The organism is Mycobacterium ostraviense (genome assembly GCF_002705925.1).
Taxonomy (GTDB): domain Bacteria; phylum Actinomycetota; class Actinomycetes; order Mycobacteriales; family Mycobacteriaceae; genus Mycobacterium; species Mycobacterium ostraviense.
Window position 1 is genome coordinate 3,017,002 of sequence record NZ_NKRE01000001.1, and the last position, 57,671, is coordinate 3,074,672.

Annotated in this window: 45 protein-coding genes and 2 pseudogenes (1 of these 47 running past the window's edge); 26 read left to right on the forward strand and 21 right to left on the reverse strand. The window is 66.0% G+C overall.

The window, feature by feature from the left end; genetic code table 11:
* The 17 genes and pseudogenes from CDN38_RS13805 to CDN38_RS13885 form a co-directional block, all read left to right on the forward strand.
* Positions 1-1,288 (forward strand): alpha/beta hydrolase (locus CDN38_RS13805; protein ID WP_244307466.1); only part of this gene is annotated, 1,288 nt, incomplete at its 5' end.
* A 94-nt stretch (positions 1,289-1,382) separates the two neighbouring features.
* Positions 1,383-1,856: an LppA family lipoprotein gene (locus tag CDN38_RS13810; RefSeq protein WP_075513321.1), complete on the forward strand. Its 474-nt coding sequence runs from the start codon at positions 1,383-1,385 to the stop codon at positions 1,854-1,856.
* A gap of 374 nt (positions 1,857-2,230) precedes the next feature.
* Positions 2,231-2,533: a PE domain-containing protein gene (locus CDN38_RS13815; RefSeq protein WP_075513335.1), complete on the forward strand. Its 303-nt coding sequence runs from the start codon at positions 2,231-2,233 to the stop codon at positions 2,531-2,533.
* 7 nt (positions 2,534-2,540) lie between these two features.
* Complete coding sequence (locus tag CDN38_RS13820; RefSeq protein ID WP_099319007.1) at positions 2,541-3,764, forward strand: PPE family protein; 1,224 nt, start codon at positions 2,541-2,543, stop codon at positions 3,762-3,764.
* A gap of 87 nt (positions 3,765-3,851) precedes the next feature.
* Entirely contained in the window at positions 3,852-4,178 is a 327-nt protein-coding gene (locus CDN38_RS13825; RefSeq protein ID WP_036418857.1) for a WXG100 family type VII secretion target, read from the forward strand.
* Between the two features lie 45 nt (positions 4,179-4,223).
* Positions 4,224-4,511 carry a WXG100 family type VII secretion target gene (locus CDN38_RS13830; RefSeq protein WP_036418860.1) on the forward strand — a complete coding sequence of 96 codons (288 nt, stop codon included), beginning with the start codon at positions 4,224-4,226 and terminating at the stop codon, positions 4,509-4,511.
* Positions 4,512-4,634: 123 nt separating this feature from the next.
* The gene (locus CDN38_RS13835) at positions 4,635-5,465 is read left to right on the forward strand and encodes an ESX secretion-associated protein EspG (protein ID WP_075513323.1); all 831 of its coding nucleotides are present in this window, start codon (positions 4,635-4,637) and stop codon (positions 5,463-5,465) included.
* A 91-nt stretch (positions 5,466-5,556) separates the two neighbouring features.
* Complete coding sequence (locus CDN38_RS13840) at positions 5,557-6,582, forward strand: MinD/ParA family ATP-binding protein (RefSeq protein ID WP_075513324.1); 1,026 nt, start codon at positions 5,557-5,559, stop codon at positions 6,580-6,582.
* Positions 6,579-8,108 carry a type VII secretion integral membrane protein EccD gene (gene eccD / locus CDN38_RS13845; RefSeq protein WP_082277404.1) on the forward strand — a complete coding sequence of 510 codons (1,530 nt, stop codon included), beginning with the start codon at positions 6,579-6,581 and terminating at the stop codon, positions 8,106-8,108. The genes CDN38_RS13840 and eccD (CDN38_RS13845) overlap by 4 nt, the downstream gene beginning before the upstream one ends.
* A complete protein-coding gene (gene mycP / locus CDN38_RS13850) occupies positions 8,093-9,757 on the forward strand; it encodes a type VII secretion-associated serine protease mycosin (RefSeq protein ID WP_075513325.1) in 1,665 nt (554 codons plus the stop codon). Before eccD (CDN38_RS13845) ends, mycP (CDN38_RS13850) begins: the two co-directional genes overlap by 16 nt.
* Positions 9,754-11,432: pseudogene (gene eccE / locus CDN38_RS13855) on the forward strand (type VII secretion protein EccE). The gene mycP (CDN38_RS13850) and the pseudogene eccE (CDN38_RS13855) overlap by 4 nt, the downstream one beginning before the upstream one ends.
* A 66-nt stretch (positions 11,433-11,498) precedes the next feature.
* Positions 11,499-13,358 carry a type VII secretion AAA-ATPase EccA gene (eccA, locus tag CDN38_RS13860; protein WP_099319008.1) on the forward strand — a complete coding sequence of 620 codons (1,860 nt, stop codon included), beginning with the start codon at positions 11,499-11,501 and terminating at the stop codon, positions 13,356-13,358.
* 125 nt (positions 13,359-13,483) lie between these two features.
* Complete coding sequence (gene mycP, locus CDN38_RS13865; protein ID WP_075513328.1) at positions 13,484-14,824, forward strand: type VII secretion-associated serine protease mycosin; 1,341 nt, start codon at positions 13,484-13,486, stop codon at positions 14,822-14,824.
* On the forward strand, positions 14,821-16,218 hold the full coding sequence (gene eccE / locus CDN38_RS13870) for a type VII secretion protein EccE (protein ID WP_075513329.1): 1,398 nt from the start codon (positions 14,821-14,823) through the stop codon (positions 16,216-16,218). Before mycP (CDN38_RS13865) ends, eccE (CDN38_RS13870) begins: the two co-directional genes overlap by 4 nt.
* 99 nt (positions 16,219-16,317) lie before the next feature.
* A complete protein-coding gene (gene espB / locus CDN38_RS13875) occupies positions 16,318-17,718 on the forward strand; it encodes an EspB family ESX-1 secretion system-associated protein (RefSeq protein WP_075513330.1) in 1,401 nt (466 codons plus the stop codon).
* 5 nt (positions 17,719-17,723) lie between these two features.
* The gene (locus CDN38_RS13880) at positions 17,724-18,062 is read left to right on the forward strand and encodes a YbaB/EbfC family nucleoid-associated protein (protein ID WP_036395221.1); all 339 of its coding nucleotides are present in this window, start codon (positions 17,724-17,726) and stop codon (positions 18,060-18,062) included.
* A 393-nt stretch (positions 18,063-18,455) separates the two neighbouring features.
* Positions 18,456-20,759, forward strand: a complete 2,304-nt coding sequence (locus CDN38_RS13885; RefSeq protein WP_099319009.1) for an EspK C-terminal domain-containing protein — start codon at positions 18,456-18,458, stop codon at positions 20,757-20,759.
* Positions 20,760-20,903: 144 nt separating this feature from the next.
* Here the strand turns inward: CDN38_RS13885 and CDN38_RS13890 are convergent, their stop codons facing one another.
* From CDN38_RS13890 to espM, 16 genes are all read right to left on the reverse strand, one after another.
* Positions 20,904-21,716, reverse strand: a complete 813-nt coding sequence (locus CDN38_RS13890) for a hypothetical protein (RefSeq protein ID WP_075513332.1) — start codon at positions 21,714-21,716, stop codon at positions 20,904-20,906.
* Between the two features lie 113 nt (positions 21,717-21,829).
* On the reverse strand, positions 21,830-23,365 hold the full coding sequence (gene eccD / locus CDN38_RS13895; protein WP_075513333.1) for a type VII secretion integral membrane protein EccD: 1,536 nt from the start codon (positions 23,363-23,365) through the stop codon (positions 21,830-21,832).
* Positions 23,362-25,767 carry a MinD/ParA family ATP-binding protein gene (locus CDN38_RS33015; protein WP_099319010.1) on the reverse strand — a complete coding sequence of 802 codons (2,406 nt, stop codon included), beginning with the start codon at positions 25,765-25,767 and terminating at the stop codon, positions 23,362-23,364. The genes eccD (CDN38_RS13895) and CDN38_RS33015 overlap by 4 nt, the downstream gene beginning before the upstream one ends.
* A 116-nt stretch (positions 25,768-25,883) precedes the next feature.
* Positions 25,884-26,171 carry a type VII secretion system ESX-1 WXG100 family target ESAT-6 gene (esxA, locus tag CDN38_RS13905; protein WP_023368930.1) on the reverse strand — a complete coding sequence of 96 codons (288 nt, stop codon included), beginning with the start codon at positions 26,169-26,171 and terminating at the stop codon, positions 25,884-25,886.
* 35 nt (positions 26,172-26,206) lie between these two features.
* Complete coding sequence (locus CDN38_RS13910; RefSeq protein ID WP_036416839.1) at positions 26,207-26,509, reverse strand: WXG100 family type VII secretion target; 303 nt, start codon at positions 26,507-26,509, stop codon at positions 26,207-26,209.
* Positions 26,510-26,601: 92 nt separating this feature from the next.
* Positions 26,602-27,702 carry a PPE family protein gene (locus CDN38_RS13915; RefSeq protein WP_075509168.1) on the reverse strand — a complete coding sequence of 367 codons (1,101 nt, stop codon included), beginning with the start codon at positions 27,700-27,702 and terminating at the stop codon, positions 26,602-26,604.
* A 48-nt stretch (positions 27,703-27,750) separates the two neighbouring features.
* Complete coding sequence (locus CDN38_RS13920) at positions 27,751-28,047, reverse strand: PE domain-containing protein (RefSeq protein ID WP_075509098.1); 297 nt, start codon at positions 28,045-28,047, stop codon at positions 27,751-27,753.
* A 140-nt stretch (positions 28,048-28,187) separates the two neighbouring features.
* A complete protein-coding gene (gene eccCb, locus CDN38_RS13925) occupies positions 28,188-29,960 on the reverse strand; it encodes a type VII secretion protein EccCb (RefSeq protein ID WP_075509099.1) in 1,773 nt (590 codons plus the stop codon).
* The gene (gene eccCa / locus CDN38_RS13930; RefSeq protein ID WP_075509100.1) at positions 29,957-32,194 is read right to left on the reverse strand and encodes a type VII secretion protein EccCa; all 2,238 of its coding nucleotides are present in this window, start codon (positions 32,192-32,194) and stop codon (positions 29,957-29,959) included. The genes eccCb and eccCa overlap by 4 nt, the downstream gene beginning before the upstream one ends.
* The gene (eccB, locus tag CDN38_RS13935; RefSeq protein WP_075509101.1) at positions 32,194-33,636 is read right to left on the reverse strand and encodes a type VII secretion protein EccB; all 1,443 of its coding nucleotides are present in this window, start codon (positions 33,634-33,636) and stop codon (positions 32,194-32,196) included. Before eccB ends, eccCa begins: the two co-directional genes overlap by 1 nt.
* 3 nt (positions 33,637-33,639) lie before the next feature.
* The gene (eccA, locus tag CDN38_RS13940) at positions 33,640-35,361 is read right to left on the reverse strand and encodes a type VII secretion AAA-ATPase EccA (protein ID WP_075509102.1); all 1,722 of its coding nucleotides are present in this window, start codon (positions 35,359-35,361) and stop codon (positions 33,640-33,642) included.
* Between the two features lie 3 nt (positions 35,362-35,364).
* Positions 35,365-35,907: a DUF2694 domain-containing protein gene (locus CDN38_RS13945; RefSeq protein WP_075509103.1), complete on the reverse strand. Its 543-nt coding sequence runs from the start codon at positions 35,905-35,907 to the stop codon at positions 35,365-35,367.
* A gap of 38 nt (positions 35,908-35,945) precedes the next feature.
* Positions 35,946-36,797, reverse strand: coding sequence for an ESX secretion-associated protein EspG (locus CDN38_RS13950; RefSeq protein WP_075509104.1), 852 nt, complete (start codon positions 36,795-36,797; stop codon positions 35,946-35,948).
* A 1-nt stretch (position 36,798) separates the two neighbouring features.
* Positions 36,799-37,110, reverse strand: coding sequence for an ESX-1 secretion-associated protein (locus CDN38_RS13955; protein WP_075509105.1), 312 nt, complete (start codon positions 37,108-37,110; stop codon positions 36,799-36,801).
* Between the two features lie 77 nt (positions 37,111-37,187).
* A complete protein-coding gene (locus tag CDN38_RS13960; RefSeq protein WP_075509106.1) occupies positions 37,188-38,486 on the reverse strand; it encodes an EspA/EspE family type VII secretion system effector in 1,299 nt (432 codons plus the stop codon).
* Between the two features lie 234 nt (positions 38,487-38,720).
* Positions 38,721-39,827 carry an ESX-1 type VII secretion system transcriptional regulator EspM gene (gene espM, locus CDN38_RS32200; protein ID WP_075509107.1) on the reverse strand — a complete coding sequence of 369 codons (1,107 nt, stop codon included), beginning with the start codon at positions 39,825-39,827 and terminating at the stop codon, positions 38,721-38,723.
* A 458-nt stretch (positions 39,828-40,285) separates the two neighbouring features.
* Between espM and CDN38_RS13970 the strand changes: the two genes are divergently transcribed.
* Both CDN38_RS13970 and CDN38_RS13975 read left to right on the forward strand, forming a co-directional pair.
* Complete coding sequence (locus CDN38_RS13970) at positions 40,286-40,573, forward strand: WhiB family transcriptional regulator (RefSeq protein WP_023368915.1); 288 nt, start codon at positions 40,286-40,288, stop codon at positions 40,571-40,573.
* A 240-nt stretch (positions 40,574-40,813) separates the two neighbouring features.
* Positions 40,814-41,134: an SRPBCC family protein gene (locus CDN38_RS13975; protein WP_233026871.1), complete on the forward strand. Its 321-nt coding sequence runs from the start codon at positions 40,814-40,816 to the stop codon at positions 41,132-41,134.
* Positions 41,135-41,254: 120 nt separating this feature from the next.
* Here the strand turns inward: CDN38_RS13975 and CDN38_RS13980 are convergent, their stop codons facing one another.
* Entirely contained in the window at positions 41,255-42,316 is a 1,062-nt protein-coding gene (locus CDN38_RS13980; protein ID WP_082276923.1) for a MinD/ParA family ATP-binding protein, read from the reverse strand.
* Between the two features lie 1,039 nt (positions 42,317-43,355).
* On the opposite strand from CDN38_RS13980, the gene gltB reads away from it, so the two are divergent.
* On the forward strand, positions 43,356-47,963 hold the full coding sequence (gene gltB / locus CDN38_RS13985; protein ID WP_075509108.1) for a glutamate synthase large subunit: 4,608 nt from the start codon (positions 43,356-43,358) through the stop codon (positions 47,961-47,963).
* Entirely contained in the window at positions 47,956-49,422 is a 1,467-nt protein-coding gene (locus CDN38_RS13990) for a glutamate synthase subunit beta (protein ID WP_075509109.1), read from the forward strand. The genes gltB and CDN38_RS13990 overlap by 8 nt, the downstream gene beginning before the upstream one ends.
* Positions 49,423-49,787: 365 nt before the next feature.
* Here the strand turns inward: CDN38_RS13990 and CDN38_RS13995 are convergent.
* Positions 49,788-50,466, reverse strand: a pseudogene (locus CDN38_RS13995) (LLM class F420-dependent oxidoreductase).
* A 51-nt stretch (positions 50,467-50,517) separates the two neighbouring features.
* Here CDN38_RS13995 and CDN38_RS14000 point away from each other — a divergent pair.
* A complete protein-coding gene (locus CDN38_RS14000) occupies positions 50,518-50,949 on the forward strand; it encodes a hypothetical protein (protein WP_075509110.1) in 432 nt (143 codons plus the stop codon).
* A complete protein-coding gene (locus CDN38_RS14005) occupies positions 50,950-51,957 on the forward strand; it encodes a PHP domain-containing protein (RefSeq protein ID WP_075509111.1) in 1,008 nt (335 codons plus the stop codon). It begins immediately after the preceding gene.
* Here CDN38_RS14005 and dinB read toward each other — a convergent pair.
* Positions 51,946-53,148: a DNA polymerase IV gene (gene dinB / locus CDN38_RS14010; protein ID WP_075509112.1), complete on the reverse strand. Its 1,203-nt coding sequence runs from the start codon at positions 53,146-53,148 to the stop codon at positions 51,946-51,948. The genes CDN38_RS14005 and dinB overlap by 12 nt on opposite strands.
* Before the next feature lie 116 nt (positions 53,149-53,264).
* On the opposite strand from dinB, the gene CDN38_RS14015 reads away from it, so the two are divergent.
* Positions 53,265-54,224 carry an anti-sigma factor RsbA family regulatory protein gene (locus CDN38_RS14015; RefSeq protein ID WP_075509113.1) on the forward strand — a complete coding sequence of 320 codons (960 nt, stop codon included), beginning with the start codon at positions 53,265-53,267 and terminating at the stop codon, positions 54,222-54,224.
* The gene (locus CDN38_RS14020) at positions 54,185-55,345 is read left to right on the forward strand and encodes an MEDS domain-containing protein (protein ID WP_142361283.1); all 1,161 of its coding nucleotides are present in this window, start codon (positions 54,185-54,187) and stop codon (positions 55,343-55,345) included. Before CDN38_RS14015 ends, CDN38_RS14020 begins: the two co-directional genes overlap by 40 nt.
* A gap of 9 nt (positions 55,346-55,354) precedes the next feature.
* Here the strand turns inward: CDN38_RS14020 and CDN38_RS14025 are convergent, their stop codons facing one another.
* Positions 55,355-56,002: a TetR/AcrR family transcriptional regulator gene (locus CDN38_RS14025; RefSeq protein ID WP_075509115.1), complete on the reverse strand. Its 648-nt coding sequence runs from the start codon at positions 56,000-56,002 to the stop codon at positions 55,355-55,357.
* Positions 56,003-56,078: 76 nt separating this feature from the next.
* Between CDN38_RS14025 and CDN38_RS14030 the strand changes: the two genes are divergently transcribed.
* A complete protein-coding gene (locus tag CDN38_RS14030; protein WP_075509116.1) occupies positions 56,079-57,548 on the forward strand; it encodes a flavin-containing monooxygenase in 1,470 nt (489 codons plus the stop codon).
* Between the two features lie 4 nt (positions 57,549-57,552).
* Here the strand turns inward: CDN38_RS14030 and rraA are convergent, their stop codons facing one another.
* A protein-coding gene (gene rraA / locus CDN38_RS14035; RefSeq protein WP_075509117.1) for a ribonuclease E activity regulator RraA crosses the window boundary here: on the reverse strand, positions 57,553-57,671 show its 3' end. It continues 364 nt past the right edge of the window; the window shows 119 of its 483 coding nt (coding positions 365-483); the start codon falls outside the window, past its right edge; its stop codon occupies positions 57,553-57,555.

Consider the following 57,671-nt stretch of genomic DNA (forward strand, 5'->3'; position numbering starts at 1 on the left):
GCCGGATACTTCCTGTTCGCTGCCACTGCACACTTCCTTCCTCCAGGCTCTCAAGATCAAACCTGGTTCGGAAGTCTCCGAGAAACCGGGGGAAGCACAAGACCACAACGTCGGCAACCATGATGGGATGCCAGCAGTCGATCGGGACCACTACAACCGGCTAACGCTTGCCGAGGAACTGAGGCGCTCCCAATCCTACGTTGCCCAGGCCGACGCATTGCGGGCCCAGCACCCCGACTGGGCGGCGGGGAAGAACATCCCTCACCGTTACACGCCGGGTGCGATTTTCGACGATCGCCTCGCCTACGAGGCCTGGCAACGCCAATATGACACTGCGCGGAACCAAGCCAAGTACCTGCCGGATCTACAGGCGGTCGATCGAGCCGTCAAGGACAGTCCAGATAGGAAACTGCTGCTTCTAGACACCAAGAACGGCCGTCAGGCCAGGGCGGCCATCGCGGTCGGGGACCCTGACACGGCCACGCACGTATCGGTGACCGCGCCAGGGCTGAACACCACCGTGCACGGCAGTATCGGCGGCATGACTGAGGAAGCGACGAACCTCAGGACTGAGGCTCTGCGGCAATTGAGGTTCAACCCGGGACACGAGCACGATTCGGTGTCAGCGATTGCGTGGATTGGCTACGACGCACCGCAGGTTCCCGGCTGGGATGATGTCGGTGCTTCTATTGCGGGAATCTGGGGTGTCAGCCACGACGACGTCGCAAAGCCCGGCGCTCACGATTTGGCCCGCTTTTATGACGGGTTGGGTGTTGCTCACCAGGGCGCCCCCGCTCTTCTGACGGCGATCGGGCACTCCTACGGCTCGCTGACTACAGGGCTGGCCCTACAAGAACCCGGCAATCACGGCGTCAGCGACGCCCTCTGCTACGGCTCGCCAGGAATCGAAGCGTCCACGCCGCAGCAACTGCATCTGAACACCGGACATGTCTACGCCATGGAAACCCCTGACGATCCGATCCAGTGGACCTACGACAGCAAAGGCATCGTGCACACCCTGCCATCCGGGCTGGCTCAGCTTCTCGGGTTCGGCGCCGACGCCACCGGCACGGGAGACTTCGGACCCAATCCGGCTACTAACCCTAACTTCACTCACCTGGCCACTGGTCCGGCCACCGTGTCCGATGGGCACGGCGGGACTCTGAGTTTGGAGGGAGCGCACGGGCATAGCGACTACCCGCGCCAGGGCAACAACAGCCTGCCCCGCACCACCGGGTACAACATCGCTGCGATAGTTGCGGGCCTGGGCGACAAGGCTATCCGGTGAATACGGCCAGATGAACACACACCTCGACCGGGGACGCAACGGCCTTCTATGCGCCGTGATGACCGCAATCGCGCTAGCAGCAACAGGATGTCACGTGGAAAATCCAGATACACCGACCCCGCCGAGCGCGGCAGCTCAGGCTCTCGCTGAACTCAAGGCCTTGCCCTCCTTCGAGGAAACCAAAGTTCAGGTGCAGGACGTCATGAACGAGATCACCGCGGCTGCAAGCAAGATTATTCCGTCGATCACCTGGGAAACGCTTGACCAAGGCTCTACCGGTAATTGCCAGCAACCTTACGAACAAACTGACGGCAAGCGATATTTTCTGCCAGATGCAGTTGCCGCCCGGGTCTCGGTCTCCGACCTCGCCTGGACCAAGATTGTGGAGGCGGCCCGGGTAGCCGCTGCCAGAATCGGCGCCACCAACGTCCAGGTCATACGCGACCAGCCCGGTGACCATGATGTGTGGTTTTCCGGTCCGACCGGGACATTCATCAAGGTCGCCTATCGGGGCAACCTCGTAGTCTCCGGCTATACCGGCTGCAGGCTACCGCGAGACAAGAAGTAGTCGTTTTGGCAGAACGGCGAGATAGCTCGGACAACATCTGGCTGCGTGTGCCCATCGATCGGTGTCCTCGCTTCGATCGCCGACGCTTCCGTTCGCGGCGTATCTCGTCGGACCATCGATCGCGAAATGGGCTCAATCGGCCGGCATCTTGTGAGCCGGAGTCGGCCGACCACCACAACGGCCACTATGGATTGTCAATGCGGGACTCAGACCGGCCTACAGTTTGCCGCGGCGGCACGTATGCAGCGTTTGCCCGCCGAGCTTGAAAACCGCAGATCATGCCCACAGCCAACTTGTGAATACATCATCCGCCGACTCGCACTAGACTGACCAACCAACACGTCTCATCGCGAGACCACATTCGGAGGGTGAACATGGTTTGGTCTGTGCAACCAGAGGCAGTTCTGGCATCGGCAGCCGCCGAGTCGGCGATCAGCGCGGAAACCGAGGCGGCGGCCTCCGCGGCAGCACCGGCGCTGCTCGGGACGACCCCGATGGGCGACGATCCGGACTCCGCGATGTTCTCGGCGGCACTGAACGCCTGCGGAGGCAGCTACCTGGGTGTGGTCGCCGAGCACGCCGCCCAGCGCGGATTGTTCGCAGGAGCCCAAGGCTTGGCGGCGGGGGTGTCTGACGCCACCGAGGTGGCACGCGCAGCGGCATCGGCACTGGGTTAAGTCCGGGATGCCCGATCCAGGATGGGCTGCGCGTACACCTGAGGCCAACGACCTGCTGCTGAAGGCGGGAACCGGAATCTCCACGCATGTGGCGAACCAAACGGCGTGGACCACTGTAGGTGCCAGCCACCACGCCTCGGGTATCGCGTCAGCGATCAACACCGCCGCAACCGCGGCGAGCTGGCTTGGCCTCGGCTCGGCGGCCTCGGCGCTCAACGTGACCATGCTCAATGCCTCCCTGCACGGCTTAGCCGGCTGGGTCGACGTCAAACCGGCGGTGGTGTCGGCGGCGATAGCGGCGTTCGAGATGGCCAACAGTGCCATGCGCCCGGCTCCGGAGTGCATGGAGAACCGTGACGAGTGGACGGTCGATAACCACATCAATCCGCTTGTCTGGGGGGCACTGACACCGCGAATCGTCTCGCTTGATGTCGAGTACTTCGGGGTGATGTGGCCCAACAACTCGGCGGTGGGCGCAACCTACGGCGGCATCCTGGCGGGGCTGGCGGAAAGCCTGGCCACTCCGCCGCCGGTCGCGACCATGGGTGCGTCACCGGCGGCACCGGCCCAGGCGGCTTCGGCTGTCGGGCAGGCTGCTGCGGAAGCCGCGGCCGGGGACGGCATGCGGTCCGCCTATCAAGGGGTGCAGGCGGGAACAACCGGCGCCGGGCAGTCAACGTCGGCCGGCGAGAACTTTGGCAACCAAATCGGCACGTTCATGCAACCGGTCCAGTCGATGATGCAAGCGGTTCCTCAAGCTTTGCAGGCTCCTTCCGGGCTGATGCAGGCGCCGATGAGCGCCCTGCAGCCCTTGCAGTCGATGATGGGCATGTTCGCCAGTCCCGGCGCTCTCGGCATGGGCGGCGCGGCGCCCGGGGCTTCGGCGGCTTCGGCCGCTGCGGGGGCCGCGGCGACCGAGGCGTCGGTTGGCGCCGGGGGCGGGAGCGCCTCTCTGGGGGGCGCTGGCATGTCCGCTACCAGCTTCACCCGTCCGGTCAGTGCGTTTGAGTCGGGAAGCAGCGGTCGACCGGTGGGACTGCGGCCAAGCGGGGCGCTGGGCGCCGAAGCCTTACGTTCGCCGACGACAACGACGATGAGCGGCGCGCCCATGGGCGGCATGCCCGTGGGTCATGCTGCCGGAGGCCACCGCGGATCGCACAGCAAGTCCGAGCAGCCGGCGACCGTGCGGGTGGTCGACGACCGCGATGACCCGAACTGGCGCAGAGGGTGAATCGACAGCTCTGAATAGCAGCCATACACTTCGCTTCATGCCCCGATAGGGGGCGAAACAGCTCACTTTAGTTAGGAGAAAATCCCCATGGCAGACGGCACTATTCAAGTAACACCGCAGATGCTGCGCAGCACCGCCCATGACATCCAGGCAAACATGGAGCACGCGATGGCCATAGCTCAGGGCTACCTGGCCAACCAAGAGAACGTGATGAACCCGGCGACCTGGTCCGGTGCTGGGGTGGTTGCTTCCCACGCGACCGCTACCGAGGTCGCAAACGAGTTGAACAAGGTCCTGACGGGAGGCACCCGGCTGGCTGAAGGCCTGACACAAGCCGCGGCCCTGATGGAATCGCACGAAGCGGACTCACAGCACGCGTTCCAAGCCCTCTTCGGCGGCGGCCACGGTTCCTGACCTACCCGCCTCCCTGCATAACACCCTTCGGAAAGGAACTTGACCATGGCAGATCAGATCACTTATAACCCGGCAGCGGTATCCGATTTCGCGACGGATGTAGGCTCGCGCGCCGGGCAGCTGCACGAGATTCACGAAGACACCGCCAACAAGACGAATGCGCTGCAGGAATTCTTCGCGGGCCACGGTGCGCAAGGGTTCTTCGATGCTCAAGCACAGATGCTTTCTGGGCTTCAGGGTCTCATCGAGACGGTGGGTCAGCACGGAACCACGACCAGCCACGTGTTGGACAATGCGATCGGGACTGATCAAGCGATCTCGGGGTTGTTCTAGTTCCACCGACGCCGGCGGGTACCGAATGTATCCGTTGTGACACGGGTTCCCAGTGGGGTGGGGCAAACGCGCGATGCTGCGCGTATGCCCCACCTTCTGTTTCTACATTGAGGTGAAGGCGCCATGCTGACGACGACGGTCGACGGGCTGTGGGTGCTACAAGCGGTAACCGGGGTGGAACAGATCTGCCCGGAACTCGGTCTGCGGCCCTTGCTGCCGCGGCTTGATACTGCCGAACGGGCACTGCAGCATCCGGTGGCTGCCGATCTCAAAGCCGCGGGAGCGCTCGACGAATCAGGCAACGCCGATCCCATGATCCGCGAATGGCTCACCGTGCTCTTGCGACGCGACTTGGGCTTACTCCTGATCATCAACGTGCCCGGCAGCGAGCCGACGCGGGCAGCCATCTGCCGATTCGCCACTTGGTGGGTCGTTCTTGAACGCCATGGCAAACTGGTGCGGCTGTACCCCGCCGGCATGGCCAGTAACGAGACGGTGGCCGGTGAACTTGTCGTGGGTCAGATCGAACAGTTGTGCGGCGTCGCCGAAGCGGCGCCGTTGCGGCCGGTCACCGTGGATGCCGATGCATTGCTGGAATCGGTGCGCGACCCCACCAGTTTGCGTTCCTTCTTGGTCAGCCAGCGTCTGGACGTCGACCAGTTGCAGATGCTAACCATGGCCGCCGATCCCTCGCGGTCTGCACACGCGGCAATTGTGGGTCTTCAAGCTGGTATCGGGCCGGAGAAGACAGCGCGCCTCCTCATCGGTGATACCGCGGTAACCATCATCGACACCCCGGCCGGTCGCATCTGCGTGGAAAACGTGATGTCCGGGCAGCGACGCTACCAAGTGCTCTCGCCTGGTTCGCGAGGCGACATCGGTGGTGCGGTGCAGCGCCTCATCCGCCGCTTGCCCGCCGGTGACGAGTGGTACTCCTACCGGCGTGTGGTGTGAATAACAGTGACACGGAATGGCGCGTTGCCGCAGGTGCGAGGCAACTGCGCGAGGTAAACGTGGAATCACGAATCGTGTTAGCATCGCCGTCGTGACAAGCCCTTGGAATGACCCGAATATGTCAGACGAAGGAGCGCTCGGACGGGGGGATCCATCAGTTCGGCGCCACTTTCGGGATTCGGTATCCGACACTATGCGTATTACCGATCTGGCGGCCCCCCGGAAAATTCCTCCAGGGTCGGGCTGGCGGAAATTCGTTTATGCCGCGTCGTTTCACAAAATTAACCCAGGAGAATCGCCCCGGGAACGACACTACCGCGATTTACAGGCGCGCATCCGCAGGCATATTCGTCGGCAATATGTGATCACCGTGGTTTCCGGCAAAGGAGGCGTCGGGGTAACCACGATGGCCGCCTGCATCGGCGGTGTGTTCCGCGAATGCCGGCCGGAGAACGTGATTGCGATCGACGCGGTTCCCGGCTTCGGCACGCTGGCCGATCGCATCGACGAGTCGCCGCCGGGAGATTACGCCGCCATCATCAACGACACGGATGTCCAGGGCTATGCGGACATTCGCGAACACCTAGGGCAAAACACCGTGGGATTGGACGTACTGGCCGGAAACCGCACCTCGGACCAACCCCGACCGCTGGTTCCGGCGATGTTCTCGGGGGTGTTGTCGCGGCTACGGCGAACCCACACCGTCATCATTGTCGACACCGCCCCCGACCTCGAGCACGATGTCATGAAACCGGTGCTGCAGAACACCGACACCCTGGTGTTCGTCTCCGGCATTACCGCGGACCGGTCCCGGCCGGTGTTGAGGGCGGTGGACTACCTCAGGTCGCAGGGCTATCACGAGCTGGTCTCGCGAAGCACGGTAATCATTAATCACACCGACAACATCACCGACAAAGACGCGCTGGCGTACCTGACGGAGCGGTTTACCAAGGTCGGCGCGACAGTGGAAGTGATGCCGTTTGACCCGCACCTGGCCAAAGGTGGGATTATCGACACGGTCCACGAGCTGAAGAAAAAGTCGCGGTTACGGCTTTTTGAAATTACCGCGGGCCTGGCCGACAAATATGTTCCCGACGCCGAGCGGGCCGCGCCGTGACGTCCCCGCATAAGGTCGCATTCCCGGCACGGTGCGCGGTCAACATTTGCTACGACAAGCATCTGAGCTCGCAGGTGTTTCCCGCCGGAATTCCAGTGGAGGGATTCTTCGAGGGAATGGTCGAGCTGTTCGACGCCGATCTGAAGCGTAAGGGCTTCGACGGTGTTGCGCTACCGGCGGGCAGTTACGAGCTGCACAAGATCAACGGTGTCCGACTGGACATCAACAAGAGCCTCGACGAGCTCGGGGTTCAAGACGGTGACACGCTGGTCCTGGTGCCGCGGGTGGCCGGCGAGTCGTTCGAGCCGCAATATGAGTCGCTGTCGACGGGATTGGCGGCCATGGGTAAGTGGCTGGGCCGTGACGGCGGAGATCGGATGTTTGCCCCGGTAACTCCCCTGACAGCTGCCCACACGGCGATAGCCATCATCGCCATGGCGGTTGGCGTTGTGGTAGCGCTGGCGTTGCGGACCCGAACTTTCACCGACAGCCTGGTTCCGGCTGCGGTGGCTGGTGGGATCGGCGCCTTGCTGGTGGTAGGCGCGGCGGTGGTGTGGTGGGGCTGGCGGGAGCGGCGCGACCTGTTCAGTGGCTTCGGCTGGCTGGCGGTGGTGTTGCTGGCCGTCGCCAGTGCGTGTGCGCCGCCGGGTTCGCTCGGCGCGCCGCACGGGCTGATCGGGGTCGTCGTGGTACTTCTCGGCGCGGTCGCGATTGGTGTAGTGACCCAAAAGCGTTGGCAGACCGCGGTTGTCACCGCCGTGGTGACGGTGTCCGGGATCCTGGCCGTGGTGGCGGTGATCCGGATGTTTCGGCCGGCTTCGGTGCAGGTGCTGGCGATTTGGGTGCTGGTCGGCCTGCTGGTCCTGGTCAGGATGACCCCCACCATCGCGCTATGGGTAGCGCGGGTACGGCCCCCACACTTCGGATCGATCACGGGCCGCGACCTTTTCGCGCGCCGTGAGGGGATGCCCGTCGACACCGTGTCTCCGGTCAGCGAGGCCGACACCGAGGACGAGGACAACGAACTCACCGACATCTCCGCGCGCGGCGCAGCGATCGCCGCTTCGGCGCGGCTGGTCAATGCGGTGCAGGTAGGTGTGTGCACCGGGGTGTCGCTGGTGCTTCCCGTCGCGGTGTGGGGGGTGTTGACGCCGGGGGACCCGTGGGATTGGTTGGCGCTTCTGGTGGCCGGTCTGGCAGTAGGGATCTTCATCACCCAGGGCCGCGGATTCGCCGCGAAATACCAAGCGGTTGCCTTGGTATTGGGAGCGTCGGCTGCGGTATGCGCGGGCGTCGTCAAGTACGCTGTCGCAGCACCACGAGATGTCCAGGCCGGACTTTTCTGCCCTGTCCTGGCGCTGGTGGTGTTTGCCGCATTGGGTTTGGCCGCAGCGCTTTTGGTGCCCGCGCTAAGGTTCCGGCCGCTCATCCGGCTGACCGTGGAATGGCTGGAAGTGCTGGCGATGATCGTGTTCTTGCCGGCGGCCGCGGCTCTGGGGGGGCTGTTCGCATGGATTCGTCACTGAGCCGACGGTGCTTGCGTGGCGCGGCGGCGAGCGTCGCTATCGCGCTGGTGGCCATCTGGACCGACCTTCCTGCCGCGCAAGCCATCCCACCACCATCGGTGGATCCGGCGCTGGTACCTCCAGACGGACCGCCCCGTCCCGACCAACCGATGCGTCGCTCCAATAGCTGTTCAGCCCCGATCACCGTGAAGAACCCTGACGTGGCGCAGCTGGCACCGGGCTTCAACCTGCTCAACATCAGTAAGGCGTGGCAATACAGCACCGGCAACGGAGTGGCCGTCGCCGTCATCGACACCGGCGTCACCCCCAACCCCCGATTGCCGGTGGTACCCGGTGGTGACTACATCATGGGCGAGGACGGCTTGTCCGACTGTGACGCGCATGGCACGGTGGTGAGCTCGATCATCGCCGCTGCACCGCAAGGTATTTCACCCATGCCGCGACCCATGCCGGCCAGTCCGGCATTTCCCCCGCCGGCGGGGCCGCCGCCGGTCATCGCCGCACCGGCGCCGCCGGTAGAGGTCCCGCCGCCCGTGCTTCCGCCGCCGCCGCCGACACCGGTGACGATCACCCAAACGGTTCCGCCGCCACCACCGCCGCCGCCTGATGAAGCGGGCGCAATGGCGCCCTCCAATGGGCCGCCAGATCCGCAGACCGAGGACGAACCGGCGATGCCGCCGCTACCGCCGGGCGCTCCGGACGGGGTGGTGGGGGTTGCCCCGCACGCAACCATCATCTCGATCCGCCAGTCCTCGCGAGCCTTCGAGCCGGTCAACCCGCCACCGGCGGATCCCAACTCCGACGAAAGAGTGAAAGCCGGCACGCTCAATACGGTGGCGCGCGCGGTGGTGCATGCGGCCAACATGGGCGCCAAAGTGATCAACATTTCGGTCACCGCATGCCTACCGGCGGTCGCCCCCGCCGATCAGCGGGCGCTGGGCGCCGCACTGTGGTACGCGGCCACTGTCAAGGATGCGGTGATCGTCGCCGCAGCCGGCAACGACGGGGAAGCCGGCTGCGACAACAACCCGATGTATGACCCGCTGGACCCGTCGGATCCGCGGGACTGGCACCAGGTCAAGGTCGTCTCCTCGCCGTCGTGGTTCTCCGACTACGTGCTGTCGGTCGGCGCCGTCGATGCCAGTGGCGCCCCCCTCGACAAGAGCATGTCGGGCCCATGGGTTGGCGTGGCGGCGCCGGGAACCCACATCATGGGTTTATCGCCCCAAGGCGGTGGACCGGTCAACGCTTATCCACCGTCGCGCCCGGGTGAGAAGAACATGCCGTTTTGGGGCACCAGCTTCTCGGCGGCCTACGTCAGCGGCGTGGCGGCGCTGGTACGGGCCAAGTTTCCCGATCTGAGCGCGCACCAAGTGATCAACCGGATCCTGCAGTCGGCGCACAACCCACCAGCGGGGGTCGATAACCGAGTGGGATACGGGCTGGTCGATCCCGTCGCCGCGTTGACGTTCAACATTCCCGCCGGTGAACGGCTGGCCCCAGGATCCCAGAGCCGGGTAATCACCCCCGCACCGCCGCCCCCGCCTCCGGATCACCGGGCGCGCAACATCGCCATCGGATTCGTCGGCGCAGTCGCCGCCGGCGTCCTAGTGGCGGCAGTCGCGTCCCGGCTGCGGAGGGCGCGATGAGGCCGACACTGACCGGGTTCGATCCGGTCAGTGTTAGGCGGGTGGTCGGAGTCTGGGTGGTATTCGGGCTCGCATTGGCGGGTTGGGCGGTGGGGGGCTACGTCGGCGCGGGAATCGCCCTGGCGGTGGGCATCTCGGTGGTGTTCGTCCGGTGGTGGGGCCAGCCGGCGTGGTCATGGGCTGTGCTGGGGTTGCGGGGCCGGCGCCCGATCAGTTGGGACGCCCCAATTACGGTGGCCAACAACCGGTCTGGTGGTGGGGTTCGGGTCGAAGACGGTACCGCGGTGGTGGCGGTGCAACTGCTTGGCCGAGCGCATCGCGCAACCACGGTGACCGGCTCGGTGACCGTCGAAACCGACAACATCATCGATATCGTGGAGCTGCTGCCGCTGTTGCAGCATCCGCTGGGACTGCAGCTCGATTCGATCAGCGTCGTCACATTCGGATCCCGAACCGGCACCGTCGGGGACTACCCGCGGGTGTACGACTCAGAGATCGGCACCCCACCCTATGCGGGTCGACGCGAAACCTGGCTGATCATGCGGCTGCCGATCATCGACAACGCCCAGGCATTGCGGTGGCGCACCAGCGTTGGGGCTGCGGCAATTTCGTTCGCTCAGCGCATCGCCGGCTCGTTGCGCTGCCAAGGTCTGCGCGCCAAGGTGGCGACCGCCACCGACCTGGTCGAGCTGGATCGCCGATTGGGCTCGGACGCGGTAGCCGGCAGCGCGCAGCGGTGGAAAGCCATCCGCGGAGAATTGGGCTGGATGACCACATATGCGTACCCGGCCGAGGCGATTTCGTCGCGGGTTCTTACCCAGGCATGGACCCTGCGCGCCGACGAGGTCATCCAGAACGTGACGGTATATCCCGACGCGACCTGCACCGCGACCGTCACGGTGCGTACCCCCACCCCTGTCTCTTATACACATCCTTGTCTCGTGGGCTCGGAGATGTGTATAAGAGACAGGCCCCAACCCCGCCCAGCGTGATCCTGCACCGCCTCAACGGAGAGCAGGCCGCAGCCGCGGCAGCCAACATGTGCGGCCCGCGCCCGTACCTGCGCGGCCTGCGTCGCAGCGCGTTGCCCGCGCAGCTGGTCAGCGAGATCGGACCGTCTGGTGTGCTGGTGGGCAAATTGCCCAACGGCGATCGGCTGATGATCCCGGTTACCGATGCCGGTGAGCTGTCGCGGGTGTTCGTGGCCGCTGACGACACTATCGCCAAGCGGATCGTGATCCGTACGGCCGGTGCCGGTGAGCGGGTCTGTGTGCACACGCGTGACCACGAGCGGTGGGCCAGCGTACGGATGCCAGAAGTCAGCATCGTCGGAACGTCACGGCCGGCGCCACGCACCACAGTCAGCGTCGTGGAATACGTGGGACGGCGGAAGAGATACGGGGACAGCATATCCGAAGGCGGCGGCAACGATATCGGCGATGTCGCAATTGCGCCCACACCGCGGCCGGCCAGCGTGATCACCATCGCGCCGGCCGGTACCGCGCTGCCCGAGGGGCATCGGCACGGATTCGAGGTCACCATCGAGCAAGTCGACCGTGCTATGGTCAAAGTCACTGCGGCAGGCCAGCATTGGCTGGTGGAGATGGAGATGTTCCGCGCCGAGAACCGTTACGTCAGCCTCGAGCCGGTCACGATGTCGATTGCTACGCAGTGACTCGATCAACGTTGCGGCACAACGTGATGAGGCGGGCTTCCCACATCGGGGACGAGTACCGCCCCGCTGTCGAGGATGGTAGACACGATGGGTGATTTGCTCACTGCCCGTAGGCATTTCGATCGAGCGATGGCGATCAAGAGCAGCCAAGGACCTGCGGCCGCGTTACCCGAGTTCGTCGCCGCCACCGACGCCGACCCGTCGATGGCTGACGCATGGCTGGGCCGCATCGCCTGTGGCGACCATGACCTGACGTCGCTCAGACAGCTCCACACCAACAGCGATTGGCTGCACCGCGAAACCACGCGGATCGGCCGGACGCTCTCCGCCGACATCCAGCTGGGTCCCTACGTCGGCATCACGGTGACCGACGCATCGCAGGTGGGGCTGGCTCTGTCGTCCGCTCTGACCATCGCCGGGGAGTACGCCGAGGCCGACGCACTGTTAGCCAACCGCGAACTGTTGGATTCGTGGCGCAACCACCAGTGGCATCAGCTGGCCCGCGCATTCTTGATGTTCGTCACGCAGCGTTGGCCTGATGTGTTGTTGACCGCCGCCGAGGAACTGCCCCCGCAGGCGATCGTCATGTCTGCGGTAACGGCCTCGATTTGTGCGCTGGCCGCGCATGCCGCAGCCCACTTGGGGCAGGGCCACGTCGCCCTGGACTGGTTGGACCGTGTCGATGTGATCGGGCACAACAAGTCATCGGCCCGCTTCGATTCCCATGTGCTGACCGCATCCATTGGCCCGGCCGACATTCCGCTGCTGGTTGCGGATCTGGCGTACGTGCGCGGAATGGTGTACCGCCAGCTGCACGACGACGAAAAGGCTCGGATCTGGCTGTCCAAAGCGACCATCAACGGTGTGCTGACCGAACCGGCCAAGGAAGCGCTGGCGGACCCGAAGCTCCGCCTGGTCGTGACCGACGAGCAGACCATCGCCAGCCGCACCGACAAGTGGGATCCCGCGACGGCGAAAAGCCGCGACCAACTCGACGACGACGACGCGGCCGAGCGCAGGGCCGAGCTGCTGGCCGAGGGCCGCGAACTGCTGGCCAGGCAGGTCGGTCTGGCCGCGGTGAAGCAGGCGGTGGCGGCGCTGGAAGACCAGCTCGAAGTGCGCACCATGCGGCTGGAACACGGTCTGCCCGTCGAGGGGCAGACCAACCATATGTTGCTGGTCGGGCCGCCGGGCACCGGTAAGACCACCACCGCCGAAGCGTTGGGAAAGATCTATGCCGGCATGGGAATCGTGCGCCATCCCGAAATTCGGGAGGTCCGCCGCTCCGATTTCTGCGGACACTACATCGGTGAGTCCGGGCCGAAAACCAACGAACTGATCGAAAAGTCGCTTGGCCGAATCATTTTCATGGACGAGTTCTACTCCCTGGTGGAACGCCATCAGGACGGCACCCCGGACATGATCGGCATGGAGGCCGTCAACCAACTGCTGGTGGCGCTGGAAGCGCACCGTTTCGACTTCTGCTTCATCGGTGCCGGCTACGAAGACCAAGTCGACGAATTCCTGTCCGTCAACCCGGGTTTGGCCGGCCGGTTCAACCGCAAGTTGCGGTTCGAGTCCTATTCGCCGGCCGAGATCGTCGAGATCGGGCAGCGCTACGCCACGCCGCGCGCCAGCCTGCTCGACGACGGCGCGCGCCAGACATTTCTGGACGCGGCCTCCACCATCCGCAACTACACCACTCCCGGTGGACAGCACGGTATCGACGCCATGCAAAACGGCCGGTTTGCCCGCAACGTCATCGAACGCGCCGAAGGCTTCCGCGACACTCGAGTGGTCGCCCAAAAGCGGGCCGGCCAACCGGTGTCGGTTCAGGATCTGCAGATCATCACGGCCGCCGACATCCAAGCCGCGGTGCGCAGCGTGTGTTCGGACAACCGCGACATGTCCGCCATTGTCTGGTAGCAAACCGTGACCCGGCCCCGGCGGGAAAAGCGTTGTTTACGCAGCCGTTACGTCTAAAATGCACGCAGACCTGACACGCAAATGCCAGGTCGGCAACGCGGCTCAATGAACGGAGTGATTCCGGGGTGCACCGGATCTTGCTGACGGCGGTGGTGCTGGCGTTGCTCAACGCGCCGCCCGCGTTGGCAATCAATCCACCGTCGATCGACCCCGGTGCGGTGCCGCCCGACGTGACCGGTCCCGACCAGCCCACCGAGCAGCGCGTCCTGTGCTCGAGTCCTACCACCTTGCCGGATTCGAGCTTTCACGATCCGCCGTGGAGCAACGCCTATCTCGGCGTCTCGGAGGCGCACAAGTTCGCAACCGGAGCCGGGGTGACGGTGGCGGTGATCGACACCGGTGTCGACGCGTCGCCACGGGTGCCGGCGGAACCGGGCGGCGACTTCGTCGACCAGGCCGGCGACGGCCTGTCCGACTGCGACGCGCACGGGACGCTGACCGCCTCGATCATCGCCGGCCGGCCGGCGCCCACCGACGGGTTCGTCGGCGTCGCACCCGATGCCCGGCTGCTTTCGTTGCGCCAGACGTCCGAGGCCTTCGAACCAGTTGGCACCCAACCCAATCCCAACGACCCCAACGCCACCCCGGCGGCCGGGTCCATCCGCAGCCTTGCCCGCGCGGTCGTGCATGCGGCCAATCTGGGTGTCGGTGTGATCAACATCAGTGAAGCGGCCTGTTACAAGGTGACCCGTCCCATCGACGAAATCAGCCTGGGCGCGGCGATCAACTACGCGGTCAACGTCAAGAACGCCGTGGTGGTCGTCGCGGCCGGCAACACCGGTGGCGACTGCGCCCAGAACCCGCTGCCGGACGCGTCGGCCCCCGGCGACGCACGTGGCTGGAACAAGGTCCAGACGGTCGTCACGCCTGCGTGGTACGCGCCCTTGGTGCTGACCGTCGGTGGCATCGGCGAAAGCGGTGTGCCCAGCTCCTTCTCGATGCATGGACCGTGGGTGGGCGTGGCGGCCCCAGCGGAGAACATCGTCGCCCTCGGCGACCGTGGCGAGCCGGTGAACGCCCTACCGGGCCGCGAGGGGCCGGTCCCGATCGCCGGCACCTCGTTTGCCGCTGCGTACGTCTCGGGTCTGGCGGCCCTGGTGCGGCAGCGGTTCCCGGAGCTGACCCCGGTGCAGGTGATCAACCGGATCACCGCCACCGCGCGACATCCGGGAGGCGGAGTCGACAACCTCGTCGGCGCCGGCGTGATCAATGCGGTGGCGGCGTTGACGTGGGACATTCCGCCGGGACCCGCGTCGGCCCCGTTCAACGTCAGACGAATTCCACCGCCCGTGGTGGAACCCGGCCCGGATCGTCGGCCGATCACCATCGTGGCGCTGTCGGTTCTGGGCCTGACGCTGGCGCTGGCACTCGGCGGACTGAGCGCGCGGGCGCTGAGGCGCCGATGAGGAATCCATTCAGTCCGATACGGTTACGGTTCAGCACCGGTCACACGTTGGTCGTCGCGGTGCTGGGCCCGCCCACCATCATGCTGTTCCTGCACACGCGCTACTGGTGGGTGGGCATAGCGATAGTTGCGGTGGCCACCATAGTGGCCACGGTCACCTTCTTCGGACGTCGGGTAACCGGCTGGGTCGCAACGATGTTCGCGTGGCTGCGCCGGCGCCGCAAGCCGCCCGACGTTCCGTCCGAGCCAGTCGTCGGTGCCACCGTCAAACCCGGGGACCACGTCGCGGTGCGGTGGCGACGCGAGTGCCTGATCGCTGTCATCGAACTCAAGCCGCGACCGTTCACCCCAACGGTCATCGTCGACGGGCAAGCCCACACCGACGACGTCTTGGACACCAGACTGTTGGAGGAGCTGCTGTCGGTGCACTGCCCCGACTTGGAAGCAGACGTCGTGTCGGCAGGCTACCGTGTCGGCAACACCGCCTCGCTGGATGTGGTGAACCTCTACCAGCAGGTGATCGGGGCTGATCCGGCCCCCGCGAGCCGGCGGACGTGGATCATGTTGCGGGCCAACCCCGAACGCACGCACAGGTCGGCGCAGCGGCGCGATGCGGGGGTGGCCGGACTGGCCCGCTATCTGGTGGCTTCGGCCACGCGCATCGCCGACAGCCTGGCCAGCAATGGCGTCGACGCGGTGTGCGGGCGCAGTTTCGACGATTACGACCACGCCATTGACATCGGCTATGTGCGGGAGAAGTGGTCGATGATCAAAGGCCGCGACGCCTACACCGCGGCCTACACCGCACCCGGCGGCCCGGACTTGTGGTGGTCGGCGCGCGCCGACCACACCGTCACCAGGGTCCGCATCGCTCCCGGGATGCCGCCGCAATCCACGGTGCTGCTGACCACGGTGGGCAAGCCGAAGACGCCGCGCGGATTCTCCCGCCTCTACGGCGGCCAGCGGCCCGCCTTGCAGGGGCAGAACCTCGTCCCGAATCATCACTGCCAGCTGCCGATCGGATCGGCCGGTGTGCTGGTCGGCCAGACAGTAAACCGGTACCCGGTATATATGCCGTTCGACGACGTGGACGCGAGCATCAACCTCGGCGACGCCCAGACCTTCACGCAGTTCGCCGTGCGTTCGGCCGCCGCCGGCGGAATTGTGACGGTTGGTCCGCACTTCGAGCAATTCGCCAGCCTGATCGGCGCGCACATCGGTCCGGTCGCCAAGATCGCGTGGCCAAACGCGACGACCTATCTCGGCCCGCATTCCGGTGTCGACAAGGTGATCCTGCGGCACAACCTCATCAGCACTCCGCGGCATCGGGAGTTGCCGATCCGGCGGGTTTCCCCGCCGGAAGAGAGTCGCTACCAGATGGCGCTGCCAAGGTAGAACAGTGTCGGCAAGCCCGGGGACGGCCGAAATTTTTGGTGCAGGAACCGCGCGCATCAGAGACGATAATGGCTGTAGCACTAAGGAGGATGATCCGAGATGAGCCAGCCGCAAACCGTGACGGTGGATCAACAAGAAATTCTGACCAGGGCCAACGAGGTGGAGGCCCCATTGCCCCCGGGCAAGGTTCCGCCCACCGATGTGCCCAATTCACCATGTGCGCTGACGGCGGCCAAGAATGCGGCCCAACAGCTCGCGTTATCGGCGGAGAACATGCGGGAGTTCCTGGCGGCTGGCGCCAAGGAGCGGCAGAAGCTGGCGACCTCGCTGCGCAACGCGGCCAAGGCGTATGGCGAAGTTGATAGCGAGTCCGCGACCGCCCTGAACAGCGATGGCAGCGGAACTGTGGAGGCCCAGTCCGCCGGCGGCGCCGGCGGAGACAGCTCGGCTGGGCTGCAAGACACGCCGACGGTCGCGTCCGCGGGTGATCCCGACTTCACCGATCTCAAGACTGCGGCACTGAAGCTCGAATCCGGAGATCAAGGCCGATCGCTCATCGATTTCGCGAACGCGTGGAACGACTACAACTTTGCGTTGCAAGGGGATGTCAAAAGGTTCCGGGCCTTTGACAATTGGGAAGGTGACGCGGCTACGGCGTGTGAGGCCTCGCTGGATCAACAACGGGAGTGGATACTCCACATGGCCAAATTGAGTGCTGCGCTAGCCAAGCAAGCTCAGTACATCGCGCAGCTGCAAGTGTGGGCGATTCGGTCCCACCCCTCGTCAGCGGACATCGCAAAGCTCGAGGAGCTGTCCAAAGACCCCGCGTACAAAGATCAAGCCATCAAGCTCTACGCCGAATATCAGCAAAAGTCGGAGCAGGTGCTTTCCGAGTACAACACCAAGGCGAGCCTGGAGCCGGTGAATCCGCCCAAGCCTCCGGCCGCTATCAAGATCGATCCACCGCCGCCCGCTCAGCCGCAGGGTTTGATCCCCAGCAATGTAATGCAGGCGGTCACCGGCGGCTCGGGCGGAACTCCCATGACCGGGATGCCGATGGCGCCGATGGCCCCGGCCGGCGGGGCTGGTGGCGGCATGCCGGCCGGCACCAGCGCAGAACTGACGTCTGCCGCTCACCAGGCGGCGGCGAACCTGTCGAAGGAGCCGGGGATGAAGCCGATGTCGCTGGGCGGCGGCGGAGGCGGCGGAGGTATCGGTGGGGCACCGCTGGGTGAGCCGGCGGGTCTGGCGGGCGCCGACTCGGTGCGGCCGGCTGCCGCGGGCGACATCGCCGGCGCGGCTCAAGGGAAGGCCGCCGCGGGCAGTGGGATGGGCGGGGGCGGCATGGGCATGCCGATGGGGGCACACGGCCAGGGCCAGGGAAGCTCCAAGTCCAAGGGCGCCCAGCAAGACGACGAGGCGCTATACACCGAGGACCGGGCGTGGACCGAGGCCGTCATCGGTAACCGTCGTCGTCAAGACAGCAAGGAGTCGAAGTGACCAGCATGGAAATGGACCCGCATGTCGCCCAGACGTTAGCGCTGGCGGCACGGTTCCAAACGGCCCTCGATGGGACGCTCAATCAGATGAACACCGGATCTTTCCGGGGCACTGACGAGACCGAGACCGTCGAGGTGACGATCAACGGACACCAATGGCTCACCGGGGTCCGTATCGAGGAGGGCCTGCTGAAGCAAGTGGGCGCGGAGGTCGTCGGGGCGCGGGTCAACGAAGCGCTGATGAACGCACAGTCCGCGGCGACGGCTTACAACGACGCGGCGGGCGAGCAATTGGTCGCGGTCCTGTCCGCCTTGTCGGACACGATGAACAAAGGGCTGATCTAGCTCGGTTCTCAGCCGCGTCGGTGACGGCCCGGACGCTGACGGTCAGCGTCCGGCCGGCCCATTCCGGCGCGTTCCGATGCCGTCTCGCGCCGTGCTGCGCGCGTCCCGTCCCATCGCGGTTCGAGCGATGCAGCGATCACCATGCCAGGGTTGCCGACGTCCGCGCGGCGCCGGATTCGGCGGCCGTCCCGATCCCAAATTGCCGCATCTAGCTGGTCTTAACCTCGGTTAGGCTTGTTAACCATGACGTCCGGTACCGCTCATCGGCTGTTGCCGCATCAAAGCCGGCGCCGCGGCTGTGCAGCGTGCGCGCCGGTCGAACGATCCACTGCGGGTACCTACCCGGCAGGTCTCGTCGCTGCGGCCTGGCGGCTGTTGGGAGGAGAGTAGGCGATGGGCATTCCGAGGCCGATAGGAGAGTATGCCGGGCAGATGCTCGAGCCGAGCGGGTGGCCGGAAGCCGATGAGGACACCTTCTACGACCGGGCGCAGCAGTACAACCGGGTGTTGCACCAGTTCACCGACGTGATGGATGCCTGCCGCCACCAGCAGGTCGAGGTGTTCGACGGCGGTGTCTGGACCGGTGGGGCGGCCAATGCCGCCAACGGTGCCCTGGGGGCAAACCTCAGCCAGATGAGCACGCTGCAGGATTACCTGGTAACGGTGATCACCTGGCACCGCCATATTGGCGGGTTGATAGCCCAGGCAAAGGCGGATATCGGCAACAACGTGGACGGGGCGCAACGGGAAATAATCGCCCTGGAAAACGACCGCGACATGGATGCCGACGCGCGCAAGGCCGCTATCGAGTCGTTGGTGCGCGCCACGCACAGCGCCAATGCCAGCCTGGTGGCGGAAGCCGCCGAGCGAGTCTCGGCGTCCAGGAACTGGAAGCCGCCGCACAACGCGCTCCAGGATCTGCTCCACCAGGTAACGCCTCCCACCCCTGAGGTGCCATCGTTGGCGGTACCAACTCCGGGCAAGCCTGCTCCCGCGCCCCCGGCGCCGAAGCCCTTCGAACCGACACCGGTCAACCCGCACAAGCCGGTGACACCTGGTGCACCGGTTACTCCGGTCAACCCGCGGCCGGCCCCGCCGGTAACGCCGGGCAAACCGGTAACCCCCGGCGTACCGGTTACTCCCGTCACCCCCAGGCCGGTTCCCCCGGTGACCCCGGGCAAGCCGGTGACCCCGATCCCACCGGTGACACCGGGCAAGCCGGCTAAGCCGGTCACCCCGGTTAACCCGGTCGAGCCGAAACCGGAGCAGCCGGCCAGCCCAGTCGCTCCGGTCAATCCCGCCCCGGCCCCGGCGCCGGCCCCGGGCCCATCCACTCCCGTTTCACCGACTCCCGCGCCGGCGCCGGCGCCGAGCCCGCAACCGGCCCCGGTGGGCCCGTCGCCATCACCGAGCCAGCCGTCGATGCCGAGCGATCCGGGAACCCCGTCGACGCCCCATACTCCGTCGACCGAGCCCGCTCATGTGAAGCCGGCAGCCGCGACGGAGGCGCCGTCGATGCCGTCCGCGCAACCGACGGCTCCGTCGGGCCCGTCGCATGGCGACGATGGGTCGTCGTCACAGCCGATGGCACCCGCAGCCGCAGGCGGGATGCCGGCTGCCGCTCGCGGAATGTCCGGCGGGACCGCCGCTCCCGCGGCGTCAGCGGGGGCCAGCCCGAGCACCGGGCAGGGTGCCACGTCAAGTGCGGGCTCGCGTGCTGCCACCGGGCGGGCGCCGTTGGGCCCGGCCGGCAGGGCACCGGCAGCAGCGACTCCACGCGCAGCGTCGGCGCGTATAGCGCCTCCAGCGCGACCGGCGCCGCCGCCCGAGGCGCCCGAGAAGGAAAAGCCTGAGTCGGCCGACGACCTCACGGTGTTGCCGTCGGTGCCGGTTTCGGCGGCGCGGGCGGCGCGCGATGCCATTGCCGCGGCATCCGGTGCCCGCCGCGGCAAGGCCGACCCGCTGCGGTTGGCGCGTCGCATCGCAGCGGCATTGAATGCGCCCGACGTCCGTGACGAGGGGGATTACGGGTTCTTCTGGGTTACGGCGGTGACCACCGACGGCGAAATCGTGGTGGCCAACAGTTACGGCCTGGCGTACATACCCGACCACGTGCAATTGCCCGCGAACGTGTTCATGGCCAGTGCCGACCACGCCATTCCGGCGGACGAAAAGGCCCAATTCGCCACCTATCCGATTCTCGCCGTGCAGGGATGGGCCGCGTTTCACGACCTGAAGCTGCGGGCGGTGATCGGAACCGCGGAGCAATTGGCCAACTCCGATCCCGGCGTGGCCAAGATCATCCTGGAAGCGGACGACATCCCAGACAGCGGCAAGATGACCGGGCGCTCCCGGCTGGAGGTGGTGGATCCTTCGGCGGCGGCCCAGCTGGCCGAGACCGAGGACCTGCAGTTGCTGGGCCTGTTGCCGCCGGCCCCGGCCGATGCCAACCCTCCGGACGACGAACGGCACATGCTGTGGTTCGAGCTGATGAAGCCGATGACCAGCAGCGCCACCGGCCGCGAGGTGGCCCACTTGCGGGCGTTCCGCGCCTATGCCGGGCACTGCCAGGAGATCGCCCTGCACCAGGCATACGGCGCGGCCGACGCAGAGGCCCAGCGCCCTGCAGTCGAGGATTGGCTGTACTGGCGATATGTCACCGGTTTGCTCGACAGCGCCCTGACCGCGGCATCCTGAACCCTGGCTGCCCCCCGGGGGTACATCGGCCCCGGGGCGGGGCCGGCGGCGACGCCGAGATCTACCTGAGCGCGGAAAAGTTAAAGTTAAAGTTCGAGTGGACGTCACGCTTACGTAGATCTCGGCGAAAGCGGTGCCCGCCGGTTAGACGGGTGCCGCGACCGAGCCCGCCGACGCGTTGCCGCCGGGCGCTGCGTGGACGGGAGCGCTGACCAACGTGGCCGCGCCGGCCGCGGCGCTGTCTTCGTCGTCTTTGTCCTCGTCTTTCTTGGTGTCATCGACGAGCTGCCCCTGCTGCTCCGGCTTGGTGTCGGAGGCGAGCTGGGCGGGCGACGCGCCGGCGCCTTGCGAACCTTGTGAGCCCGCCTGCTGCGCCGACTGGCTGATGGTCTGTGCGATCGGCGATGCTTGCTGCGCCATCTGACCGGCTTGTGGGGCCAGCTGGACGACCTGCGGCACGGTAGCAGCCACCCGCGGCGACAGCGCCTCGGCCTGGGCACTTACCGCCTGGCCGAGCTGCGACACCGCACCCGCGGGCGCACCCAGCAGTTGCGCGGCTGGCGCACCCAGCAGTTGCGCGGCGGGAGCGCCCAGCGATTGGGCTGACTGTCCCGTCAGGCTGGCCGCGGCACCGGCCACCCCGCTGCCTTCGCGCTGTTGGCCGTCGGAGTCGAATTGGTACTGCGTCAACGCGTCGCCCAGCGACTGATCGGCTTTGCTATAGATGTCAGCCGCGGTGGACATGCTGGTTGCTGTCCGCTTGAGAGCGGCACTGACGCCGGGCAACCCGTCGGAAACCAATGATTCGATGCCCGGCATCGTCTCGTTGATCGCTGCCGATAACGGATCGGATCCGGTCGCCGCGATTGGTGCCGGAAGCGTCGGGAAAACGAGTTCGGCGAGTTTGCTTCCAGCGGCAATCAGGCGGGCGGGATCGACGGCCAGTGGTTCAGCCATCGCAAAATCCCTTCTGTAGATTACCCATCGAGCAAATTTTACCCGACATCACATAACGCCAATCGCGCCAATTTGAGCCACCAGTGCCGTGCATAAAAACGCATGCCGACAGCTCAGAAGCGGATATTCCGCACCGTGTCATAGACACTGGTGATCCATAGCAGCAGGGGAACGATGGATGCCACCATTGCGCCGTCGATCAATTCCAGAATCCGCTTCATCACCGGCGAGACCCGACGAACCTGAGCCGTCGCTCCCACCACGATCAGAGCCACCACGGCAGTGGCGAGATAAATGGTCAGCATCAGCCAGGCGTCGTGCGGATACCAGAGGCTGAGCTTGACGGCCAGGCCTGTCGGGATGACGACGGCCGCCGCCAGCATTGCCCACGCACACCACCGGTCTGCGTACAGCCGCGACCGGAACCCACAGATCACGGTGATCAGGCCCGCCACCACCAGGCTGTGCACGAAGAAGTGTCCGTGCACCACCACCGCGATCGAACCGCCGGCAAGCACCAGCGTCCCGGCCGTGACGTAGCCGATGAGCAGCTGCTTGGCCAGTTTGCTGCGCTCGGTCAGACGTGCGGCGGACGCCGGCGCCGACGCGATGATGGCCTGCCAGGTCGGAGTTTCCTCGTTGGTGGCGTCCTGGGCGGTGACGGGATCGAGCAGTTCCTCGTTGTCCACGGTTTCGCCCGGAACGGGGATGGGCGGTAGCGCAATCCGCGCGACGGCGACGGTCAGTTTGGCCGCATTCGTGACGATGAACAGCCCGAATGCGATTGCGCCTGCAGGGACCCAGTGCTGGTAGCCGTAGCCGAAGGCGACGGCGGCGGCAATGGTCGCGATCGATGTGATCGCGACGAACGACGCCACTTCATGACGCCGCCGAGGACCGCCGCGGGTCATCAGTGTCAGGAACAACACGGCCGTGGCGGCAGCCGCGAGCTGCGGAGCTCCCAGCGAGTTGACTCCACGCGGCAGCGGAACGGCGATCGCGGCCGCGGCGGTGAGCGGTTGGTAGGCCGTGAGCAGCAGGCTCTCGGACAGGCCGATTTTCTGGTAGAAGCGCGTTGCGACAAAGCAGCCCACGAGAACCGCTACCCCGATGATGCCGATCGCCAGCGGCCAGAACGGGCTGCGGCCGGTGGCCCACCACGCCCGAACGGCGACCGCGGTGATCGGCAGGGTCATCACCGGTATTGCCACGTAAACGAAGCGATCCAGGGCCGAGCGGTCGAACTCCGGCGATTCGTCAAGCACCGCTATCGCGTCGATGACGTCTTCGACGAGCGGCCGATACCGCTCGGTGCGGCTCACGGTCACCAGGGTGAGCAATGAGCCGTCGACCACTCCGGCTTCGTCGAGCGATTGATCCAGTCTCAGCGGCGGGAAGCCGGGCCGGGCGAAGGCCCACACGCCCTGCGCGGAAAAGTCGAAGCCGGCCAAGACGTCGGGCGGGGTGTCTTCCAGCAGATCGGCCAGCACCGCGACGGTGTCGTCGATATAGGTTTCCATGGGCGCCGCCGCGGGCAGCACCAGGTCCGTCATCCGTTTGCCGGTCAGGATGGTCACCCGGGTGGTCGCGGGTTTGGGCGGAGTTGTTCCCGTGGCGACGGCAGGGGCGGCAACGGCAGGTGCGCTCATCGGCGTCCGGCCCTTTCAAAATCGTCGGATAAAGCTGCTGCCAGCTCGAGGATTCGTCGCTTGTAGACCGGGCCGAGCTGGTCGAGGTGAATTTCGCCGCCGGTCGCGATGTGCTTGTCCCACGGTAAGACCACCACCCGGCCGGGTTGGAGCTGCTGTTCGAACTGCCGGACCACGTGCTTTTCAGCGACGTTGGTCTCTCCGACCGAGACGTGGTCGATGACCACGCAGGCGCGGTTCAGAAGGTCCTGATATCCGTTGTGACGCAACCACTCCAGGGCAATTGCGGCTTGGCGAGCGCTGTCGATCGATACGTTCGTCACGATCACTATTGCCGACGATGTTTCCAGTACGCTGCGGGTCACCGGGTCGAAGAGCCCGGCTCCGCAGTCGGCAATGACGAGGTTGTAGAACCTGGATACCCTGTCGACCGCGACCCGCATGTCCTCGCCGCTGAGCCCGCGGCGTGCGGTGGTGTATTCCTGAGCGGGCAGGATTTCGAGATTGGCGGCGTTCACGCTGGTGTGCGCGCGGACGTCGTTGTAGTGCGACAACTCCGGGTCGGCCAGGAGATCCGCGATCGACGAGGGTGACGAACGGCCGGCGCGGTCGGCGAGGTTTCCGCAGCCCGGATCCGCATCGAGCACCAGGATCCGGTCACCCCGCACCTGCGCCAGTGTCGTGCCCAGCGTGACCGTCGTGGTGGTCTTGCCGGCACCGCCCTTCAGGCCGAGCACCGCGATCTGATACGAGCCACGAGGTCTTCTGCTGACCCGGTTACGCAGGCCCAGTTCGTATTTCTCGTCGGGTGACAGTCCGAAGTTGATCCGAGTGACCGAGTGCACCCAACGCCGCCACCCTCGTCTGGATACCAGCTTCGCGGGCTTCCCGGCGCGACGACCATCGACGGGAGCAGGCTGGCTCTGGGGCCTGGCCGGGGCCGTAGCGGCTGGGGGTTGACCCTGGGTGGGAGAGTGCGGCGGTTGAGCGCGCACCGGGCCAGGGGGCTGAGCCCGAGTGGGCGCCAGCCGGGACGGAGGCAGCGCGGTTGTTGGTGTCGCGTCAGCGGCCTGATCGGCGCGCCGCCGGGCGCGACGGCCGCCGGTGGGTTCGGGATGGGTTTCGGTAGGAGGAGCGGCCGCGGCAGGCGCGGCCTCCGACGGACGATCGACATCGGAGTGACCTTGCGGTAACCACGCGAACGCGGATCCCGGTCCGACCCTGGACGCCGGTTGCGTCTCGTCTGTCGACGGGCGTTGCGGAAGGGCGGCACCAGCTCCCGACGGCGCCTCGTCGTCGTCCGGTTCGGGCCGATAGCGGTGACCCTTGCGGGCGTGTCGCGAATGCCGGGGCGCATCGGACTGCGGTTGCGCGGGGGACGGTTGCTGATTCTCGCCGGCCCGAACGCTAGGTGGTGACGCCTCGGTCGCAACCGGCCGAGTCGGCGCGGTAGGAGGCTGGGGTGGTTTCGGGGCGGCCGCAACCGGTTGGATGGCGGACCGCGATGGTTGTGGTGCTGCTTGGGGGGAGGGTGATCGCCAAGTCGTGGCCGGTGGCGGTGGGCCGGCGCGGTGCGGGGGTTCGGGTCGTGGTGGTGCTGGCGTCGGCGGCGCGCCCATCGGCATCGGTGCTACTGGTGGTTTGGGTGCGGGCGGTGCCGGTGGCGGTTCGGCCGAGGGCTGCTTGTCGGCCGGCGGTTCAGCGGCGGACATCGGTTTGCCGGGCGGTGCAGTTTCCGGGGGTTTGGGCGGCGTCGGTGGTTCGGCGGAGACTTGCGGTCGTACCGATGGTGGGACGGGTGGTTCGGGTGGTGCCGGCGGGGGTTCGGGTGGTGCCGGCGGGGGTCCGCCGATCGGCATCGGCGGCAGTGGCGACGTGGCCCCGGCAGGGACGGCTTCGCTGATCGGCGTCGCCGGTGCCGGTTCGGCGGCAGCCGGGTTATCCGCCGGTGGTGGTTCTGGCGGTTCACCCGCCGACTTATCCCGCGATGGTGGTTCTGGGGGTTCGGGTGGTTCTGGGGGTTCGGGTGGTGCCGCTGGGGGTCCCCCGATCGGCATCGGAGGCAGTGGCGACTTGGGTCCGGCCGGTGCCGGCTCGGCGGCGGCTCGCGGTGGTTCGGGTGGTGCCGGTGGTGGTTCGGGTGGTGCCGGCGGGGGTCCCCCGATCGGCATGGGGGGCAGCGGCGGTTTCGGTGGCGGTGGCGTCTCTACCGATGCCGGAGGCGGGGTCACCGCCGGGGGAAACGGCTGCGACCAGTCGATCGGTGTTGCGGGAGCGTCGCCATTAGGTTTGGCGGGCGGCGGATACGGCGAACTCGCATCGAAGTACGATTCCGTGCCCTCTTCTTCTGGAGGCTCCGAACCTTCAGCGGGCCGAAAGAGTTTGTCATAGTCGGCCGGCATGAGAACCTCTCAGAAGTTCGCCAATAATAGGACAAAGCACGAGAAGGGGCGAGATCCCCAAAGGGTTGAACTCGCCCGATCTCGTGCTTCGGTATTGTACGCGAATAGGGGGTTACCTATGCGAACATCCCCGTCACGTTGCCCTCGGTCGAGGCCATGGCCTGACCGGCTTCGCTGATCGTGCGCGAGAGGTTCTGCAGCGCGTTGTTCAGCTCCTGAGCGGTGGCGTCCCACTTTTGCTGGACACCCTGGTAGGCCTCCGAACCGCTACCGCCCCAGGCCGCAGCCAGTTTGGTCAAAGACTGCTTGCCCTCGTCGAGAAGGGAATGAATGCTGGTGACATTCCCCTGAATTGCGCTGGCCGCGGCCTCGATGCCCGCGAAATTCCACTGCTGCTCTGTCATGTCCTATTGCTCCGTTTCTTCGTGGTAATTAGGGGTCAGAAGCCCATTTGTGAGGACAGCGCCTGCTGCTGCTCCTCGTCGGCCTTCGAGTATTGGACGCCGGCCTGACGAATGTTCGTCGAAATTTCCTCGAGCTCCGCCTTTTGCTTGTTGGCCGCCTCTTGGAAGCGCACCACCGCGGCCTGGGCCGCCGCGCCCGCCGCACCACGCCATTGGGCCTGCAGCGAAGCAGCGGTTGACTCGACCTGGTCGATCTGGGTCTTCATGTCACCGGAGATCCGCTCGAAGTTACCTGCCTCCTGCGCGAGGGTAGCGGCATCGGTCTTCATCTCTGCCATGCTGGACTACTTTCTCTCTTTCTTTTCCTCGCCAAAATGTTGGCAAGTCTTCCGGCCCGGGTGGCCGGGAAGTCTGTTGTCTGCGGCGACGATCACCAGTCGTCCTCGTCGTCCCAGGCGTCTTCGTCTGCGTCGTTGCGCTCCTGGGTGAGCGTGGCCGGTGCGGCCAGCCCGGGTCGGGAAGAGCCGCCGGTTTGTGCTCCCTGTCCCATCGCGCCGGCACCCACCGGGGCCGCTCCGCTGGTCGCCGACGACCCTGCAGCAGCGGCGGGTTGCACGGCCGGGCCGACAGGCTTGTCGAGCAGCTCGCTCATGAGCGGCGTGCGGGCCACCGTCCCGCCGGCGCCCGGCAGCGCCTCCCCGCGCAGCAAACCCGCCCCCATACTGGCGCCGGATCCGCCGGCCAACGGGTGGTTGGACAGTGGACTGGTGCCGACCAGGCCCATCTGCAGAGACTCGTCGTCGGCCGGATTGCTGCCGGCCATGCCGCCGGTCTGGCTGAACATCGACGTCATCTGTTGCATCGGTTGGGTCAGCTGCTGCATGGGCCCGCTCGCCTCGGCGAGCTGGCCAGCCGTCGCCTGAAGCTGGCTGGCCGGTACGCCGGTGACCTGTGACGCCATATCGAAGACCGGGCTCGCCGCCATGCTCTGGCCGCTCATGCTCGGGTCGAGGATCGCGGTCATCGGCTCGAGCTTTTCGAAGAGCGTGTTAGCCAGGGTCTCGGCCTGGTAGACGTCCATCGCCAGGGCGGCCTGAGTCCACATGCGGATGAAGTAGTCCATCTCGTTGAAGGCGATCGGCACGGTGTTGATGCCGAAGAAATTGGTCGCCATCAGAATCGCGGTGGTGATGTGGTTGGCCGCGATCTCGGCCAGCGACGGCGTGGTCGCCATCGCCTGCGTGTATGCGGCCGCCTGCGCCGTGGCCTGCAGACCCCGTGTTTTGGCCTGCGTTGAGGCGGTCTGCAGCCAGGTCACCATCGGCAGGGCAGCGTTGATGGCCTTGTCGCTGCCTCCGCCGGTCCACGCTTCACCCAGCGAGTTCAAGCGAGCGGTCAATTCGACGGCCTGAGCGTCCAGGGCGGCCGCGAATGCCGCCCAGCCCGTGGCTGCGGCCAGCATCGGAGCCGGGCCCGCGCCGGCCATCAGCCGCGCGGTGTTCAGCTCCGGCGGCATTGCGTGCCACCACATGGCGATCACTCCTTCTGGTTGCGCTGTCTCTGTCGGTTGGTTGACCTGTTAGGCGATGACGCCGGCGGCGCCGTCGTCGACTTGCGAATAAGTCCGGGCGATGTCCTGGACCGCGTCTCCGGCCCGTTGCAGTTCGGCTTGGGCCGAGCTGTTGGAAGCCAGCATCTGCGCGCCCGCGGAGGCGAACGCCGCGGCCGCCTGGGCCGAGACCTCGTCGGCGCCCGCGGGCACCAGCCCGGTCACCGACGTCACCGCCGTCGCACCAGCTGCCACGCCACCGAGCGCGTTATCGCTCACTTGCCCGCCAATGTCGGCAGCGGCGGCGGCGTGTGACATTTCATCCATTTGCCGACTTCTTCTCCTGGTATTTGCCGTCTAGCCGTTAAATCGTTTAGTTATAGCCGGAAACAAACCCCGACGAAGAGCACCGCGCTGGGCTCCGATTACCGCGGTCTCGGGACCTCCTCGCCGCGATTGAAATAATCTTAACCGGGGGTTGGGGGTGCTGCGAACACTTCTTCTGGAGGCTCGATGTAGGGGGCCTGGATGACCTCCTTGCCTTCCGGTGAGACCAGAAATGCCTGGCCAGGGGGCCTCCGCTTGACCTTGAACTCGCTCGACGGGAATTCCTGCTTCTCGCCCGAAAGGAACATTGTCGGGGCGCCCGACCCGAATGCTGCGCCCACGAACTTGTCCATGGTCGCCTTGTATGCCTGGCTCATCTGGCAGGTCACAATGATGTGCAGCCCGATATCTGTCGCAGCCGGCAATAACGGTGCCAGTGGCGCCATTGGGGGCATGCCGCCGGCGGCGCCCACAATCATGTGCCAATCATCGACCAGGAGTACGACATCGAATCCGCTCCACCACGAACGCGAGCGCAATTGTGCCGTCGTCAAGTCGGTGGGCGGCAGCCGCTTCTTCAAGTTGACTGCCAGGGCCTTGACCGCCTCGTCCAGGCTTGCGCTGTTGCGGTTGATCGCGCCGGCGGACAGCAGGTGGCTGTCGGGCACCGCGTCAAGCAGGCCCGAGCGGTAGTCCGCAAGCATGAACCGCACCTGATCGGGACTGTTGCGGGCACAGATCGCTTGGGCGATGGCGTGGGCAATGGTGGTTTTGCCGGACTTGGCCGCACCGAAGATCAACAGGTGCGGGTTCGAGTGCATGTGCGCGTGCGCCACCGACAGGTCCGTCTCGCGCAATCCGATCGGGATCTCCCAGCGAGTGCGGTAATCGGCCTCCGGCCCGGGCGGGTTCGGGTCGAGCTCGTACAGGTGAATCCGCTCGGGCAGGACCCGGACCGGCGGTGCCTGGTCGGTGTGCTGGGCCGCGATCTGCGCCACCCCGGCAGTCATCGCCTCCACCAGGTTCTCGGCGCTGTGCACGCCGTCCAACCTGGGCGCCCCGATCATCAAGTGGTGCTTTTCCATCGACACCGCCCGGCCGGGACGATTCGCCGGGATCTCGCGGGCAATCCGGTCGATCTGGGTTTCGTTGACGTCGCCGAGCCGGAACTCGATCTTGGTGCCCAGGTAGTCGCGGACGCGTGACTTCAGCTCCGTCCACCGCGGCGTCGAGATGATGACGTGCACACCGAACGACAGTCCCTGCGCGGCCAGATCCTGGACCTGCATTTCCAGGTCCGGAAACTCACTGACGAAGGCCGGCCACCCGTCGATGATCAGAAATACGTCACCATAAGGGTCGGCCGCGACGGGCTGCTTCGGATCGTCACGCAGCTGCCGGTACATGGCGATAGAGCCCACCCGGTTTTCCTTGAAGGTGGTTTCTCGTTGCCGCAGCACGGATTGCATCTCCGCGACCACCCGGGCGACTTTGTCGGGCTCGGAGCGGCTGGCCACCCCGCCGACGTGCGGCAGGTTTTCCAGATAGATCAGACCGCCGCCGCCTAGGTCGATGCAATAGAACTGGACATTGCGCGGGGAGTGGGTGGCAGCGGCCGACATCACCAGCGTCTGCAGCAGGGTGGATTTCCCGGTCTGCGGTGCGCCTCCTATACCGATGTTCCCGCCCGCTCCGGAAACGTCGACGCCCCAGACGTCCTGGAGGTGGCGGCGCGGTTCATCCATGATGCCCAGGGCGAAGCGCAGCGGTTGCCGCCGGTCGCGAGCAACCAGCTCGTCCAGCGGCGTCGGATCGGTCAGCGGCGGCAGCCACATCTTGTACGCCCGCGACTCGGCGGTGCTGAGTTGGTCCAGGATGACCTCGCGCAACGTGCGTGTCTCGGTACTGGTCACGACGTTAAGGCCTCCTCAAGTATCGGGGCCGCGGTGAACGGTCGGATTCGCAAGGCCTGCTTGGGAATCTGCGGACCGGCCTTGCTGCCGTCGCCATTGGCGTCGACCCCCGCCGGCGGAACATACGGCCCACTGATATAGAACGTGCTGAACTTGACGGGGTCTTCCATGCCCACCCGCAGGAACCCGACACCGCTCTCTTTGTTGGTGATGTAGACCGCTTCGGGAGTCCCGATCACCGCTTTGGACTCATGAGAGCTGGTGGTGCGCAACGCGATTCGGTAGGTCAGGTTGGGTTCCAATTTGTCTATGCGAACCCCGCCGGTCTGCAGCGACTGGGTGGCCAGCAGCAGATGCACCCGCAGTGACCGGCCTACCCGGCAGATCCGGTCGAACAGACCGATGAAGTCGGGATGACTTTGCAGCAACTCGGCGAACTCGTCCACGACCACGAAAAGCGTTGGCAGCGGCGGCAGATCGGCCCCGCGTTCCCGGTACTTCTCGTACTCGGCGACTCCGGAAAGAGCCCCGGACGCGCCGACCTTGATCCCGGCCTGCCGCAGAATCGACTGCCGGCGGTCCAGTTCGCCGGTCAACACCTCGCCCATCCGGCTGACGAGCTCGGCTTCTTCGGCCATGTTGGTGATGACGGCGGCGGTGTGCGGCAGCTTTTCCATTCCCAGAAAGGTCGAGCCGCCCTTGAAGTCGGTGAGCAGCAGGTTGACCTGATCCGGATGGGTCATGGCCACCAACGACAGGATCAGGGTGCGCAGAAACTCGGATTTCCCGGACCCTGTGGTGCCGATCAGCATCCCGTGCGGCCCGCCGCCGAACTCCGCACCCTCTTTGATATCCAGGTACATGACGTTGCCGGTCTTGAGTTCGTGGCCGAAGGGAATCTTGAGCCGATCACGGTCGGTATCGGTGTACATCCGCCAACGGGAGGGGGTGATCTCCTCGACGGTCTTGGCGCCTACCAATTGATGCCATTCGGTTGCGACCTTCTTCTGGACGCGTGACGTCTTGTCCAGGATGGTGCCCGTGATCGACCAGCCGGCCAGCTTGCGGGCAAGACGGGCCGCTTGTTGCGGTGACATGCTGTCGGCGACCGAGGTCACCAGGCGGAACTGCTGGCCCGGCAGCCGATCGTCAGCGGTCCCGTCCTCGGCGACCCGGATGCGGTAAGCCGAGCCACGGTGGTTGCCCAGGGTGAGCACCGTGACACCGGCCCGGCCGTCGGGCGGGAATCCGGCCTTGCCGCCGGTGAGGTCCACCACGACGACGTAGGGGCCGGTGGGAAGCGTGTCGGGGGCGTGCGGCCCGCGCGCGGCCAGGTCGGCCAGACCATCCGGGCGCGTGTAGATCATCCGGACCGGCCCGGCGGCGTCGGTATCGGTCTGATGCTGAACGTGCGGCAACCATTTGAGCCAGGACCAATCGGGGTCCTCCGGATTTTCGGTGAGGACCCGGATCTGCAACAGGTCCGGCGGATGGCACACCGCCAGATGGCAGATCATGGCCGTCAGCAGCCGGTCGGCGCCCGGCCGCGCGCCGCCGATCGCGATGGTGGGAAAGGTGCGCAACTGCAGCAGCTTGGGGCAGTCGTGGATCAGGCCGTGGGTGCGCAGGAACTTGACCACCCACATGTGGCTGACCGGCTCGAGGTACGGCTGCGGTGCCGCGGAGGTCGCGGCCAGTTCGCCGCCGACGGCCGGTTTCAGCAATCGATCCACCGCCGGCTGGTCGCCGATCCCGATCCGGGTGGCCGCGTAGAAATCGCTGTTGGCGGGCCGCGACCACTGCCGCTGGGTGCCGACGAGTGACAGCAGATCGTCGGGATGCGGGGCGTGGTAACCGAAGAACGCCACCTGTGAGGTGGCCGAGGACGTCACCCGTCCGCGGAGCCCGGCGAGATAACGCAGGTATTCCTTGCGGTCGGCGTTGATTTCCGGCACCTTTTTGCCGCCACCGCCGGTACCCCCGGCCAGGGAGCCGACCATCATCACGATCATCATCAGCGGCATCATCAGCATGTAGGGCGACAGCTGCCTACCGCCGGCGAACATGATCGCGATCATGCCGAGCATGGCGCCACCCATCACGTAGGGCAGGACCTTCTGAACGCCCGAGGGCGGGATGTCGATACCGAGATCGTCGGGTGGGGTGAGGCTGATCTCGCCCGGTGTCAGCCGTGGGCCGCGAGTGATGGTTGGGGTGAATTTCTTCGTCGTCATCAGGGGACTCCGGGTGTTCCGGCGGGAACTTTTCGTGGACTGGGATCGGCGGGAAGCGTTTCGTGCTCTAACAAGGCGGCGTCTTTGGACAGCACCGGCCCGTCAACCAGTAGCCGAACCACCTCCCAGGGAGCGGTTTTCGGGGAACCCAGGCCCAGTGCCTTCGCGGAATCGGCGTTGGGGACCCCGTAGCGCACCCCCTCCGGGTCGATGTAGTACATCGATTCGCCGTAGCGGGGATCCGGGGACTGCAACTGGACGAACTTGCCACCGTCGATGTACACCGTTGCGGTGCCCTGGATCTGCTTGATACCGCTGTTCATGGCCGACGGCGGGATCGGCAGATGCCGTCCGGACAGGACCGTCGTCTTCGGCGACTGATCTCCGGCTGTGCGTTCCCACATCCAGCACAGGGTGGGTTCGTCCGGCCGGGACATGATCTTGAGCTGCTCGGCGGGCAGCGGTGAGTCGTAAACGCGTTCAGGAATGCGCACGACCAGGCTCGGCACGACCGCCGGCGGTGCCACCAGGCCGTGCGACTGGGTCGCGCGCAGCGCCGCCGCCGTCGTCGCGTTCACCGCGGCGATGCCGTCGGGCAGCACCACGTAGTATTGCGGCCCCTTGTCGGTGTGGATCTGAAATACCGAGCCGATCACCAGATCATCAGGCAGCCCAAGGGTATTGGGCGTTCCCGCGCCCGGTATGGGCGGCAGCTGCCAGGCGCCCATCGCGGGCAAGGCATTGAACATGCCCTCCGACATCGGGACGGGCTGGGCGGTGACGGGTATCCCCATGGCTGAGGTGAGTGCCCGGTCGCTGAGGTCGATCGAGTGGCGCCCCTTGGCGGTGACGATCCAGGTTTTACCCTGGTAGGTGGCCAGCGTTGCCTCGTTGGCCTCGATCGGGTTGATCGACGAATCGATCAGCAAGGGCATCACCAGGACCGACGTCTGAACTGCGGCGGAGGCGGCGCCGGGCCGGACGACGGTGTCGCATAAGGTCCAGGTCGAGGTGGTGTTCCCGGAAACCGGTGTGGCGTAAGGGGCGCCGGGAATCCCGATCGTCTGACCCAACGGCATCTTGCTCAGTTCGGAGGACTTCACGGTGGCGGGGTTGGCCGGGTTTCCCAGCACCAGCCGGGCCGAAGTCAGGTTGTAGACGGGATGCAACTGTCCCGACACGATCACGTACAGCTGGTTGGTCGCCCGATCGGTGAGAAGGCTGCTGGCGCCAAGCTTTCCCTGAGGTTTGAAGAAGGCCAACAGCCCGGCCCCGAGCAGGATCAAGACCGCGATGACGATGCCGAGCCCGACCGAACGGCTGTAGAACTGCAGCGGATCGTCGAACATGCGGGTGTCGCGCCGCACGATGGCGTGCTCGAGGCGGCGAAGCAGGAAGCGCCAGCCGCTGACCTGAACCTTGGTGGTGAGGCGAAGCCCCATGGTTCACTCTCTCATGTTGAGGTGCGCATGCACAGAGGCGATCGCCTCGGCCATGTCGGCGCCGTCGATCTCTTGCAGCCGGTCCACATCCAGAGATTCGATGTCGATGCCCTGCGCCAGGCGCATGTCCCGGTATTGCTCGGCGGCCTCGACCAATTGCCGTGCGTAGCGGCCGTTCCCGGCGATGTCGAGGGCCGGGCGGCCACGCAACGTCCGCTCGTGCAGCATCTTGGCGGCCCGCAGGAACTCATCGGCGGCTTCGGCGCTCAGCGTCGAATCATTGGCGGTGGCAATGACTTTCGCGATCTCCAGGAGTTCTTCGGGGCTGTAGGTGTCGAACTCGATGCGGGTGGCGAAACGGGACCGCAGGCCCTCGTTTGTTTCCAGCAGCCGATCGATGTCCGAACTGTAGCCGGCGATGATCACCACCAGCCGGTCACGGTCGTTTTCCATGCGGGCCAGCAGCGTGTCCATCGCTTCCTGCCCGAACGGGTCGGTGCGCCCATCCCGCTCCTGCACCAGCGCGTAGGCCTCGTCGATGAACAGCACGCCGCCCAGGGCCTGATCGATCGTCTTGGCGGTCTTGACCGCCGACTGCCCCTCGTACTCGGCGACGAAGTCCTTGCGCGATGTCTCGACCAACTTGGGTTCGGCGATGACACCCAACCCGGCCAGAATGTTGGCCACTACCCGGGCGATCGTGGTCTTGCCGGTACCGGGCGGCCCGGTGAAGATCATGTGCTTGCTGGGCTGGGCGACCTTCATCCCCTTGGCAGCCCGAACCCGGGCCATCATAGTCGCCGCGCGGTACCGCTCGATCTGGGCTTTGACGCGGGTGAGTCCGATTTGGCGGTCCAGCTCGGCCTGGGCTTCGGCCAGCAGCCGCTCGCGACCGGAGGTGTCGGTCACTACGCTGCCCGGATCCCACGGGTCGGAGCGGGAGGCGATCTGCTCGGCCGTGGTCGTCTTCAAACGATACGATGAATCCTTGAGCGCCGCAGACACTTTCGGATTAGGATGGGTGGTCTGCAACCATTCCAGCAGGGCCACCGCGGCGTCTTCGTTTCCCTGGGAGCGGCGCGCCATGGCCAGATACCAGGCGATGGCGCGTGCGCACGCCTCACCGGCCGGCGAGTCGTTGGCCTCGGTGAGCCGGCGTTCGGCTTCGGTGAACAAGCCCAGGTTCGCCGCCGCCACACCGTGCGCCACACCGGCAGCCCCCGCCAAGAACTTGTCCGGCCATTTCGCGCCGCTCTTGACTTCGTCGATCACATCGGTCCAGCGCTCGGCGGCGCCGTAGATCACGGCTTTGAGCCACGACACCAGATGCTCGGACCCGGCGATCGCGCTCGCCTCGATGGCCTCCATGGCGTCGGCGTAATTGCCTTGGGCCGCTTCGGATGCGGCGAAACCCATGGTGATGGCCAGTGGCGATGCGACGGGGTAGGTGATATCTCCGTACAGGCCGCCGATGGGGACTCTGGCGCCCAGGGTGCTCATCGAGATCTGCGCCGAACCCGCCAATCGGCCGAAGTTCCGGCGCGAATACCAGGCCCGGAACAGCGTCACCCGGTCGAGATCACCGCATCTGATCCGGCCGACCCACGCATCGCAGGCCGACTCGTCCTCATTGGTGATTTCGGTGAACAGGTCCAGCGACCGTGCCTCTGACAACGGCAGCATGCCGACGGCACTTTCGAACAGACCGGCCAGGCGATCAGTCATGTATCACCGTTCGTTGTACCGAGAGGTGTAGTCGACCTCGTAGCGAGTGGCGAACACCTCGGCTTCGGCCGCGGCGGCTTCTTCGGGCGTCGGCAAATTCAGCGTCATTCCGACGAACTCGCGAAGCAGGGCATTCGCCTCCTCTCCGTCGCCCGCCAACTCATTCATGCTCTCCATCATGAAGGTGTGCTGGGCTGCCCGGGCCTTTTGCCGGGCCAGGTCGGCGATGACGAAGATCTCTTCGGCAAGCCCTGATTCGGTCATGCGCGAGGCCTTGTCGGTCACCGTGATCTTCTGGATGATGCCGCCCATCATCGCCGTGACCGACACGCTGCCCTGCGGGTTGGTCACCGTGAACAACTCGAGCTCGGATTCTTCTTCCTTCTCGGTCAACCCGTGCAGGGCGTCCAGGTCGGCTCCGGTGTCCGCCGGTTCGGGCGGCGCGTACTCATCGAGCGCGTCAAGTGAGGATTCCTCGGCGGCACCGGCGGTGAAATCCAGCGCGCCGAAATCGTCGCTGACGTAGTCGTTCCCGGGCAGGTCCACTATGGCTCCCTTTCTGACTCGTGACGGAGATTGAGCAGTCAGCCTCGGGCCGAGGCTTGGGTGTGATCCGAGGCGTGATCTAACCAGGAGCCCGCGGGAAGAAGTTCCACCAGGGCGTCCAGTGCGAGCTGTAGGTTCTGCTGCGTGCCCGGGAGGAAGCTGCCGTACAGCTCACCGCCGACGACGCGGGGAAGGGACACCAGCCTGCCGTGCGCTGAGTCCAGAACACCGGCGGCAGCTTTGGTGTGCGTCGTCGTGCCGCCGGGATGGCGTTGGCTGGCGACGATTTCCACCCAGCTGTCCGGATTGCTCACGATCTCGGTATAGGTGCGGGCCGCGGTCGGGGCGAGGCCGTACCGGGTCAGCTGAGCCGCGGTGGTGCACTCGGCCAGCTCGCTCGCGAGGCCTGTCAGCGGTTCCACGCTCGCGGGTTCCGCGGTACCCAGCACGGCTGTCACCATGTCTGCCAGACGGACCTGCGGAGCCACCAGCTGTAGCACCAGCATGTCGCCATTGCGCACCGCGATGACATGGCGATCGTCCTTGCGGCACACCACGAACCGCACCATGACGCCGCCGATGTCGCGACGCCACCAGCGAGCCTCGAGGGTCCGGTCGGACCGGCTCAGGGTGTCCACCATCGAGGCGACCGTCGGATGGGGGTAGCCGTTGTGGTCCAGCACGCCTTGCGCGGTGAGGTCACGCCGCACCTGGTCCCAGACGACTTCCCGCAGGTCGTCTTGCGGGATGTTCGGCCGGATGCCCAGTGCCACTGGGAAATCGACCAGATGCAACCGGTCCGCGAGTACCAGCATGCCGTCGATGGTCACCTCGACGCCGACGACGTCGTCGAAGAGGTCCGCGCGGCCGGCGGCGAGCGGACCGGTCATATCAACCGAAGATCTTGTCGATGACGCCGGCCAGACCTTGGTCGGAATTCAGGTAGGCCCCGGCCGCCGAGAGCAGATTGTTGGCCAGCCCGCTGGTGACCCCTTGCAGCCCAGTGCCGGTGCTGTTGCGGGTCGTTTCGAACTGTTGCAACGTGTTGTTGAATTTCGACGTGAACGAACCGTGGGTGATCTGGACGCGCTGGCTGATTCCGCTGGGGGCCGAGGTGGCCGATTTGAGTTGCCCGGCGATCTCGTTGTGCATACCCGCCAGTACCTTCAGGAAGGACGGTACGACGCCGAGTATTCCTGTCATGGGGTGGACCTTTCCTCTACGTTCTTCTTTTTACTCGCTATGGCTTTGGTGCGCTTGGCTTTGATACGGCAGGCGCATCAAACCAGCCCACTCGGCGCGGGCCTAGGCGGAGGAGCCTGCCGCTGCTGGCCGCCGGCGGCTCCGGCGTCGATCGGCGCGCGCTCGGCGCCGGCTCCAGCGGCCGCGCCTTCCTCGTCCTCTTCCCGCTTGTCGCTGACGAGGGTGGCCTGTTGCTGCTGGCCGCCCTGCTGGGCCTGCGAGGAGATCATCTGCGCCTGCTGACCGGCCATGCTCCCGAGCTGGCCCGGCCCGCCGCCGGCTCCCACGAGCTGCTGCAACTGACCCATCGTCGCCGTGAGCGAACTGACGTTAGGTAGTTGGCTAAACGACAGCAGGTCGGCGAAGCTGAGGCTGGGCAGGCCTGCGAAGCCGCCCAAGAAATCGGGCAGGGCGGCCAACTCCGTCCAGGTTGGCAACTTGCCGAGGTTGCCGATTCCCGGGATCAAGTCGCCCAGGCTCGGTAAGCCGGGGAACAGGTTCGGGATGCTGGGCAGCCCGGGCAGGCTCGGGAATCCGGGGATGGGCAAGCCGGGGAAGCTCGGCAGGCCGGGCAGGCCGGGCAAGTTGCCGAAGTCGGGCAGGCCCGGAATGGACGGCCACTCGAATTCGGGCAGGCCCGGAATCGGCAGGTTGATGTCCGGTATACCCGGGACGGGCGGCCACTTGAAGTCCGGCAAGCCCGGGATGTCGGGCAGGCCCGGGATCGGGATGTCGGGCAGTTTCGGCGGCCAGAGGCCGTCGATGATGTCGGGGATGCTGGGAATGGGCAGACCAGGGAATTTGGGCAGAGTCGTCAACATCTCGGCAAGCCGGCCGAGCAGGCCCTGCAGGTTGGCCATGTTCATCAGCGTCATGATCGTCAGGTACAGCAATGCGCCGCCGACGACAGCCATCGCAATGCCCGACATCGGGAGTGCGAGTTGCCACGACCACAGCCAACCCAGCAGCGGAACCTTTTCCAGCCCCTTGCAGACCTTGTAGACGCCGTCGATCATCTTCTTCATCGCCCGCAGGACGTCGCGCGTGTTGGACACGTACTTGGCCTGGTTCGAAATCATGTTGCCGGTCAAAGAGTCGATGTCGCCCATCACCTTTGCGCGAAGTTGCTGCGCAATGTTCTGGTTCAAATAGGCGTCGGCGGCTTGGCCGATCCAGTTGGTACCCGGAATGGCGAGCCCCATCTTGTCGCTGATTTGCTTGAACAGCGTCGCGCCCGTGTTGAAGACATCACCTGGGTCGGGGATGCCCTCGCCGAGCAAGAGCAACTGGCCCCAAATGAAGTTACTGGTGTTCTTGCAAAGGTCGCTGCCCCACATTTACGTCTTTCCTCACACTCGCTGATCCTGTGCACTGACTTTTGTGCACCTTTACACCGCACGTTGAGCTTAGCAGCGCTGTGGTGACGGTAGATGCACGAATTTTTTGGTGAGCCGGGCGATTTCGTGCGCGGCGCGTGACGCGACCGCATAGCCGGCCGACCGGGCGACGGCACTCGCTCCCCGGACGATTGACCTCGAGCGCTCCATTGTGTTGCGGCCCCCGGAGTCGACTCAGTTGATTTGACGGATAAGCGCTTCGATTGCCTCGGCGGCTTCGGCTGGCAAAGCTTCCTCGGCTTCGGCGCGGACAATCATTTCTTCTGCCACTCCGGCTGCCTGTGCAGTTTCGGAAGCGGAAAGATTGGCCCGCCGGCGCGCGGCATATAAACGCTGCGCCAGCGTGGCTCCCGGAGCGGTGGCCCCCAGCGTCATCAATTTGTCGTGGTAACGGCGCACCGCGCCGAGCGCCTTGATCAGTTCGGGGGTAATACGACTGATGCGAGTCGCCTGTACGGCGATGGCCTCGAGTTGGCGCAAATCGGCGAGGATTGGCGCTGCGCGCTCGGTGAACTCGGGGTCCTCGGGCGGCGGTAGCGCGGCGATGGCCAGGCTGCAGGTGTCGACGGCCGCCGCCACCGCCTGCGCGATCAACGATGCCGGGCCCTCGGCGGGCTGCGCCTCGGCATCTGCTTCGAAAGTCGATACCGCCGGCTGATGGCCGGCGGTATCGCCGTGGCGGATCCGGGCGATGGTCCCGGGCGGCCATTGCAGCACTTCCTCGAGCTTGGCCCGGGTCCGTTCCCGCGGCCAGCTACGGCCCTTCTCGAAGGCGATCAATGCGCCCGCATTGATGATCCCGTCGGCCGCGAGGCTGCGCTGACTGATGTCAAGCTCACGCCGTCGCGCCGCGGCGGCCGCGCCGGCGCGGACCACGCCGGGATCGGGTTCGCTTGTCTGGCCATCCGACTGGTCCGCCGGTCGTTGTTCACGGCGCTGTTCTTCAGGCGAATTCGACGGCCTGACGACTTCGAACGTCAACGCCTTGCCTCCAGTGGGATCGCCGAACCGGACGATGGTCTTGTCGCTGACGGTCACAGATCCTTTGCGTCGTCCGTCGACGAACATACCGCTCGGGCTGTTGCCGAGGATGCGCCACGGTCCATCTTCGGACACTGCTCGCAGATGTGCCTGCGAAACGTCTGGATCTTCAACCTGGACACCAGCCAGGGGTGCGCGACCGATGGCCACGACATCACGGTCGGGGGCGATCGGGTGCGATGGTTCGCCGCTGTGCGCGACCAGCAGAGCCGGCCCGACAGGTGATTCGGCGTTGGGCATCTGCGTCGCTCTCCTGGCTCGTCCTAGCTCGCGGGTACTGGGGTGGGCAGCAGGACACGCCTTCCGCCGACCTCATCCTAACCGTTGCACCCTTCCAACGCTACGCTTTCGCTACGTTTTTCGGACCATGGCCGGATGTGGTCGGCGCCGGACACTGCTGCAGTAGAACCGCCATAAACGCTACGGTTCTGCCTGGCAGAAGTATCGCAAGCCGTAACGGTTTGCGCAATGGGTGAGCCCGGATCGGACACCGCACCGCCGTGGGGAGCGCCCGGGGCTTCGGAGTGTAAGCCCAGTTAGTGGTGTGAATCAAAGACACCCGGGCGAATCTCTCGATGCAGCCGTAGCGCATTTCGGCGAGCCCGAACGACTCCAACTGTTGCACTGCAACGGTTAGTGCTATACGCTACTGCCGGGAGGCTACCGACCTGCAACGCTTTAAAGAGGAGCGCAACGATATGACCGCAACGGCTCTGTACGAGGTCCCGCTGGGCGTCTGCACGCAGGACCCCGACCGCTGGACAACGACACCCGACAACGAGGCCAAGGCGATGTGCCGGGCCTGCCCGCGGCGCTGGGCGTGCGCCCGGGACGCCGTCGAATCCCCGGGCGCGGAAGGCCTTTGGGCCGGTGTGGTAATTCCTGAGTCAGGCCGGGCCCGAGCGTTCGCGCTGGGCCAGCTGCGGTCGCTGGCGGAGCGCAACGGTTACCCCGTGCGCGAGCGGGTGGTCGCCCAATCGGCATAACACTGCCGCGATCCGAGCCGCTGCTTCGAGGGGTCTGCGGTGCGGTGGGGCGGTCAGTGTTGCCGCGCGTAAACAGCGCGAGAAATCGAATGATTTCTCGCGCTGTTTACGTTGTCAGCTGCCCGCCGGCAAGCGGCAAAGACGGCCACTCTGAGCGTGATTCGACGACCCACCGTCCCGGGCCACCCGGAGTCACCCGGCTCGTCGGTGCGATGATGCCGGTCGCAAGGGAGGTGGTGCATGCGGTACATGGGTGAGGAAAGCGTGCACGCACTGGCTGCACGAGTATGGGAACTGCTCGTCGACGTGGAGGGCTGGCCGGCCTGGATGAAGTCCATGCGCGAGATCGAGCGCCTGGAAACCGGTCCATCGACCGTGGGCAGCCAGTCCCGGGTGAGCCAGCCGAAAGGTCGACTGATGGTATGGACGGTCACCGAACTGCAGCCGATGCGCACGTTCACCTGGGTGGCAACCCAGCCCGAACCCAGCCACGTCTTTCGATCGAGGCGGTGCGTCGCATCGACGACGACGGGAGCGGCGTGCGCACCACGCTCGAGTTGATCATGACCGGACCACTGGCGTGGCCGGCCGGCCTCACCGCGGGTTCGCGGGTTCGCTCGTACGTCGACATGGAAAGCAACGGCCTGAAACGGGCAGCCGAGTCGGGCTGAGCGCCGGCGCTTAGTGCGCCGGCGTCGCCGCCTCTGGGCGGGGGGCTCGGCGCTCGTCGGGTCGCGATGCGAAGTACTGCACGATGATCGCCGCGATCTGCAGAAATTTCAGCCGCGTCGCCGGCGCCAGCTCGTGGCGCACGTCGATGACGCCGCCTGGCCTCAGATGTGGATCGAAGGGCACCTCGACCACCCGCTGCCCGTGCTCGACGAACTCGCGGGCAAGCACCGAGCGGGTGCGTTTGTCGGAATGGCCATCGGAGTCGTTGAGCACCACGATGCTGCGTCGCAACAGATCCGTCAGCCTGCGGTCCGATAGCCACTCCATCGTCTTGGCCGCGGCGGAGGCCCCGTCCGCCCACGGCGAGGACACCACTATCAGCGCATCGAGGTCGCGCAGCACTTCCTGGGTCAGGGGGGCGTCCATCGTCGAACCGCAGTCGATCACCGAGATCGCGAAATGGCGGTCCAGCCGCAACGCGGCCTCCCGGTAGATCGCAGGGTCGAGCACCCTGCGCGCCCCGGCCATCGGTTCGCCGGGTAGCACGTGCAGGCCCACGGAGTTACGGCCCAGCCGAGCGACTATGTCGGCGAACGACGGCAGGTCTTTGGCTGCGGTCAGATCCCAGAACGACCCATGCGCGGCCGGATCGATCCTGCTGCTCAACCGGCCGAAGGCGGTATCGGCGTCGATCGCTACCACACGGTCCTGCTGGCGCAGTTCGGCGAAAATGGATCCGATGCTGGCCGCGACCGAGGTCTTACCGACGCCGCCCTTACCCAGGACGCCGACCTTGTGGCTACCCCGCAGGGCGGTTCGTATGGCGGCTTCGAAGTCGGCTGCCTCGCGTTGCGCGGCGGGTGGACCAGGATTGATCAGGCCGAAGGACACCACCCGAACGAGGCGCCGCCAGCCGTGGTCGGCGGGTCCACCCCCGGAACCGGTTGCCGGTATAACGGCGCGCTCGGTCCGAACACTCGGTGGGACCGGGACATCGGATGGTGCGGATTGCGGCGGTTTCCGCGCCGGATCGGGCGGTGCGAGCGGGCGCATCGGCGGGTGCGGCGGCATCGCTGATTGCGGTGCGTCCGGTCGCGGGGGTCGGGCTGGAGCCGGTGGTGGCGGGGCCGCCGGACCATATGAGAACGCCGGTGGAGGCGGCGGTGGCTGAAGCGTTGGCGGGCGCGGCGGCGCGGGCCGCGGGCCGGACACGCGAGAAGGAGCCGCCGGCGGTGGCGAATGCGCCGGGCGCGGCGGCGCGGGAGGATGCGGCCCAGACGCGCGAGGAGGAGCCACCGGGGCCCGCGAGGGTGCCGAATGCGGAACTTCGGACTGCGGACCGGTCTGGCTGCCGCCCAGGCCGGCGGGCGGAGCCGGCCGCATCCGGTCCCGAAGGAATACGTCGTGCTCGTTCATAAGCTCCTTAGTCGAGTCGGACAACCACCGCCGGACACCGACCAGTATCGAGCACCGGCCGGGCTGCCTACCTGTTGGGCCAGGCTTGCCCTCGGGCGGCCTGTCACAACCGCTTTTAGACTCCTATTAGTATTGTGCAAACTCGATGCCGAGCCACCCGGGCATTGCCGGGGCGCTCTCCTCGGGCCGTCGACGCCCGACACGGCGGTTTCCGCACCATGGCTGCCACGCTTTATCACCGAGCGTGTTACCGGTGTGACGGCTGTGCGATCGGCTGGACCGTGGCGGCTGCGAATGCCGACCGGCCGCACCAGCAAATTAGTCTAAGTGGTTACTGTGGCCACCGGCAGCACGTCGGAGGCGGGCGAGGGCAAGGGTTCGCGGTCCCAAAACGGCAGGTGAGAATGTCGTCGGAGGCTGGTCCCGCGGCACCTACGGCACGGCCGGCGGGCGGGTTACCATTGAGGAAGTTGGCATGTCAGGCGGGTATTGTCATATCGTTTTACGACTTGTCGAGATCGGTACCGGGGCACCGTTCAGCGCTGCACGGACGAATCCCCGGCCTGATCATTCCGCTGAACGGACAGCCTATCGACAAGACCGGAGGGGTCAACGCCCGCAACGTCACGGCACGGCGCCGTCGGAGCTGCTGGTTAGGCCGCGCAGGAAAAGTCTGCTGAAGGGTTAGGTGGGTATGGCGCCCAAGCGCGTCGGGCTATACAACCCCGCATTCGAACACGATTCGTGCGGGGTAGCCATGGTCGTCGACATGCACGGCCGGCGTAGCCGCGACATTGTGGACAAGGCGATCACTGCGCTGCTCAACCTCGAACATCGCGGTGCGGCCGGCGCCGAGCCGCGCAGCGGCGACGGCGCTGGCATCCTCATTCAGGTGCCGGATGCGTTCCTGCGAGAAGTCGTCGACTTCGAGTTGCCGGCTCCGGGTAGTTACGCCACCGGTATCGCCTTCTTGCCGCAGTCGTCCAAGGACGCTTCAGCTGCCTGCGCAGCGGTGGAGAAGATCGCCGAGGCCGAGGGGTTGCAGGTGCTGGGCTGGCGGAACGTGCCCACCGACGACTCGTCCCTGGGCGCCCTGTCCCGCGACGCGATGCCCACCTTCCGTCAGGTGTTCATGGCGGGCGCTTCCGGTATGACGCTGGAGCGCCGTGCCTACGTGATTCGCAAGCGCGCCGAGCATGAACTCGGCACTAAAGGCCCCGGCCAGGACGGCCCCGGCCGGGAGACCGTCTACTTTCCCAGCCTGTCCGGCCAGACGTTCGTCTACAAGGGCATGCTCACCACTCCGCAGCTCAAGGCGTTCTACCTCGATCTGCAGGATGACCGGCTGACCAGCGCCCTGGGTATCGTCCACTCGCGGTTCTCCACCAATACCTTCCCGTCCTGGCCGCTGGCGCACCCGTTCCGGCGCATCGCCCACAACGGCGAGATCAACACCGTCACCGGCAACGAGAACTGGATGCGCGCCCGCGAGGCGTTGATCAAGACCGACGTGTTCAGGGCCGAGTCCGACTCGGCAAATAGCTTGGAGAAACTGTTCCCGATCTGCACCCCGGGGGCCTCCGACACCGCCCGCTTCGACGAGGCGCTCGAGCTGTTGCACCTGGGCGGGCGCAGCCTGGCTCACGCGGTGCTGATGATGATCCCCGAGGCGTGGGAACGCCACGAATCGATGGACCCCGCGCGGCGGGCGTTCTACCAGTACCACGCCTCGTTGATGGAACCGTGGGACGGCCCGGCGTCGATGACGTTCACCGACGGCACGGTCGTGGGCGCGGTGCTGGATCGCAACGGTCTGCGCCCTTCGCGGATCTGGGTCACCAAGGACGGCCTGGTGGTGATGGCCTCCGAGGCCGGCGTACTGGACCTCGACCCGTCGACGGTGATCCGCCGGATGCGGCTGCAGCCGGGCCGGATGTTCCTGGTCGACACCGCGCAGGGCCGTATCGTCTCCGACGAGGAGATCAAGGCGGAGCTGGCCGCCGAGCACCCGTATCAGGAATGGCTGGACCGCAACCTGGTTCCGCTGGACAAGCTGCCGGCGGGCAAGTACGTGCGGATGCCCCACGACCGGTTGGTCATCCGGCAGCTGACTTTCGGCTACACCTACGAAGAACTGAATCTGTTGGTGGCGCCGATGGTCCGGACCGGCGCGGAGCCGATCGGGTCAATGGGCACCGATACGCCGATCGCGGTGCTGTCCCGGCGTCCCCGGATGCTGTACGACTACTTCCACCAGTTGTTCGCTCAGGTTACCAATCCGCCGCTGGACGCCATTCGTGAGGAGGTGGTGACCAGCTTGCAGGGCACCACCGGTGGTGAGCGCGACTTGCTGAACCCGGACGAGAACTCCTGTCATCAGATCGTGCTGCCGCAGCCGATTCTGCGTAACTATGAGCTGGCCAAGCTGGTCAACCTCGACCCGGACACCGAGGTCAACGGGCGCCCGCACGGCATGCGGTCCAAGGTTATTCGGTGTCTGTACCCGGTGGCCGAGGGCGGTGCCGGGCTGGCGGCCGCGCTGGCCGAGGTGCGTGCTCAGGCGTCGGCGGCGATCGCCGACGGTGCACGGGTCATCATCTTGTCCGACCGCAACTCCGACGAGAAGCTGGCGCCGATACCGTCGCTGCTGGCGGTGGCCGGGGTGCACCATCACTTGGTGCGGGACCGGACCCGCACCCATGTGGGTCTGGTCGTCGAATCCGGTGACGCCCGCGAGGTTCACCACATGGCGATGCTGCTGGGCTGCGGGGCCGCCGCGGTCAACCCCTACCTGGCCTTCGAATCCATCGAAGACATGCTCGACCGGGGCGCCCTGGAAGGACTCGGGGACGGTATCGACCGCAAGAAGGCGCTCAACAACTACATCAAGGCCGCGGGCAAGGGCGTGCTTAAAGTGATGTCCAAGATGGGCATTTCGACGCTGGCGTCCTACACCGGCGCGCAATTGTTCCAGGCCGTCGGCATCTCCGAGGACGTGCTCGACGAATACTTCACCGGGCTGACCTGCGCTACCGGCGGCATCACCCTGGACGACATCGCCGCAGACGTTGCCACCCGACACGCGCTGGCCTACCTGGACCGGCCGGACGAACGGGCGCACCGCGAGCTCGAAGTGGGCGGGGAGTACCAGTGGCGCCGGGAAGGTGAATACCACCTGTTCAACCCGGAGACCGTGTTCAAGCTGCAACACTCCACCCGCACCGGGCAGTACAAGATCTTCAAGGAGTACACCCGCCTGGTCGACGATCAGAGCGAGCGGATGGCCTCACTGCGCGGCCTGCTCAAATTCCGCGCGGGCGTGCGGCCGCCGGTGCCGCTGGAGGAGGTCGAGCCCGCCAGTGAGATCGTCAAGCGCTTCGCGACCGGGGCGATGAGCTACGGCTCGATCTCCGCCGAGGCACACGAGACGCTGGCGATCGCGATGAACCGTCTGGGTGCCCGATCCAACTGCGGCGAAGGCGGGGAGGACGTCCGCCGTTTCGAACGCGATCCCAACGGGGATTGGCGCCGCAGCGCCATCAAGCAGGTCGCCTCGGCCCGTTTCGGGGTCACCTCGCACTATCTGACCAACTGCACCGACATCCAGATCAAGATGGCCCAGGGCGCCAAACCCGGTGAGGGCGGCCAGCTTCCGGGTCACAAGGTGTACCCGTGGGTGGCCGACGTCCGGCACTCCACGCCCGGGGTGGGCCTCATTTCACCGCCGCCGCATCACGACATCTACTCCATCGAGGATTTGGCGCAGCTGATCTATGACCTCAAGAACGCCAACCCGTCCGCGCGGGTGCACGTCAAGCTGGTGTCCGAAAACGGTGTCGGCACCGTCGCAGCGGGTGTCTCCAAGGCGCACGCCGACGTGGTGCTGATCTCGGGGCACGACGGCGGTACCGGGGCGACCCCGCTGACGTCGATGAAGCATGCCGGCGCGCCGTGGGAACTGGGCCTGGCCGAGACCCAGCAGACGTTGCTGCTCAACGGGTTACGCGACCGGATCGTGGTCCAGGTGGACGGCCAGCTCAAGACCGGTCGCGACGTGATGATCGCCGCGCTGCTCGGCGCCGAGGAATTCGGCTTTTCCACCGCGCCGCTGGTGGTGGCCGGCTGCATCATGATGCGGGTGTGCCATCTGGACACCTGCCCGGTCGGCGTGGCCACCCAGAACCCGGTGCTGCGGGAACGGTTCACCGGCAAGGCCGAATTCGTCGAGAACTTCTTCATGTTCATCGCCGAGGAAGTGCGGGAATACATGGCGCAGTTGGGTTTCCGCACTTTCAACGAGGCCGTCGGCCAGGTGGGATCGCTGGACACCACGCTGGCCCGGGCCCATTGGAAGGCGCACCGCCTGGATCTGACACCGGTGCTGCACGAGCCGGAGTCGGCGTTCATGAACCAGGACCTGTACTGCAGTTCGCGCCAGGATCACGGCCTGGACAAGGCGCTCGATCAGCAGCTGATCGTGATGAGCCGCGAGGCGCTGGATTCCGGTTCGCCCGTTCGCTTTTCGACGACCATCAGCAACGTCAACCGCACGGTTGGCACCATGCTCGGTCACGAGGTGACGAAAGCCTATGGGGGTCAAGGCTTGCCGGATGGCACCATCGACATCACGTTCGAAGGGTCGGCCGGTAACAGCTTCGGTGCGTTTGTGCCCAAGGGGATCACATTGCGCATCTACGGCGACGCCAACGACTACGTGGGCAAGGGCCTGTCGGGTGGCCGGATCGTGGTGCGGCCGTCGGACAATGCGCCGCCCGGCTATGTCGCCGAGGACAACATCATCGGGGGCAACGTGATCCTGTTCGGCGCCACCAGCGGTGAGGTTTTCCTGCGTGGCGTGGTCGGGGAACGGTTTGCGGTCCGCAATTCCGGTGCGCATGCCGTGGTCGAGGGTGTGGGCGATCACGGGTGCGAGTACATGACCGGCGGCCGGGTCGTCATCCTGGGCCGTACCGGCCGCAACTTCGCCGCGGGTATGTCGGGCGGGATCGCCTATGTCTACGACCCGCACGGCGAGCTGCCTGACAACCTCAACACCGAGATGGTCGACGTCGAAACCCTCGACACCGATGATGCCGACTTCCTGCAGAGCATCATCGCGGCGCACGTCGACGCCACCGATTCCCCGGTCGGCCAACGCATTCTGGCCGACTGGCATGGGCAGCAGCGGCATTTCGTCAAGGTGATGCCCCGCGACTACAAACGGGTGTTGCAAGCCATCACCGAGGCCGAGCGTGACGGAGTGGATGTGGACAAGGCGATCATGGCGGCTGCGCATGGCTGACCCGACCGGCTTCCTCAAATACACACACCGGAAATTGCCGAAGCGGCGGCCTGTTCCGCTGCGCCTGCGCGACTGGAAAGAGGTCTACGAGGAGTTCGACAACGAGACGTTGCGTCAGCAGGCGACTCGTTGCATGGACTGCGGTATTCCGTTCTGCCACAACGGGTGTCCGTTGGGCAACTTGATCCCGGAATGGAATGACCTGGTGCGCCGGGGCCGTTGGCGCGATGCGATCGAACGGCTGCATGCCACCAACAATTTTCCGGACTTCACCGGCCGGCTGTGTCCGGCGCCGTGCGAGCCTGCGTGTGTGCTCGGGATCAACCAGGATCCGGTGACCATCAAGCAGATCGAGCTGGAGATCATCGACTATGCCTTCGAGGAAGGCTTCGTTGAGCCACTGCCGCCGCACACGCTGACCGGCAAGGCGGTTGCCGTCGTCGGTTCGGGCCCGGCCGGCCTGGCCGCCGCTCAACAGCTCACCCGTGCGGGACACACAGTGACGGTGTTCGAGCGCGACGACCGGATCGGCGGCCTGCTGCGCTACGGCATCCCCGAGTTCAAGATGGAAAAGCGTGTCCTGGATCGGCGGCTGGACCAGATGCGGGCCGAAGGGACCGAGTTCCGCGCCGGCGTCAATGTCGGCGTCGACATCACCGCCGAGCAGCTGCGTGCCGAGTTCGATGCGGTGGTGCTGGCCGGTGGCGCCACCGCCTGGCGCGAGCTGCCCATTCCCGGCCGTGATCTGGATGGCGTCCACCAGGCGATGGAATACCTGCCGTGGGCAAACCGGGTCCAGGAGGGCGATGACGTCCTGGGACCCGATGGGCAGCCGCCGATTACCGCCAAGGGGAAGAAGGTGGTCATCATCGGCGGTGGCGACACCGGGGCCGACTGCCTGGGTACCGTGCACCGTCAAGGCGCGGTCAACGTCCACCAGTTCGAGATCATGGCGCGCCCGCCGGACAGCCGGGCACCGTCGACCCCGTGGCCGACCTACCCGCTGATGTATCGGGTCTCGGCGGCCCATGAAGAAGGCGGCGAGCGAGTGTTCTCGGTCAACACCGAGGAATTCGTCGGTGACGACGGGCACGTGATCGCGCTCAGGGCGCACGAGGTGGCCATGCAGGACGGCAAGTTCGTCAAGGTCGAAGGCTCGGACTTCGAACTCGAGGCGGATCTGGTTTTGCTGGCGATGGGATTCGTCGGCCCGGAGAAGGCCGGTCTGCTCAACGATCTCGGGGTCGAGTTCACCGACCGGGGAAACGTGGCGCGTGGCGACGACTACGAAACCTCGGTTCCGGGTGTGTTTGTGGCGGGTGACATGGGCCGGGGCCAGTCGTTGATCGTGTGGGCGATCGCCGAAGGCCGGGCCGCAGCCGCGGGTGTGGACCGCTATCTGATGGGCTCCACCGCGCTTCCGGCCCCGATCAAGCCGACCGCTGCGCCGCTTCAATAACCACACTAGTAACACCAGAAACACGCCATTGATTGCTCGGCGCGTCGCTCACTGTTTGCCAGACGCCGGGTGTCTAATGGGGCTCTGTGGGCTCCGTCACAGCGATGCGTTGTGGAGTTCCGCCCGAGTTGTCCGATCGCAGGGAGTGTCGCTGTGCGTAGCAACCCAGTACCCCGGTCACGGGTGGGGCGAATCGCCTGGTCGTGGTTTCGTCACCCGGTAAAGAGTCACGAGTTTCCCGCCAGGAACGAGCGTCTGGTCACCGCTGAAGAGTTGCTGCGCTTCGCGATGTGATCGCCAGCTGGTTGGCCCCGCTCGGGTGCAACGAGTTTGCTCAACGATATCGAATTGTTATCTGGGCCGGATTACGAAAGCAGCCCTGATTCCCGGATGGCCTCCGCCAGCGGCTGCAGGACCGCAGGGTCGTGGGGTGGGGGCGAACTCCTCAGGCGGGCCGCCGACGAAGTTCCAGTGCTGGGCATAGCGCGCGGTGATCCGCAGCGTCCGTTTTTCCCCGCTGCCGCCGATACAGATCGGTGGGTGCGGCCGCTGCGGGCCCTTGGGTTCGTTGCGGGCGTCCTTGAGCTGGTAGCACTTGCCGTCGAGGGTGGTGGTCTCCTGGCTGGGCAGGCCGGTGAGCACGGCGCACGCTTCCTCGAACCTGTCGAAGCGTTCCCTGATGCTGCCCAGCTCGATGCCGTAGGCGCCCGACTCTTCCTCGTTCCAGCCGGCGCCGATGCCCAATTCGAGCCGTCCGTTGGAGATGATGTCCAGGGCGGCGGCCATATTGGCCAGCACCGCCGGGTGCCGGTAATGGATGCCGGTGACCAGGGTGCCCAGCCGCAGCCTCCGGGTGGCCTTGTGCGAGTGCGGTCAGAGTCGTCCAGCCTTCCAGGCACGGGCCGCTCGGGTCGGAAAAGATCGGTGAAAGTGATCGAACGTCCATCCGGATTCGTAGACGTCGATGTCGTCGGCTTCCTGCCAGGCCGCCAGCATCTGTGCCCACGTGGTGCTTTGCGGTGAGGTCTTGAATGCGAATCGCATGGAGCCGACGGTAGTCCAGCGTCCAGGAGCGCAACTACACTCGAGGCAACGATGTGCTACGCCCTGGGAATCGACACCAAACTCACCCTGTTGGCGGCCGGACTGATCTTCTTGTTGGCGCTTGTCCTCGGGGTGTGGAAGTACCGGCAGATCATGATCTCCGATGACCGCCGGGCGCATGTTTATGTCGACATCGCTCACCGGGCGGCGCTGCTCTACGCGTTTGCGACGCTGTTAATCGCGGTCTTCGTCGAGCTCAGCGCGTGGCCGGCGTGGCTCAACCTGACAGCAGCGATGGTGGTGGTGTTCTTTTTCGTCGCCGCGATCGGCAGTTATGTCTGGCACGGCGCCCGGCGCGACACCGACAACCAATTCGACCCTCCGGCGCCGGGCACCCGGCTGGGCATGACCTTGCTCATTCTCGGCGAAATAGGCGGTTTCTCCGTGGTTTTCGCCGGCTTCATCGCGGGGCAGCTGAGTTAGATGGATCCGGTAGCCGCGCTGCGCCAGATCGCCTACTACAAGGACCGCAGCCGCCATGACCCGAGGCGCGTCATGGCGTATCGCCACGCCGCTGACGTCATCGAGAAACTGGACGACGCCGCGCGCGAGCGGCACGGTCAGGCCAACAGCTGGCAGTCGGAGCCGGGCATCGGGCCGAAAACCGCCAAGGTCATCGACCAGGCCTGGTCCGGCCACGAGCCCGACCTTCTCGTCGAATTACGTTCTGCCGCTGAGGATTTCGGTGGGAGCGCGGTCCGCACCGCGCTGCGGGGCGATTTGCACCTGCATTCGAACTGGTCGGACGGGTCGGCGCCGATCGAGGAGATGATGGCCACCGCGGCCGGCCTGGGCCATGAATACTGCGCGCTGACCGACCATTCGCCGCGGCTGACGATTGCCAACGGCCTGTCCCCGGAGCGGTTGCGCAAGCAACTCGACGTCATCGACGAGGTGCGCGACAAGTTCGCCCCGATGCGCATCCTCACCGGAATCGAGGTCGACATTCTGGAAGACGGCAGCCTCGACCAAGAGCCGCAGCTGCTGGATCGGCTCGACATCGTGGTGGCCAGCGTGCACTCGAAGCTGGCGATGGATGCGGCCGCGATGACCCGGCGGATGGTCCGTGCAGTCTGCGACGGCCACGTCGACGTACTGGGCCATTGCACGGGCCGCCTGGTCTCCGGCAACCGCGGTATCCGGCCCGAATCGAAGTTCGACGCCGAGGCGGTGTTCACCGCCTGCCGCGACCACGGCACCGCGGTAGAGATCAACTCCCGTCCCGAGCGTCGGGACCCACCGACGCGGCTGCTCAACCTCGCCTTGGAGATCGGTTGCGTGTTCAGCATCGACACCGACGCGCACGCGCCCGGCCAGCTGGATTTCCTTGGCTACGGTGCGCAACGTGCCCTCGATGCCGGTGTTCCGGTCGACCGCATCATCAACGCCTGGCCGGCCGAGCAGCTGCTGGAGTGGGTGTCAGTCCGGTAGCCGCGGCATCTCCACGCCCGGGTCGCGGCCCATCAACACCGCGCGGGTCAGCGCGGATTTGCCGAAGCGGCGCCGGACCTGGTCCACCGCCTGGTCGAGCACGTCCGGCGGCTCGCCGTCAAATGGCAGCATCAACTGTTGGGTGCCGCTGCGGTCGATACCGGAGACCGCAAAGCCGACCAGGGTCAGGCCTCGGCGGTCGATGTCCGGGGCGGCCGATGCGACCAGCCGCCGGGCGGCGGCCAGGATAGGCTGCGTCGACGCGGTCGCCCACGGCAGTGTGTGCGACCGGGTGGCGCGGCTGAAGTCGTCGAACCGCAGGCGCAACACCACGGTTCGGCCGGTGCGTCCGGCGGCGCGCATCCGGCCGGTGATCCGGTCGACCAGGGTGACCACCACCGCGTCGATCTCGGCGGGCGACATGGCGTTGCCGGCTCGTCCCAGCGCTCGTTGGGCGCCCACCGAGCGGCGCCGCACGCCGACGGTCACCCGGCGGCGGTCGATATTGCGCGACAAGGCATACAGTTGTCGGCCCATCGGTCCGCCGACCATCGAGCCCAGCGTGGACTCGCTGAGCTCGGCGACGTCGGCGACCGTATGTATGCCGTGGGCGTGCAGCTTGTCGGCGGTCACCGCACCCACGCCCCACAACCGGCGCACCGGCAGCGGATGCAGAAATGCCAATTCCTGATCCGGCGGCACCAGGAGCAATCCGTCGGGTTTGGCCTCCTGGCTGGCGACCTTGGCGAGGAACTTCGTCCGCGCCACTCCCACGGTGATGGGCAGGCCGACCTGCTCGCGTACGTCGGCGCGCAGCCGCGTCGCGATCTCGACCGGGGTCCCGCAGAGCCGGCGCAGCCCGCCCACATCGAGGAATGCCTCGTCCACCGAGAGCGGTTCCACCACCGGTGTGCAGTGCCGAAAGACGGCGAACACGGCCTCGCTGGCCCGGGTGTAGGCGCTCATCCGCGGCGGCACCACCACGGCGTGCGGACATAGCCGTCGCGCCTGAGCGCCGCCCATCGCGGTGCGCACACCGTAGGCCTTGGCCTCGTAGCTGGCCGCCAGCACAACACCGGCGCCGACGATCACCGGGCGGCCCCGCAATGCGGGGTCGTCACGCTGCTCGACGGAGGCGTAGAACGAATCCAGGTCCGCGTGCAGGATGGAAGCCTCATTCCGCATGGACATATGTTCGCAGCCGGGTACGACAGCCGAAGGTGCTGCGACCGGCGCCCCGGCCGCGTCGAGGTAGCATCGGCAATCGGGGACGGGGAGGCCCTCTAGCGGATCAAGGTGATGGCCGCATGACCACGAGCACCCACGAAAAGCCGTCCGGTCTGGAGCATTTCGCGCTGTTCTATCGCTCCGAGCCGGAGTACCTGGACGCAGTCGTGCCCTTTGTCCTCGATGGGCTGGGCAACGACGAACCGGTGCTGGTCGCCGTCCCCGAGCCCAGGCTCGCGCTGCTACGTGCTGCGTTGGGCAGCGCCTGCCAGCAGGTCACCTTGGCCGATTTGACCGCCGTCGGCCGCAACCCCGGCCGGATTCTCGGGGTGGAGAGTGCCTTCGCCGCCGGGCACGAGGGCAGGCCGGTCCGGATCGTCGGTGAGCCGGTGTGGCCGGGCCGCACCGACGACGAATATCCGGCGTGCGTGCAGCACGAGGCGTTGGTCAATGCGGCGTTTGCCGGACGCGACGCGACGGTGCTGTGCCCCTACGACGCTCGCGGACTGAGCGCTGACGTTGTCGCCGACGCCCGCATGACCCACCCACTGGTGTGGACGGACGGATCGGCGGACCGAAGTCCCGAGTATGCGCCGGATGACGCGCTGGCGCGCTACAACCGGCCGCTGCCCGCCAACCCGATAGCGGTCACCTATACGATTCGGTCTGCCAACGATCTCCGGCCCGCCCGCTCGGTCGCTTCCTGGTATGGGAACGGGCTGGGCCTGCCTGCCGCGACGATTGCGAACCTCGAGCTGATCGCCACCGAGCTGGCCACCAACAGCCTCGAACACGCCGGCAGCGCCTGCAGGCTGGCCTTCTGGCAGCACAACGGGTATCTGGTCTGCGAGGCCAGCGATCACGGCCAGCTCGACGATCCCCTGGCCGGGCGGCGCCCTCCGGCCCGCGGCGTCGCCGGTGGCCGCGGCCTGTTTCTGGTCAACGCCCTGGCCGATCTGGTCCGTACCCACACCGGCGCCAGCGGCACCACTATCCAGGCGTGCCTGCGGATGGACTCATCGAAACGGGGGATCGCATGATCCGTCAACATGGTGTCGTCGCATCAGCCGCGGGACTGGTCCCCTTCGGGCATCTGGGGTGGGGTTACAGCGAGCAAGCGCAGTTTCGCGCACGCGCCGCCGAATACATCGTGGACGGACGGTTGCAGAACCAATGGGTCGAGTACGTCGGCGCCGGCAGTCGCGACGATTTGCGCTCCGAACTCGCCGCCATGCCCGCCCTGTCCGAGATCGATATCGACGGCATCGGCGTGACGCCGGTCGAAGAGTTCTATACCTTTCGGCCCGGCACTGACGTCGTGGATCCCGAGGCTTCGGTGGCCCAGCGCGTCGAGGCCGTCGAGAAGGCGCTCGCCGACGGCTACTCGGGCTTCCGGGCCGTCGTGGATTGCACCGCGGTGGCACGCAGGCCCGACCAGCTCGATGCGTTCGCCTGCTTCGAGTTCCTGATCGACCAGAAGATGGCCGTGCTTCCGGTGTCTGCGCTGTGCGCCTACGACACCGGCCAGGTGAGAAACGATGCGGCCGAACTGATGTGCCTGCACCCCTACGTGGGCCCGCACGGACCCAGTTTCCGGCTCTATGCCGCGCCGGGATGCGGCTTTGCGCTGGCCGGTGAGATCGATGTCGCAAGCGAGTCGGTCTTCGCCACCACGCTGCACCGCACCTGGCCGCTGACCGGCGACGACACGTTGGTCATCGACGCGCAAGGGCTGGAATTCATCAGCCACCGCCAGCTAGACATCCTGGATCGCTGCGCGCGCTCCGGTAACCGCGATGTGGTGCTGCGCACCGACCAACCCGCTGCCATCCGCCTCTTCGGCGTGCTCGATTTCGCCCGGGTCCGACTGGAGCCGCCCGCCGACGTTGACGGCGACGGCTGGTCACAACCGCGGCACGACCAGCATGTGGAGAGCCGGGCGACCATCGAGCAAGTCAAAGGCGCGCTCATGCACGGCTTCGGCGTTACTGCGCAGGAAGCCTTCGACATGCTGGTGACGTTGTCGCAGGACACCAACACCAAATTGCGCGATGTTGCCGGTCAGTTGCTGGACCAGCTGGCCGGACCGGCCTCGGGCCGGACCCGCCGCGGCATTCGCGACGCGATCACAACCGTGCGAAACCGGTTACGCCACGATTGACCGCGGGGATCAACGCCCGTCGCCGTAGATGCTGCTGACCCAGATGTGCACCAGCGTGTCCAGCACGTGCGCTTCCGGGACGCAGGGCTGTTCGGCGGCAAAGGACGCGAACAGCGTCCGTTCGTTCATCAGATTGAGCGCGGTGGCCAGTTCCAGGGCGGGCACGGTGACCGGCGCGGCGCCGCGGTCGCGTTCGGTCTCGATCACCTCGGCGGTGTAGGAGATCCACTTCTGCATGAACGTCGACCACAGCTGCCGGACCTCGCCGCTGGTTGCCCGGGCGGCCTGACCGGCCCGCGTGACCCCCTTATGCGAACCGAATGTCTCGAAGAACACGTTGATCCCGGTGCGCCACATGGTGTCGCGGTCGGCGTCTGGGGCCTGGATCAGGTTTTCCAGCGCGGTGTCGGCCTCGGTGACCACCCGGTCCAGCAGCGTCAACAGCACCGCTTCCTTGGACGGGAAATAGAAGTAGAACGTCGGCCGCGATATTCCTGCCCCCTTGGCCAGGTCGTCGACCGAAATGTCGGCCAGGGGACGATCTTCCAGCAGCTTTTCAGCGGTAACCAGGATGGCCAGTTCTCGATCGTCTCCGGATGGCCGCCCGGTGCGCCGGCCGCGATGCAGCGACGCCTGACCGGTCGGGGAAGTGGCCACGACCCGCAGCTTACCGTGTGTCGATAGTTTCGACACTACGTTGACGCATTCAACAACGCGTTGATAGCGTGGTTCTATGACCGAGCACCTTGACGTCGTCATCGTGGGGGCGGGTATTTCCGGCGTGAGCGCGGCCTGGCATCTGCAGGACCGCTGCCCCACCAAGAGCTACGCCATCCTGGAGAAGCGGTCCGCCATGGGCGGCACCTGGGACCTGTTTCGCTATCCCGGCATTCGCTCCGACTCCGATATGCACACCCTGGGCTTTCGGTTCCGCCCCTGGACCGAGCGTCAGGCCATTGCCGACGGCGAGCCGATCCTCGAGTACGTCAAGGGCACCGCGGCCATGTACGGCATCGACAAGCACATCCGGTTCAACCAGAAAGTCGTCAGCGCCGACTGGTCGACGGCCGAAAACCGCTGGACCGTCAACATCGAGACCAATGGCACCCGCAGCCAGCTCAGCTGCTCATTCCTGTTTCTGTGCAGCGGCTACTACAACTACGAACAGGGATATTTGCCGAAATTCCCCGGCGCGGCGGACTTCACCGGCGCGATCATCCATCCGCAGCACTGGCCCGAGGACCTCGACTACGAGGGCAAGAACATCGTCGTGATCGGAAGTGGCGCCACGGCCGTCACTCTCGTTCCGGCACTGGCGGATTCGGGTGCCAAGCACGTCACGATGCTGCAGCGTTCGCCGACCTATATCGTTTCCCAACCGGACAGTGACAGCATCGCCGACAGGCTCAACCGTTGGCTGCCGGAAAACCTGGCCTACTTCGCGGTCCGGTGGAAGAACGTGTTGCGCCAGGCGGCGGTGTACGCGGCCTGCCAGAAGTGGCCGCGGCGGATGCGGAAGATGTTCATGGGCTTGGCTGCGCGCCAACTGCCCGAAGGTTACGACGTGCGCAAGCACTTTGGCCCGCACTACAATCCGTGGGACCAGCGGTTGTGCCTGGTACCCAACGGCGACCTGTTCCGTGCCATTCGCCACGGGCAGGTCGAGGTGGTCACCGACACCATCGATCGGTTTACCCCGTCCGGAATCCGGTTGAATTCCGGACGTGAACTACCGGCCGACATCATCGTCACCGCAACGGGTTTGAACCTACAACTCTTCGGCGGAGCAACCGCCTCCGTCGACGGAGAACCGGTGGATCTCACCAAGACGATGGCCTACAAGGGCATGATGCTGTCCGGGATACCCAATATGGCGTACACGGTCGGCTACACCAATGCCTCGTGGACACTGAAGGCCGACCTGGTGTCGGAGTTCGTCTGCCGTGTGCTGAACTACATGGACGCCAATGGATTTGACACCGTGATGGCCGAACATCCGGGTCCGGACGTCGAGGAACGGCCGTTCATGGAGTTCACTCCCGGCTACGTACTGCGCTCGATCGACGAACTGCCGAAGCAGGGCTCGCGAAAGCCGTGGCGGCTAAATCAGAACTATCTGCGCGACATCCATCTGATCAGGCGGGGCAAGATCGATGACGAAGGGCTGCGCTTCTCCAAAAAGCGTGCCCCGGTGCGGGTTTAGGCTTTCACGGGGAGACGACGACAATGCCGTCGTCGTCGCTGTAGACGACTTCGCCCGGCACGAAGGTCACGCCACCCAGGGTGACGTCGACGTCGCGTTCCCCGGCGCCGGTCTTGGTGCTCT

Coding starts and splice junctions, on each gene's coding strand:
- gltB (WP_075509108.1), top strand. CDS start 43,356: ATGGCGCCCAAGCGCGTCGGGCTATACAACCCCGCATTCGAACACGAT.
- CDN38_RS13920 (WP_075509098.1), bottom strand. CDS start 28,047: ATGGATGAAATGTCACACGCCGCCGCCGCTGCCGACATTGGCGGGCAA.
- CDN38_RS13820 (WP_099319007.1), top strand. CDS start 2,541: ATGCCCGATCCAGGATGGGCTGCGCGTACACCTGAGGCCAACGACCTG.
- CDN38_RS13825 (WP_036418857.1), top strand. CDS start 3,852: ATGGCAGACGGCACTATTCAAGTAACACCGCAGATGCTGCGCAGCACC.
- CDN38_RS13890 (WP_075513332.1), bottom strand. CDS start 21,716: ATGGCTGAACCACTGGCCGTCGATCCCGCCCGCCTGATTGCCGCTGGA.
- CDN38_RS13950 (WP_075509104.1), bottom strand. CDS start 36,797: ATGACCGGTCCGCTCGCCGCCGGCCGCGCGGACCTCTTCGACGACGTC.
- CDN38_RS13960 (WP_075509106.1), bottom strand. CDS start 38,486: ATGTGGGGCAGCGACCTTTGCAAGAACACCAGTAACTTCATTTGGGGC.
- CDN38_RS13885 (WP_099319009.1), top strand. CDS start 18,456: ATGGGCATTCCGAGGCCGATAGGAGAGTATGCCGGGCAGATGCTCGAG.
- CDN38_RS13955 (WP_075509105.1), bottom strand. CDS start 37,110: ATGACAGGAATACTCGGCGTCGTACCGTCCTTCCTGAAGGTACTGGCG.
- eccD (WP_075513333.1), bottom strand. CDS start 23,365: ATGAGCGCACCTGCCGTTGCCGCCCCTGCCGTCGCCACGGGAACAACT.
- CDN38_RS13980 (WP_082276923.1), bottom strand. CDS start 42,316: ATGCCGCCGCACCCGCCGATGCGCCCGCTCGCACCGCCCGATCCGGCG.
- eccB (WP_075509101.1), bottom strand. CDS start 33,636: ATGGGGCTTCGCCTCACCACCAAGGTTCAGGTCAGCGGCTGGCGCTTC.
- CDN38_RS14030 (WP_075509116.1), top strand. CDS start 56,079: ATGACCGAGCACCTTGACGTCGTCATCGTGGGGGCGGGTATTTCCGGC.
- eccA (WP_075509102.1), bottom strand. CDS start 35,361: ATGACTGATCGCCTGGCCGGTCTGTTCGAAAGTGCCGTCGGCATGCTG.
- CDN38_RS13990 (WP_075509109.1), top strand. CDS start 47,956: ATGGCTGACCCGACCGGCTTCCTCAAATACACACACCGGAAATTGCCG.
- CDN38_RS13970 (WP_023368915.1), top strand. CDS start 40,286: ATGACCGCAACGGCTCTGTACGAGGTCCCGCTGGGCGTCTGCACGCAG.
- CDN38_RS14000 (WP_075509110.1), top strand. CDS start 50,518: ATGTGCTACGCCCTGGGAATCGACACCAAACTCACCCTGTTGGCGGCC.
- espM (WP_075509107.1), bottom strand. CDS start 39,827: ATGCCCAACGCCGAATCACCTGTCGGGCCGGCTCTGCTGGTCGCGCAC.
- esxA (WP_023368930.1), bottom strand. CDS start 26,171: ATGACAGAGCAGCAGTGGAATTTCGCGGGCATCGAGGCCGCGGCCAGC.
- eccE (WP_075513329.1), top strand. CDS start 14,821: ATGAGGAATCCATTCAGTCCGATACGGTTACGGTTCAGCACCGGTCAC.
- CDN38_RS33015 (WP_099319010.1), bottom strand. CDS start 25,767: ATGCCGGCCGACTATGACAAACTCTTTCGGCCCGCTGAAGGTTCGGAG.
- CDN38_RS13830 (WP_036418860.1), top strand. CDS start 4,224: ATGGCAGATCAGATCACTTATAACCCGGCAGCGGTATCCGATTTCGCG.
- eccCa (WP_075509100.1), bottom strand. CDS start 32,194: ATGACGACGAAGAAATTCACCCCAACCATCACTCGCGGCCCACGGCTG.
- CDN38_RS13975 (WP_233026871.1), top strand. CDS start 40,814: ATGCGGTACATGGGTGAGGAAAGCGTGCACGCACTGGCTGCACGAGTA.
- dinB (WP_075509112.1), bottom strand. CDS start 53,148: ATGTCCATGCGGAATGAGGCTTCCATCCTGCACGCGGACCTGGATTCG.
- espB (WP_075513330.1), top strand. CDS start 16,318: ATGAGCCAGCCGCAAACCGTGACGGTGGATCAACAAGAAATTCTGACC.
- CDN38_RS14005 (WP_075509111.1), top strand. CDS start 50,950: ATGGATCCGGTAGCCGCGCTGCGCCAGATCGCCTACTACAAGGACCGC.
- CDN38_RS14015 (WP_075509113.1), top strand. CDS start 53,265: ATGACCACGAGCACCCACGAAAAGCCGTCCGGTCTGGAGCATTTCGCG.
- CDN38_RS13880 (WP_036395221.1), top strand. CDS start 17,724: ATGGAAATGGACCCGCATGTCGCCCAGACGTTAGCGCTGGCGGCACGG.
- CDN38_RS13910 (WP_036416839.1), bottom strand. CDS start 26,509: ATGGCAGAGATGAAGACCGATGCCGCTACCCTCGCGCAGGAGGCAGGT.
- CDN38_RS13815 (WP_075513335.1), top strand. CDS start 2,231: ATGGTTTGGTCTGTGCAACCAGAGGCAGTTCTGGCATCGGCAGCCGCC.
- mycP (WP_075513325.1), top strand. CDS start 8,093: ATGGATTCGTCACTGAGCCGACGGTGCTTGCGTGGCGCGGCGGCGAGC.
- CDN38_RS13915 (WP_075509168.1), bottom strand. CDS start 27,702: ATGTGGTGGCACGCAATGCCGCCGGAGCTGAACACCGCGCGGCTGATG.
- CDN38_RS13835 (WP_075513323.1), top strand. CDS start 4,635: ATGCTGACGACGACGGTCGACGGGCTGTGGGTGCTACAAGCGGTAACC.